Raw genomic sequence first — 55,570 nt, forward strand, 5'->3', positions numbered from 1 at the left:
TCGATAGGGTGATACCCCTCCACCATGCTATGCATGGTCCCCTCCCCTTGCAGGGGAGGAATAGCTAAGACGTACTTTGCGCGTTAGCGGCCGCGCCACTGGCCGCACGCCTCGAATCCCGACATAGCCTGGCCCCATGTCCGTCCTTCGACTCGCCCCCGCCTGGGTTCGGCGCAAGGTTCGCGCCAGCGAAGCGAGCCTGGTTCTGCTGGCCATCGCCATCGGCGCGGGGGCCGGACTGCTCAGCGTGGCGCAGGGCGCGGTCGCCCGCACGCTGCAACACTGGCTGTTCGCGCTGGAAGCGGACCAGCGGTTGAGCGCCACCGCGGCCATCGCGCCGATCGCCCTCCTCGCCCTGCCCTTTGGTGGCCTGATGCTGGCCCTGTTCTCGCGGGCGACGCGCGCACGCCAGCGGCGGCTGGTCGATGCGGTGGAGGCCAATGCCTTGCATGGCGGTCGACTGTCCTGGTCCGACAGCCTGGTGATTTCCGGCCAGACGATCATTTCCAACGGTTTCGGCGCGTCGGTGGGGCTGGAGGCCGCCTATGCCCAGCTCGGCGCAGGGTTGGCGTCGATCGCGGGCGGCTGGCTGAAGCTGCGACGCGGCGACCTTCGCGTGCTGGTCGGTGCGGGCACCGGCGCGGCCATTGCGGGGGCGTTCGGCGCGCCGCTGGCCGGGGCCTTCTACGCCTTCGAGATCGTGATCGGCGCCTATACCCCCGCCGCCATCGCCCCCGTCGCAGCGGCGTCGCTGACCGGGGTATTGGTAGCGCAGATGCTCGGCGCGCAGCCCTATATCGTCAACGCCGTCGCGGGCGAGCCGGTGCTGAGCCATCATTATCTGCTCTATGCCGGGCTGGGCGCCATCGCCGCGCTGCTCGGCATCGTCCTGATGCGCGCGGTCGCCGAGATGGAGACGCTGACCCGCCGCCTGCCAGTCCAACCGTCATGGCGGCCGGTGCTGGGCGGGTTCCTGCTGATCCCGCTCGCGATACTGACGCCGCAGGTCCTGTCCGCGGGGCACGGCGCACTGCATCTCGACCTGGAATATGGCTTGCCGCTCAGCTTCCTGGCCGCGATCTTCGTCATGAAGAGCGCTGCGTCGGTCGTCTCGCTGGGGTTCGGCTTTCGCGGCGGACTGTTCTTTGCCTCGCTGTTTCTGGGCAGTCTGTTGGGGCATATCTATGCCGATCTGATCGCCTGGGGCGCGGGCACGGCGATCATCGATCCGCAGAATGCCGCGTTGGTCGGCATGGCCGCCTTTGCGGTCGCGGTCGTCGGTGGGCCGATGACGATGGCGATGCTGGTGCTGGAGGCCACACACGACTTCTCACTGGCGGGCGCGGCGATCGCGGCCTCGCTGGTCACGACGACGATCGTGCGCGAGACGTTCGGCTATTCCTTCTCGACCTGGCGGCTTCACCTGCGCGGCGAGACGATCAAGAGCGCGCGCGACGTCGGCTGGATACGCACCTTGACCGCCGGGCGCATGATGCGCCGGGTCGAGCGCGCCACGCCCGCCGCGATGAGCATCGCCGAATTCCGCCGCACCTTCCCGCTTGGCTCGACCAGCCGGGTCGTCCTGATCGACGAGCAGGATCATTATGCCGGAATCGTCCAGACCGCGCGCGCCTATGCCGACGGGCTCGATCCGGCGGCCGCGATCGGTACGCTCGCCATCCACCGCAACCATGCCCTGTTGCCCGATGCGGATATCAAGGCGGTGATGAGCGCGCTGGATACCGCCGATGCCGACGAATTGGCGGTGATCGATACCCATCGCGCGGTGCTGGGGCTGTTGTCCGAACCCTATGTCCGGCGGCGTTATGCCGAGGAGCTCGACAAGGCGCAGCGGGAGTTGTTCGGGGAGCATTGAAGGTCGTTCGGGAATGCTCGGCTCATGCCGCCCGCTCCTCGGCCTTCATTGCCTCACCCAACCTGGACCGGATCGACATTCTTCCTATTTCTCCCCTGCAAGGGGCGGTGGCAGGCCGAAGGCCTGACGGCGAGGTGAGGCAAGAGGGTGGGAATGGGAGCAGCGCTTTCCTAACCCCATAGAAAAAGGCCGGACGTTTCCGCCCGGCCCCTGTTCCCATTAGCCTGTTCGGCTTACGCCGCCTTCGACCGCGCGGCGCGCTTGCGCTCGTTCGGGTCGAGGTAGCGCTTGCGCAGACGGATCGACTTCGGGGTCACTTCGACCATCTCGTCGTCGTCGATATAGGCAATCGCCTGCTCCAGCGTCATCTTCTTCGGCGGGGTCAGGCGGATGGCGTCATCCTTGCCGCCCGACGCGCGGAAGTTGGTCAGCTGCTTCGCCTTCATCGGGTTGACCTCGAGGTCATCCGTCTTGGCGTTCTCGCCGATGATCATGCCCTCATAGAGCGCCTCGCCGTGACCGACGAACAGGATGCCGCGCTCTTCGAGCGGACCCAGCGCATAGCCCTGCGCTTCGCCCGCGCCGTTCGAGATCAGAACGCCGTTCTTGCGGCCTTCGATCTTGCCCTTGTGGGGACCATACTTCTCGAACAGGCGGTTCATGATGCCAGTGCCGCGCGTGTCCGACAGGAACTCGCCGTGGTAACCGATCATGCCGCGCGAGGGCGCCGAGAAGGTGATGCGGGTCTTGCCGCCGCCCGAGGGACGCATGTCGGTCATCTCGGCCTTGCGCAGGTTCATCTTCTCGACGACCGTGCCCGAATATTCCTCGTCCACGTCGATGATAACGGTTTCGTACGGCTCGGTCTTCTTGCCGTCCTCGTCCTCGCCGAACAGCACGCGCGGGCGGCTGATGCCCAGCTCGAAGCCCTCGCGGCGCATCGTCTCGATCAGAACGCCCAGCTGGAGTTCGCCGCGGCCGGCAACCTCGAAGCTGTCGCGGTCGTCGCTCTCGGTGACCTTCACCGCGACGTTCGATTCCGCTTCACGCATCAGGCGGTCGCGGATCATGCGGCTGGTGACCTTCGAGCCCTCACGGCCCGCCATCGGCGAGTCGTTGACGGCAAAGCGCATCGACAGCGTCGGCGGATCGATCGGCTGCGCCTTCAGCGGCACGCTGACGCTGGTATCGGCGATGGTGTTCGCCACGGTGGCGACGGCCAGACCCGCCAGCGAGATGATGTCGCCCGCCTTGGCTTCGTCGACCGGCACGCGGTCCAGGCCACGGAACGACATGATCTTCGACGCACGGCCGGTCTCGACGATGTTGCCATCGGCGTCGAGCGCGTGGATCGCCTGGTTCAGCTTGACCGTGCCCGAGTTGACGCGGCCGGTCAGGATACGACCCAGGAAGTTGTCGCGGTCGAGCAGCGTCACCAGGAAGGTGAAGGGCACGTCCTCGACCTCGACCTTCGGCGCCGGGACGTGGTTCACGATCGTCTCGAACATCGGGATCAGCGTGCCTTCGCGCGCGTCCATGTCGGTCGAGGCATAGCCGTTGCGACCCGAGGCGTAGAGGACGGGGAAGTCCAGCTGCTCGTCATTCGCGTCGAGCGAGACGAACAGGTCGAACACTTCGTCCAGCACTTCCTGGATACGCGCGTCGGCGCGGTCGACCTTGTTGACGACGACGATGGGCTTCAGGCCCAGCGCCAGTGCCTTGCCGGTCACGAACTTCGTCTGCGGCATCGCGCCTTCCGACGAATCGACCAGCAGGACGACGCCGTCGACCATCGACAGGATGCGCTCCACCTCGCCGCCGAAGTCGGCGTGGCCGGGGGTGTCGACGATGTTGATGCGGATCGACTCGTCGCTGCCCGGGGGAGTCCAGTCGACCGAGGTCGGCTTGGCGAGAATGGTGATCCCGCGCTCCTTTTCCAGGTCGTTGGAGTCCATCGCGCGCTCTTCGACGCGCTGGTTGTCGCGGAAGGTGCCCGACTGGCGGAACAGCTGATCAACCAGGGTCGTCTTGCCATGGTCGACGTGCGCGATGATCGCCACGTTGCGGAGGCTCATGCAAATTTCTCTTGTTCGGAGGGTATGTCGCCGCGCGCCATAGCCGAAAGCCAAGCAAAGCGAAAGGGTGGCGCGGATATTGCGGCGCACAAAGGTGGTTGGCGGGTAAAACGTGCGGGCCAATTGCTTGTTCCTCCCCTGCAAGGGGAGGGTGACCCGCGAAGCTGGTGGAGGGGTGTCTCCGCTGATGGTGCCCCCCCTCCGTCAGCCGTTCGGGCTGCCACATCCCCTTGCAGGGGAGGAATTACTTTTGCTTCGGCACCACCTTCAGCGTCCAGTCGGTATCGGGCCGCAGATATTTCGCCGCGACCGCCTGGAGGTCCGCCGGGCCGATCGACACGAAGTCCTGCGCCAGCCGCCTGGTCGCCTCGATCCGCTGCGGGTCATACGCCGCGCCGCCCAGCCGCTGCATCCAGAACATGTTGCCCGACGCCATGCGCGCCAGCCGCTGTGCCATAGGCCGCTTGATCCGTTGCAGTTCGTCGGCATCGATCGGCTTGGAGGCCAGGTCAGCGGCGATCGAGCGCGCGGTTGCCAGGAAGAAGTCGACCTTGTCGGGCGCGACCATGCCGATCGCGATCATCCGCCCCCCGCTGGGCAGGCCGATCGGCCACTGGCTGGCGACCTGCGGGCTGTAGCTGGCCCCCGCCTGCGAGCGCAGCCGATCGAACAGCCGGTCGGCAAAGACCTGCGCCAGCACGTCCAGCCGGTTGCGGATGCGATCGTCGGCCGAACCGCCGCCGGTCGGCCAGGCGATCACCGCCGCCGCCTGGTCGGCCGGGCCGGTGTGCGTGCGTACCACCGGCTCCGCGACATGCGCGGGGAAGCGGATAGGCGGCACCGGACCGACCGTCGCGGGTCGCGCCGGGATCGCGCCCAGGCTCTCGGCCACCGCCTTGATCGCGTCATCGGCCTTCACGTCGCCGAACACCGAGACCTCGATCGGGCCCGAGGCGAGCAGCGGAGCCCAGAGCGCCTTGAAGGATTCGGGCGTGGTCGCCGCTACCGCTTCGCGCGGCGGCGTGCCCCAGCGCGGATCGCCGTCGCGCAGCATCCGCTCCAGGTCATGGCCCAGCACCCCGTCGGGCGAGGCGTCGAACCCGTCATAGCCCGCCAGCATCGCCGCCTTGGCGCGGGCGACAGGTGCCGGGTCCCAGCGCGGCGCGATCAGCTTCGCCGCGATCAGCTTGAGGTTGTCGGCATAATCGCCGGGCGACGACAGCGCGTTGAAGGCAAAGGCATCGTCATCGATGTCGAAGTCCATGCCCATCGTCCGCCCGGCGGTCAGCCGGTCGAGATCGCCCTGGTCGAACTTGCCGATCCCGCCCGCGACCAGCGCCACATCGGCGGCCCAGGCCGGGCTTTCCTTCGTCGCGGGCAGCGCGTCGTAACCGCGCCCGAACCGGACGCGCAGATAGACGCGGCCCGTCTCGCCATCATTGGCAAGCAGGAGAAGGCGGACGCCATTCGCAAAGGTGACCTTTTCCAGCCCCAGCTCGGCGATTTTCTCACGCGAGACGACCTTGCCGGGTGCGCCCAGCCTCGGCAGTTGCGCGAAGCTGATCTTGCCCTGGCGACGGCGCTGCTCCGCGAGCGGGCGGACATCGGCCTTCAAGGCGGCGGTCAGCTTGGCCACCGCATCTGCTTGCGCCGTGCGGGTGTTGACCAGCCCGCGGGTCGCCGTGCCCTGGAAGATCTTGCGGGTCGACGCCAGCACCGTGTCGGGCGTGAACATCTTCGCCGCCACCGCCTGCTTGAAGATCTGATAGCTGGTTTCGGGCGCGGTCACCGTCTCGCGGATATCGAGCGCGCCGACCATGTCGTCGGCCTGCTTCGACCCCGCCTCGACCCGTGCGGTGTCCACCTGATTGCGCAGGATGGCGTCGTAATCGGCCAGCTCACGGTCGATCTCGGCCTGGCTGGGCGGGGTCGCCATCGCATCGGCGACGACGGCGCGCACGTCCTTCAGCGCGGCTTCCCAATTGTCGCCGATCGGCACGACGTTGACCGTCGTCAGATTGGCCGAGCGCGACACATCGTCGAGCGCGACGCTGGCCTGGAGGAAGCTGCCCCCTGCCCGCGCCCGGTTCTCCAGGCGACGACTGATGAGGCGGGCGGCAACCATGTCGACCATCCGCCTCTGGTTGAAGATCGCGGTGTCGTCCTGATACTTCCACGGACGCAGCACGGCCATGGCGACGACCGGCGGCATCGACGGCTCGACCAGCGCACCCGCAACGGGCGCATCGGCCTTGGGCGTACCGAAATCGGGGTCCGGCGGATTGGGGCCGACACCCTGCCAAGACCCGAAATTCTTGGTAACAAGCTTGGCCAGCAGCGCCGGGTCCATGTCGCCGGAGATGATCACGACCGCGCGCTCCGGGCGATACCAGCGGTCGTGGAAGGCGCGCACCGTCTCCGGCGTCGCGGCCTCCAGCGTGGCGAGCTGGCCGATCGGCGAACGCTCGGCGAGCGGCTGTCCGGCAAAGAAGGTTTCGCGCAGCTTGTCCGAATAGCGGACCTGCGGCCCCGGCTGCTCGCGCCGTTCGGCCAGCACCACGGGGCGCTCCGCCCCCAGCGACTGGGCGGTGATCGACGGCGCGGCCATCATGCCCGCCAGGATCTTCAGGCTCTCGTCCAGCCCCGCCTCGGTCGCGCCGGGCAGGTCGAGCTGATAGACGGTCTGGGTCGGCGTGGTCGAGGCGTTAGAGTCCGAGCCGAAGGTCGCGCCCAGCCGCTGCCAGATGCGCTTGGCCTCGCCGTCCGGCACATGCTGCGATCCGCGGAAGGACAGATGCTCGATCAGATGGGCAAAGCCGCGCTCCGAATCCTGCTCGTTCAGCGAGCCCGCGTCGATTCGCACCCGCACCGCCACCTGCCCCGGCGGCACGCCGTTGCGGCGCACGGCAAAGCGCAGGCCGTTGGCGAGCCGCCCGAACTTCCACATCTTGTCCTGCGGCAGGTCGGAGCCCTTGTAGAGCCAGGGCGACTGATCGACGCCGGGGATCGGCGGCAGCGGGGCGAGCGGATCGGCGGCCTCCCCGACGACGGCGACGGGCACCGGCAACCCCTGGGGCACCGATCGATTGTCGGTCGGCCTGGGCTGGCTCGGCTGGGCCTGGGGGACCTGACCGATAACGGGAATCGCCAGCCCGAGAAGGGCCGACAGAGCAAGACTGCGCATCGCGCGGGACGGAAACGCCATGCCCCCTCTTACCCCGGCGGAACGCGGATCGCCAGCCGCCCCTAAATCGCCCCAATGCGACTCGGCAAAGCACCTATGCCGCCATCATTTCGACCCAGTGGACGCCTAGAAGAACAGGGCTGCACCAACGTCATACGGGCCGTCGAAGCCCGGTGCGCTCAGGGGCAGGCCGGGGATGTTCGGAAACGTGATGAGCAAGACGATGAAGGCGCACGCCCCGCATCAGGGCACCGCCACAATATGGCCCCAATCGGGCGAGGCCGAACGGACCCTGCGGGCGGTCCCCCCCGTGCCCTCTCCGACCGTGGCACCTCAGCCACTCGCCCAGGTCCATCCCGCCCTGGCCCGTGTCTGCCGCCTGTTCGACGGGGTGATCGCCGCCTCGTCTCTGGTCTCGAACGAGCCGGTCCTCGACGTCCGTCAGTTCGACTGGACGGCCGGGCTGCGGCGTCAGTGGCGCGCGATCCGCGAGGATGCCCTGGCCCTGACCGGCGCGGTGCGTTCCTGCGGGATCGTGCCGCTCCACCCCGGCACCGCGGCGCTGCGCCAGTATCCCGGCCTGTCGGCGGCGCTGGACGGCGTGCCCGGCCTGCATGATGCGGCCATCGGGCTGCTCGCGCCGGGCACGCATGTCGCCGCGCGGCGGGGGCCCACCAAGGCGCTGCTCACCTGTCACCTCGGGCTGGTGGTGCCGCGCGATGGCGATGCCCGGATGCGGGTTCGCGACCGGATCGTCCGCTGGGCGGAGGGCGAGACGCTGGTCTTCGACGACAGCTATTCGCATCAATTGTGGAACGAGGCGGAGACGACCCGCATCATCCTGCGCCTGCGGTTCGCGCGGCCGCTGCGCCAGCCGGGCCGGTCGGTCGCGGGCGGCGTGGTGCGGTTGCTGGGCGAGGCGGCCTAAAGCCCATCGACATTCGAGCGGCGCAGTCTTCATGACGGCCCCTGCAAGCCAAGGAGTGGCAGGCGCGTCGCATCATGGTCGCACCATACCGACGATTGCGCACCGGAAACGCATCCTTTCCCGGACCCTGCTTGATCCCCGTCGCGACCCGCGCCACATGGGGGCCATGCTGATCGAGACCGAACCGACGCCCAATCCGGCGACGCTGAAATTCCTGCCCGGCCGCAAGGTCATGGACAGCGGGACCCGCGACTTCGCCTCGCCCGAGGAAGCCGCCGCCAGCCCGCTGGCCGAGGCGATCTTTAACCTGGGCGACGTGACCGGCGTGTTCTTCGGCCGCGACTTCGTGTCGGCGACGATCGCACCGGGGGCCGAATGGTCGGACGTGAAGCCCGATGTGCTCGGCATCCTGCTCGACCATTTCTCGGCGCAGATGCCGCTCTTCAAGCAGGGTGCGGCCGATTTCTCGGTGCCCTCCGAAGAGAGCTTCACCGACGATCCCGAGGATGCCGACATCGTCGCCCAGATCCGCGAGCTGATCGACACGCGCGTTCGCCCCGCCGTCGCCAATGACGGCGGCGATATCGTCTATCGCGGCTTTGACAAGGGCAAGGTGTACCTCAAGATGCAGGGCGCCTGCGCGGGATGCCCCTCGTCCACCGCGACACTGAAGAACGGCATCGAGCAGTTGCTGCGCCACTATGTTCCCGAAGTCACCGAAGTGAGGGCCGTCTGATGAACCCGATCGACGACGCCAGCCTGGACCGGCTGTTCCGCGAGGGCCGCACCTTCAACCATTATCTCGACAAGGCCGTCGGCGAGGACGAGATCCGGGCGATCTGGGATCTGATGAAGATGCCGCCGACCTCGACCAACCAGAGCCCGGCGCGCCTGGTCTGGTGCCTGAGCGCGGAGGCGAAGGAAAAGCTCGCGTCCTGCGCCTCGGACAGCAATGCCGACAAGATCCGCAACGCGCCCGCCGCCGTCATCATCGGCATGGACGTGAACTTCCACGAAACCCTGCCGCAGCTGTTCCCGCATGTGGACGCCAAGAGCTGGTTCGACGGCAATACCGAACTGCGCGAGGCCTCGGCCTTCCGCAACAGCTCGCTTCAGGGCGCCTATCTGATCCTCGCCGCGCGTGCGCTGGGGCTCGATACCGGGGCGATGTCGGGCTTCGACCAGGGCGCGGTGGACAAGGCGTTCTTTGCCGATCAGCCGGGCGTGCGGTCGAACTTCATCGCGACGCTGGGTTATGGCGACACCTCCAAGCTGCACCCGCGCAACCCCCGGCTGGCGTTCGAGCAAGCCAACCGAATCGCCTGAGCCAACTTTGCGCACGCTGGTCATCGACACCGCCACCGCCGCCTGCTCGGTCGCCCTTCTCGACGGCGACCGGGTGGTGGCGCATGGCCATGACGTGGTCGGGCGCGGCCATGCCGAACGGCTGGTGCCGATGATCGCGGCCTTGCCCGATGGCGGCCGGGCGGAGCGCATTCTGGTCGATTGCGGGCCGGGCAGCTTCACCGGCATCCGCGTCGGCATAGCAGCGGCGCGCGGGCTGGCGCTGGGCTGGGGCGTGACCGCCTCGGGTTACAATTCGCTGGCGCTGGTCGCCGCCGCCGGGTTCGCCGCGCGCGACGACGAGGCGCTGACCGTCGTGCTGGAGGGTGGGCATGGCGAGGTCTTCGTGCAGTCCTTTGCCCGCGACCTGACCGCCCTCTCTCCCTTTGCTTCGATGAAACCCGACGCCGCGCTCGCCGCGCTGGAGGGGCGGGTCGCGATCGGCAATGGCGTGCGCTGGCTGACCGCTTTGTCGCCCGATCTGCCGGTGGTCGAGGCGCTGCCCGATGCGTCGGAGGCTTGGCGGCTGCCCGGCGACCTTACCGCCCTACCCCCGCGCCCCGTCTATGGCCGCGCGCCCGACGCCAAGTTGCCCGGCGGCATCACGCCCCCGGACGCCGTCGGTCTCGGGGCCGCCTGATGGCCAGCATCGGCATCTCGCTTCGCCCCGGTGACGCGCGCGACGCCGGTGTGGTCGAACAGGTCATGGCCGCCGCCTTTGACCCGCAATGGGGCGAGGCCTGGAACCGGTCGCAGCTGCTCGGCGTGATGGCGCTGCCCGGTATCAAGCTGTTGATCGCCGAGGCGGGTGAAGACCCGGCGGGCTTTGCGCTGACCCGTTCGGTGCTGGACGAAGCGGAGTTGCTGCTGCTCGGCGTCACGCCGGAGCATCGCCGCGCGCGGATCGGCAGTCGGTTGGTCGAGGCGGTCGTCGCCGACTGCGCCGATCACGGCGTGACGACGCTCCATCTGGAGGTGCGGTCGAACAACCCCGCCGTGCAGTTCTATGCCGCCCATGGCTTTGCCAAGTGCGGCGAGCGGCGCAATTACTATAAGGGTGCCGACGGGCGGCATCACGACGCGCACACCTATCGTCGGTCCATCGGCTGACCCGATCACAGTTTCCGGGTTATTGCGAGTCGCTATCCCCTTTTCGCAATTAGGCTTTAAGGGTAGAGAGGGGTTTGCCCGAGGAGTTGAAACGTTACCATGGCCCGCAAAATCGATCTCGAAGCGCTGTGCGCCCAAAAAGGTCTGCGCATCACCGAACAGCGCCGCGTGATCGCCCGTGTCCTGTCGGAGGCGGAGGACCACCCGGACGTCGAAAAGGTCTATGAGCGCGCCGCCAAGATCGATCCCGGCATTTCGATCGCGACCGTGTACCGCACCGTCCGCCTGTTCGAGGAAGCGGGCATTCTGGACCGCCATGATTTCGGCGACGGCCGCGCCCGCTACGAGCCTTCGCCCGAAGCGCATCACGACCATCTGATCGATGTCGAGACCGGCCGTGTGATCGAGTTCGTCGACCCGGAGCTGGAACAGCTGCAAAAGGCGATTGCCGAGAAGCTGGGCTTCCGTCTGGTCGACCACCGCATGGAACTCTACGGCGTCAGCCTCGACCGCAAGGGATGATGGCGGTCGCCACTTCGACCGATGCCGACAGCAAGGGCGGCCTGCGTGCAGCGGGTCGCCTTTTGTGTATCGTGGCCGCGCTGCTGGTCGCACTGGCGCTGCATGGGACGTGGCGGGCACTGGGTCGCTTTTCGCCCTGGCCGCGGCGATTCCTGCGCCGGGTGGCGATCATCCTGGGCGCGGACATCCGCGTGGTCGGCACGCCGCTGCGCCGCGATGCCATGATTGCCGCCAATCATCTGAGCTGGATGGATATTCTGCTGCTGGCGGGCACGTCGGGTACGCGTTTTGTGGCCAAGGCGGAGGTTGCCAGCCAGCCGCTGATCGGATGGCTGGCCAGCCTCAACCGCACACTCTTCGTCGAGCGCGGCGACCGGCTGGGCGTCGGCGATCAGGTCGCGACGATCCGCGCCGCCCTGACCAAGGGGCAGCCGCTGGCGGTGTTTCCCGAGGGGACAACCGGTGACGACCTGTCGATCCTGCCTTTCAAGCCTGCGCTCTTCGCGGCGCTGGTCCCGCCGCTGCCCGGCATCCGGGTGCAGCCGGTGCGGGTCGACTATGGCGCGGCGGCGGCCGATCTGGCCTGGCTCGGCACCGATCCGGGCGATGCCCATGTCAAACGGGTGTTGCGGCGGCGGGGACGGTTCACCGTCACGCTCCATTATCTGGAGCCTTTCGATCCTGCCGACTTCCCCGACCGCAAGGCGATCGCGGCGGAGGCCCGGCGGCGGATCGTCATGTCCTGAAATAGGCCATCGCCTCATCGGGGTCGGCGCGGTAGCATCCGCTGACCATTTGGGGGGAAGCCATGCTCAAGACGATTCTCGTAGCCGCCAGCCTGATGACCGCCACCGCCGCGAGCGCGCAGATGGCCAATCCCTGCCCCATGGGCACCCAGCCCGCCACCATCCGCCACAACAAGATCAAACCCGGCCAGTGGGCGACCTTCGCCAAGGCGGTGGCCGCGCATAACGCGTGGTACACCAGTCACAACGACCCGACCCGCACCACCCTGGTCCGCGTGTTGACCAAGGGCCCCAGCGGCCCCACCGTCACCGATGCCGAAGCGGTGACGGTCACCCGCTATGGCACGACCAAATCCCAGGGGCCCCGCGACGCGGCCTATTCCGCCTTCACCGAACTCTACCGCCAGAGCAGCGACATGGCCGACGAAACCCGCGTGTGCCTGCCCAAGGGCTGACCTTCTTCCTTCCCTACAAGGGGAGGGGGACCCGCGAAGCTGGTGGAGGGGTATTCCGCCATCGAGAGCGCCACACCCCTCCATCATCGCTGACGCGATGCCACCTCTCCTTGCAGGGGAGGAATAGTGGGCATACGCCCAACGCTGGCGAGCGTGCGGCTTTTGCGATAAGGGGCGCGGATGCCCGCATCCCCCAAGACCTTTCACGTCAAGTCCTTCGGCTGTCAGATGAACGTCTATGACGGCGAGCGCATGGCCGAATTGATGGCCGCGCAAGGCCTGTCCACGACCGACGATGCCAGCGCCGCCGATCTGATCGTCCTCAACACCTGCCATATCCGTGAGCGCGCGACCGAGCGGGTCTATTCGGAGATCGGTCGTCTGCGGAAAGATGCGGGCGAGCAGGGCCGCAAGCCGATGATCGCCGTCGCGGGCTGCGTGGCCCAGGCCGAGGGGGCGGAGATCGTCCGCCGCGCCAAGGTCGATGTGGTCGTCGGCCCGCAGGCCTATCACAATCTGCCCGAGCTGGTCGCCAAGGCCGCGGCGGGCGAGGCCGCGCTCGACACCGACATGCCCGTCGAATCCAAGTTCGGCCATCTGCCCGGCCGCCGCAAGGTGAACCCGTCGGCCTTCCTGACCGTGCAGGAAGGCTGCGACAAATTCTGCACCTATTGCGTCGTGCCCTATACGCGCGGGGCCGAGGTCAGCCGGTCCTATGCGGCGATCATGGACGAGGCGCGGTCGCTGGTCGATGCGGGCGCGCGCGAGATCACGCTGCTGGGTCAGAACGTCAACGCGTGGAACGATGCGGACGATCGCGGCCTGCACGGGCTGATCCGCGAGATGGACCGCATTCCGGGGCTGCACCGCATCCGCTATACCACCAGCCACCCCAACGACATGACGCAGGGGCTGATCGACGCGCACCGCGATGTCGAAAGCCTGATGCCCTTCCTGCACCTGCCGGTGCAGTCGGGCAGCGACCGCATCCTGAAGGCGATGAACCGCCAACATACGCGCGACAGCTATATGCGGGTGATGGACCGGGTGCGCGCGGCGCGCCCTGACATCGCGCTGTCAGGCGACTTCATCGTCGGCTTCCCCGGCGAGACCGAAGCGGACTTCGCCGACACGCTGAGTCTGGTCGACGCGATGGGCCATGCCCAGGCGTTCAGCTTCAAATACTCGCCCCGCCCCGGGACCCCCGCCGCGACGATGGCGGATCAGGTTCCGGCCGAGGTGATGGACGACCGGCTCCAGCGGCTCCAGGCCGCGCTCAACCGCGACCAGCATGCGTTCAACCTGGCCAGCGTCGGGCGGACCTGCACCATCCTGCTGGAGCGGCGTGGCAAGCTGCCCGGCCAGATGCTCGGCAAGTCGCCCTGGCTCCAGTCGGTCCACCTGATCGGCGACCACCAGATTGGCGATCTCGTCGAAGTCGAGCTGGTCGCGGCCGGGCCGAACTCGTTGACCGGGCAGGCGAAGGTGAAGGCGGCGGCGTAACCCGAACACCGTTCGGGCTGAGCGAGGTCGAAGCCTACGCCCGCACTTCCGCGATTTTGTTCACGCGGAGGCGCGGAGATGTCTGGCCTGCCGATGGTTCATCCGGCCTTCGCGGCCGGGAGACCCATGACGGTATGCCTGAAGCAAACAGGCCAAGATCGCGGCTGGATAAACCCTCTCCGCGCCTCCGCGTCTTCGCGTCTTCGCGCGAACAAATCTTCTTAATCGCGCAGAGGCGCAGAGGACGCAGGGGCAGCAGAATGTCTCCCGACTGAAACCGAGGGCTCTTCTTCTCCGCGCCCTCTGCGCCTCTGCGCGCAAAAAAGCCTCATCCCGTCACACCCATGTCACGCAATTTCGCTGGCGTTCCGGTCCTGTCGCCCCCATCTTGGTGGTGACCACAGACGGTGAAAGGACCGCATGAGCCGCAAGCCCCTCCCCGCCCAGGCCGGTGAACGCAGCCGGGCGGAACTCAGCTTCGACAAGCCGCAAGTGCTGGCGCAGCTGTTCGGCCAATATGACCGCAATCTGGTCGCATTGGAAAATCGACTGGGCGTCTACATCACCGCACGCGGCAACCGTGTCGGGCTGGAGGGAACCGCCGAGCAGGTCGCGCTGGCCCGCGACGTGCTGAACGATCTCTATGCCCGTATCCAGCGCGGCGAGGAGATCGATACCGGCTTGGTCGACGCCGCGATCGCGATGGCGTCCGAACCGACGCTCGACGGCATCCTGAGTGCCGAGCGCAGCTCGACCCCGTCGGTCATGATCCGCACGCGCAAGAAGACGATCGTGCCGCGCACCCCGGCCCAGGCGCATTACATGAAGGAGCTCGTGTCCCACGACATGATCTTCGCGCTCGGCCCGGCGGGCACCGGCAAGACCTATGTCGCGGTCGCGCAGGCGGTGGCGCAGCTGATCACCGGATCGGTCCAGCGGCTGATCCTGTCGCGCCCGGCGGTCGAGGCGGGTGAGAAGCTGGGCTTCCTGCCCGGCGACATGAAGGAGAAGGTCGATCCCTATCTTCGCCCGCTCTACGATGCGCTGCACGACTGCCTGCCCGCCGAGCAGGTCGAGCGGCGGATCGCCAGCGGCGAGATCGAGATCGCGCCGATCGCCTTCATGCGCGGCCGGACGCTGGCCGATGCCTTCGTCATCCTCGACGAAGCACAGAACACCACGCCGGCGCAGATGAAGATGTTCCTGACCCGCTTCGGCCAGAACAGCCGCATGGTCATTTGCGGCGACCCGAACCAGGTCGATCTTCCCGGCGGCGTCGCGGCCTCGGGACTGGCCGATGCCGTGCGACGTCTGGAGGGTGTCGAGGGCATCGCGATGAGCCGCTTCACCGCCGCCGACGTGGTTCGCCACCCGATCGTGGGCCGGATCGTCGATGCCTATGAAGGGCCTAACGCCTGATCCTGCTTTCGCCCACACCTGCTTTCGATGGCGTAACGATGGAACTGTTGTTAGGGGGCGGCGATTTTCACCTCGTCCGCCCCCATCACCCCGAAAGGCTCCGATGATCGAGATTGCGCTGATCCATGAAGAGCCCTGGTCCGGGGACGAGGAAAGCTGGGAGGCGCTCGCCACCCGCGCCGCCCGTGCCGCGATCGAGCGGACGCCGCACGGGCCGCTGCTCACCACGCCTGCGCTGATCGAGATTTCGGTCCGGCTGACCAGCGACGATGAGGTCCACGCCCTCAACCGTCAGTATCGGCAGAAGGACAAGTCGACCAACGTCCTGTCCTTCCCGATGGTCCAGCCCGACCTGATCGAGACGGTGACGCAGAACTCTGACGATGGCGAGGTGCTGCTGGGCGATATCGTGCTGGCCCACGGCGTCTGTCTTGCCGAAGCGTCCGAGCGCGGGATTTCGCCCGAAACCCATGCGACTCATCTGCTGGTGCACGGCGTGCTGCATCTGCTAGGCTATGATCACATGAATGATGACGAGGCCGAAGCGATGGAGGCGATTGAACGCGACGCGCTGGCCAGCCTCGGCATCGCCGACCCTTATCTAGTGCGCGAGGACTGACACCCCCCGATGGCCGACGGCCCGAGTAGCAGCACCGGCAACGGTGACTCCAACGAAAACAGCATCTGGCAGGGGCTGAAGTCCCTTATCTTCGGCGGCGAGCAGGAAGAGTCGCTGCGCGACCAGTTGGAAGAGGCGATCGACCGGCACGAAGGCGATCCCGGCCCCGACGCCAAGGGCGACCTGACCCCGCTGGAGCGGCAGATGGTGCGCAACCTGCTGCATTTCAGCGAGCGTGATGCGGGGGATGTGGGCGTGCCCCGCGCCGACATCATCGCGGTCGAGGAGCGGACGACCTTCGACCATCTGGTCCAAATCTTTGCCGAGGCCGGGCACAGCCGCCTGCCCGTCTATCGCGAAACGCTCGACCAGATCATCGGCATGGTCCACATCAAGGACGTGTTCAACATCCTGGCGACCGGCGCGGAACATCCCGCCACCATCGCCGGGCTGATCCGTGATCCGCTCTATGTGCCGATGTCGCGCGGCGCGCTCGATCTGCTGGCCGACATGCGCCAGAAGCGGGTGCATCTGGCCGTCGTGCTCGACGAATATTCGGGCACCGAGGGTCTGGTCACCATCGAGGACCTGATCGAGGAGATCGTCGGTGAGATCGAGGACGAGCATGACGACGCGCCGCAGGCGCTGCTCGTGCCGCTCGACGGCGGGGCGTGGGACGCCGATGCGCGCGTCAGCCTGGAAGAGGTCGGCCGTGCCGTCGACCCGTCGCTGGAAGAAGCCGAGGACGATGTCGACACGCTGGGCGGCCTGACCGCCGTCCTGGCAGGCCAGGTGCCCGAGGTCGGAACCTGTATCGACCACCCCAGCGGCTGGCGGATCGAGGTCACCCAGGCCGATGAGCGCCGTATCCACCGCCTGAGACTGCATCCGGCGGTAGTGACGGAGGCGGAGTAAGCGGAGCCGGGCGTGCGGCACCCTCCCACACTTCGGGAGGTGTTGGCCCTACACCCCTGCTGAGGCGCGCCGACAGATGGGACCATCACGTCCTTTCGCGCGGCGTCGCGTTCCTATTTAAGCAGCGATGCAATCGATCACATTGGTCGACACAAGGCGTTAGCGCGGCCGGCATCGCCGACCTATGCCGAGCATCAGGCCGTACGGCTTCCCGGATCGAGGGCGCGAGACAATCTCCCTAACGCTTGCGCTCTCGAAAGGCCGTCGGTGCGCTCCCCGTGACACCGGCGGCCAAAGGTCATTGTTCAGGTCGGAAACAGTGTATCGACATGGCGAGCCGCGACGACCCAGCGGTAAAAGGCGTCGATCAGCACATATCGGAAATATAGTGGCTCGACTTCGACTCGTTCGGGATTTCCCAGACAATGTTTGGCGTGGTCGAGAATGCGATAGACATATTGGGTCTGCAGCAGCGCGTCGCCATGCGCATGCACCAGACGCGTCGTTTCATCGGGCTCCGACCGCACCAGACACTGGGCCACATGAGCGCGAACACGCTCATCGGAATAGGCATGTTGCAGTCGGATCTCTTCGCTGGCTTTCAATCGTGCCATCACGGCAGGGTCGTCGACATCTTGCACCGTCAGTTTCGCATCCGGTGCAAAGCGCATAATCGCCGCCTCCAAGATGGCGCCACGATCGTAATTGCTACGGCACACGGGTATGCCCGCGACCGTGTAGGCCTGCCAGCAACTGGCCAAGGTAGGCGGCGGTGGCGTGGGAGCGGCGGGCAGATCAGGCCAGCACGCCATATTGGCGCGAATGAAGCTGTCCATCGCTAGCATGGCTTTCGGCGTGTTGGATTGGCCATCGATGACGCGGCGCAAGATCTTCGGAGGAAAGAAAGGAGCGCAGCGGACGAACATCTGCGCCTTTTCGTCAAGCACCCGGTTGACCTGCCTGTCACTTTGGATCGTAATCCCCGGCGGCGGCGGAGCCTTTCTCGGAGGTAACCGGTCTGCCTCTACGACGATTTCACGGTTTTGCTCCTTGGGCGCCGTGGCTGGAGATTTTTGCGCTACCGCTGACAGGTTAGTCAACGTCAGGACACAGATCGACCAAGCGGACAGCTTTAGAAACGACGTCATGCGCATGCCATGCCCTCCCAAGCTTTCATCGCGCCAACGAAATGATGACGATACTTGTGACGGACCGCCAGCCAATTTTGCGCATCCCCCTTCCCCCCGCTCCCGCCACGGCTTATCCCTAGGCCATGCGCAAACATGTCCTGATCGTCATTGCCATCATCGTCCTGATCGGCATCGCCGTCGTCGCCTGGCTGGCCTGGCCCGACACGGCGCGGCTGAGCGTCGACCAGGTGGCGGGCAAGCAACCAACGATCCAGGCTCCGCGCGAGCAGGTCATCCCGACGGTCGACATCGCCAAGCCGGTCGGCTGGGCGAACGGGGCCAAGCCCAGCGTCGCGCCGGGCCTGGCGATCCAGCCCTTTGCGACCGGCCTGGATCATCCGCGTTGGCTCTACGAACTGCCCAATGGCGACGTGCTCGTGGCGGAGACGAACTCGCCGCCGCGGCCCAGCACCGGGATCGTCGACCGGGTGATGAATTTCTTCCTGGGCCGCGCGGGTGCGGCGGTGCCGTCGGCGAACCGGATCACCCTGCTGCGCGACACCAATGGCGATGGCAAGGCGGACCTGAAGACACCGTTCCTGACCGGACTTAATTCGCCCTTCGGCATGGTGCTGTTCGACGGACAACTGTACATCGCCGACACCGACGCGCTGGTCCGCGTGCCCTATACCCAGGGCGCGACGAAGATCACCGCGACGCCGGAAAAGGTGGTGCCGCTGCGGGGCGGCGGCAATCACTGGGCGCGCAACGTTATCGCCTCGGGCGACGGACAGACGCTCTATGTCTCGGTGGGCTCGGCCAGCAACATCGCCGACAACGGTCTCGACGCCGAAAAGAACCGCGCCGCCATCCTTCAGGTATGGCCGAAGGACAAGAACTGGCGCATCTATGCGGCGGGCCTGCGCAATCCCACCGGCATGGCGCTTAACCCCGTCAACGGCCAGCTGTGGACCGTCGTCAACGAGCGCGACATGCTCGGCTCGGACCTGGCGCCCGACTATCTGACGCAGGTCGAGTTCGGCGATCATTTCGGCTGGCCCTGGTATTATTGGGGCGGCTATCCCGACAATCGGGTCCAGCCTGACAATCCTCCGCTCCAGCAATATGTGAAGCGCCCGGACTATGCGCTGGGGCCGCATGTCGCGGCGCTGGGCCTGACCTTCGCGACCGGCACGAAGCTGGGCGACCGTTTCGCGAACGGCGCCTTCATCGGCGAGCATGGCTCGTGGAACCGCAAGCCGCCCTCGGGCTATAAGGTGGTGTTCGTGCCGTTCGGCCCCGGCCCCTTCCCGACGCCCAAGGCCAAGCCGATCGATGTGGTCAGCGGCTTCCTGAACGCCAAGGGCGAGGCGCAGGGACGGCCCGTGGGCGTGATCGTCGACAAGAGCGGCGGCCTGCTGGTCGCGGACGATGTCGGCAATGTGGTGTGGAAGGTCAGCGCGGCGAAGTGAGGTGTGGCGTCAAGGCATATACGGATGCCTTTCCCCAACCCGGCTTTGTCCAATGGACGCTCAAGGCTTCACCGTCATTTCGATCGTATCGGACAGAATTTCCGCATAACGGGCGGGCGTCGAATTGCCCGTAAAGAAAAATAGATGAGCGCGAACCTTATACCGCCCCGGACCGGGAAAGATCGTGCGAGACAATTCATCGGTCACCACTGACACGGGTTTCGCCCTCGTTACAGGCGTGAGTTGGTCCACGGTGAGTGGCGGCGGAGGAGGAGACGGCATCATCGGCTCGGCAGGGTCCAGCGGCTGCCCCTCCATCGACCGGACTTCGAATGCGATGCCACGCATCGGCTGGAGAAAGGGCGACACCGCCAAACCGTCCTTCTTTGCCGTGAGATCGACCTTGATCGCCGCCTTGTTGCGCATCGAAACCATGCCGCCATGCAACTGCACGTTGATGGAGGGTTTTTCACCCGTCCAAATGGCCTGAGCAGGAGGAGACCAAGCCTCCACGGCAGCAAGGCTCAAGAACACCAGAAACATCTCGACGCTCCCTTCGACGGTGGAACAACGCCACGCTGGCGATCCAGCAACTACCGCCCGCTTTACTTCAACAATTTCGGCGCCTCCGAGCGGATGACCGCCTCCAACTGGCTGGAGAAGAGCGACAGAAAAGCGGGCAGGTTCACCACCGCGTGCACCTTGTCCTCATACACCGTCGCCTCGGCGCCGATCGACTGGCCCATGGCGCCGACGGTGAAATGCATCGTGTCGCCGTCCCAGCGATGTTCGACGGTGGCGCCGCCGGGGATCATCCGGCCGATCTTGCCGATGCCGCCGTCCAGCCGCTGGCGCACGCCCTCCTTGCCGAGCTGGTGCGGGATATCGAGCGAAATGGGGGCGCTCATGCGCTCATCTCCGTGGCAAAGAGCATCGTGTCGTCGGCAAAGGCCTTGAACTCCAGCGCATTGCCGCTGGGATCGCGGAAGAACATCGTCGCCTGCTCGCCCGGCTGGCCCTTGAACCGGACATGGGGTGCGATGCCGAACGGCAAGCCCGCCGCCTCGACCCGCGCGGCCAGAGCCTGCCAGTCGGCCATGGTCAGCACGACGCCGAAATGCGGCACGGGCACCTGATGGCCATCGACCGCATTCTCGACCGCGACCGGCTTTGCAGCGGGATCGAGATGCGCGACGATCTGATGACCGAACAGGTCGAAGTCGACCCAGTGATCGCTCGACCTTCCCTCCGAGCATCCCAGCACGGAGCCGTAAAAGTGGCGGGCGGCGGCCAGATCGTGGACCGGGAAGGCGAGGTGGAAGGGACGCAGGGTCATAAAAGGAAGCTAGGGTGACGCACTCGGTTTTGCCACCCTTTCCTCCCCGGCACCAGGTGGCCTAGCCGCAGGCTGGTGGAGGGGGCGTGCGGCACAGGGCGACCTGCGCTGCCACCTCCTATACCAGGCAGGATTGCGCACTCCCGCATTGCTCCTGTCACAGGCCCGCGCCATAGCCAGCGCCGTGACCCGCTATCCCGCTCTTATCGCCCTGGTCGCCGGGGCCGTTGCCGCCTGTGGCTTTGCGCCGCTCGATCTCTGGCCGCTGCTGCTGGTCGGACTGATCGTCTTGTTGGCGCTGGTGCAGGACGCGCCCAGCATCCGCGCGGCGCTGTGGCGCGGATGGATGTTCGGGGTCGGGCATTTCACCGTCAATAACAACTGGTTTCAGCACGCCTTCGACTTTCAGGACAAGATGCCCCCCGTGCTGGGCTATTTCGCGGCGGTGGGGCTGGCGCTGTACCTCGCCATCTTCCCGATGGCGGCGGCGGGCGTCGCGTGGCGGCTTCGTGGACGGCGGGCCGATGCTCCTTACGTGCTGATCTTCGGCGCCGCGTGGATCGCGACCGAATATCTGCGCGCGCGGCTGTTCACCGGTTACGCCTGGGACCCGCTGGGCGTCGCGTGGTTGCCGGTCATCGGCGTAGCGCGGATGAGCGCCTTTGTCGGCACCTATGCGCTGTCGGGCCTGACCGTCGTGCTGGCGGGTGCGATCTGGCTGGGCTTGCGCAAGGACTGGCATCTCGCCGCCGTCATGGTGCCCGCGACCGGTCTGGCCGCGCTGTCCGCCCCGCTGACCCGCGCGCCCGAGCCCGGTCCGAACGCGCCGCTGGTCCGCGTGGTCCAGCCCAATGTCAGCCAGGACCAGCGCGGCGAAAGCGACGGGCCGCTGCTGCTCCAGCGGCTGATCGCGCTGTCGGGCCGCCCCGGTCCGCGCCCCCGGCTGGTCGTCTGGCCGGAAGGCGTGGTGCGCGACATGATCGAGGATGGCTATCCCGACTGGGCCTATATGGGCTTCAACTATGCCCCGCCCTTCTGGACCCGGCGCCAGATCGCCAATGCCTTGGGCCCGCGCGACACCGCGCTGGTCGGCGGCACCGCGCTGCTCTTTTCGCCCGATCGCAATCGGGTGTCGAGCGCGACCAACAGTGTCTTCGCCATCGCGCCGAACGGACGGATCACCGGTCGCTACGACAAGGCGCATCTGGTGCCCTATGGCGAATATCTGCCCATGCCCTGGCTGCTCAAGCCGCTGGGCCTGGCCCGGCTGGTCCCCGGCGACATGGACTTCACCCCCGGCCCCGGCCCGCGCAATCTGCGCATACCGGGCTTCGGCCCGGTTGGCGTGCAACTCTGCTACGAGATCATTTTCTCAGGCCAGGTGGTCGATGAAGCGCATCGTCCGCGGCTGCTGTTCAATCCCTCCAACGATGCCTGGTTCGGCCGCTGGGGCCCGCCACAGCATCTGGCGCAGGCGCGGATGCGCGCGATCGAGGAGGGGCTGCCGATCATTCGCGCCACGCCGACCGGCATCTCCGCGATCATCGCCGCCGATGGCCGCCTGATCGCGACCGTCCCGCACGAGACGGCGGGTGCCGCCCAAGCCCACCTGCCCGCCGCCCTACCGCCGACGCTCTTCTCGCGGATCGGCAACATGATGGCGCTGGCCATTGCCGCAGGCCTGGCCGCGATCGGCGTTGCCATACGGCGTCGCGCCCGCTAGGACCGATATAAAGCTATCTTTATATCCTTATGAGGACGGGAATGCGGAACTCGTACATCTTTACCTCGGAATCGGTTTCCGAAGGTCACCCCGACAAGGTCGCAGACCAGATCAGCGACTCGATCGTCGACCTGTTCCTGTCCAAGGATTCGGAAGCGCGCATCGCGTGCGAGACCCTGACCACCACCAACAAGGTCGTGCTGGCGGGCGAAATCCGCTGCAAGGGCGTGTTCGAGAACGACCAGTGGGCCGAGGGCGCGCTGGAAGAGATCGAGCGGACCGTGCGCGATACCGTCAAGCGGATCGGTTACGAGCAGTCGGGCTTCCACTGGCAGACCTTCGACTTCTCGAACAACCTGCACGCCCAGTCGGCGCACATCGCGATGGGCGTGGACGAGAGCGGTAACAAGGACGAAGGCGCGGGTGACCAGGGCATCATGTTCGGTTATGCGACCGACGAGACGCCCGGCCTGATGCCCGCCACCCTCTATTACAGCCACAAGATCCTGGAAAAGATGGCGGCCGACCGCCATTCCGGCGCGGCCCCTTTTCTGGAGCCCGACGCCAAGAGCCAGGTCACGCTGCAGTATGAGAACGGCGTGCCGGTCCGCGCGACCGCGATCGTCGTGTCGACCCAGCACTCGGCCGAACTGTCGAACGAGGCAGGCCAGGCCAAGCTTCGCGACTATGTGACGTCGGTGCTGACCGACATCCTGCCCGAGGGCTGGCTGCCGGAAGACAAGCAGATTTACGTCAACCCGACCGGCCTGTTCGAAATCGGCGGCCCGGACGGTGACGCTGGCCTGACCGGTCGCAAGATCATCGTCGACACGTATGGCGGCGCGGCCCCGCACGGCGGCGGCGCCTTCAGCGGCAAGGACCCGACCAAGGTCGACCGTTCGGCGGCGTACGTCGCGCGCTACCTCGCCAAGAACGTCGTCGCGGCGGGTCTGGCCAAGCGCTGCACCATCCAGCTGTCCTACGCGATCGGCGTCGCCGAGCCGCTGTCGGTCTATGTCGACCTGCACGGCACCGGCACCGTGGACGAGGCCAAGCTGGAGGCCGCGCTGCCCAAGCTGGTTCGCCTGACGCCCAAGGGCATTCGCGAGCATCTGAAGCTGAATGCGCCGATCTATTCCAAGACCGCAGCGTACGGCCACTTCGGCCGTGAAGCCGAAGGCGCGCTGTTCACCTGGGAAAAGACCGACCTGGTCGACCAGATCAAGGCCGCCGTCGCCTAAGTCTGCGCGACAGCGTTGACCGGCTGAGCGCCCGTGCGGAGACCTCTTCGCACGGGCGTTTGCGTGTCCGGTGACTTGCTCCCGTCGCATCGGCTTGGCACCCTGCTCCCTGGGGAGAGGGGAGAATCACGATGACGGCATGGATGCTCTGGGCAGCGACGGCGATCCTGCAAGCGGGAGGGGCGGGCGCGCCGGTGCCGGAAGCGGTATCCGCCGATACGCGCACGCTGGAGGCCATCGGCAATACCGGTGCGACGATCTTCGCCTTCGACAAGGCCGCCTGGGTCAGCACCGATGCGCTGATGGAAGTCGTCCCCAAGGACCAGCTAACCGGTGCCGGTGGCTATGTCATCGAACCGCTGGGCGGCGGCGTGCTGCGCGCCACCTATTTCCGGGGTCCGGCGATATCGGCCCAGGCCTTTTTCGTCGCCGATGTGAAGGGCGGCAAGGTCACGCGCCACGAACTGCTGGCCCAGCCGGTGCCGCTGACCCCCGACCAGATGCTGCTCGCCCGCGCGCGTGAGATCGCCAAGGACACCGCGCACGCCCGCAACTATCAACCCTGCACGCCCGCGCCGTTCAACACCGTGGTCGTGCCGATGCGCCCCGGCGGGCCGGTCGCGGTCTATCTGCTGACCGCGCAAGTGACGACCAAGAGCTATATGATGGGCGGCAATTACCGCGTGGTGATCGCCCCCGACGGGCATGTCACCAGCGCCCGGCCGTTCAATGTCAGCTGCCTGGCACAGACCAATCCGGAGCTACCCAAGGGTGCCGAGCCGGTCGGCATGGTGGTCAACCATCTGCTCGATCCGACGCCCACCGAAATCCACGTCTTCACCTCGTACAGCATGGGCTCCCCGCTGTTCGTCGCGACCGAGGACAAGGCGACGGGACAGAAGACCGCCTGGCTGGTGCAGGGCCGCCGGATCAGCGCCCTGCCCCAGGCAAAATAGGGCTATGCCCGCGTCTCTCCCTGGACCTGGCCGTGCGCCAGCAGCGTGAACAGCCCGGCCCCGCCGACCAGATTGCCGAGGATCGCCGGGAGCATCAGCCCGAACACCGCCCGCATCGCATCCACCCGGCCGGTGAAGAGCAGCAGGAACGTCTCGTCCGCCCCGACGATGGAGTGGCTGAACCCGGCGATCGCGATGACATAGGTGATTGCCAGGATGATCCAGAAGGCTTGGGTCCGGCCATTGGGCAAGATCCAGGCGACCACCGCGATCAGGAACCCGGCGGGGATGGCGTTCACGAAGGTCTGCCACCCGCCCAGCTCCAGGATACGTGCCGACACCTCGATCATCGCATGCCGGATTTCGGCATTGCCCAGCGCCCCGCCCGCGACCATTCCCGCCGCCAGCGCGGTGCCGATCAGGTTGGCGACCAGCACGATGACCCATAGCCGCACGGTGCGCTGCAACGCCCAGCGCGACGGCTTCGTCACCAGCGGCAGCATCGCGGTGATGGTGCTTTCGGTGAACAGCTGCATCCGCCCGAGGATGACGACCAGAAAGCCGACCGGATAGCCCAGCGCCGCGATCAGGCTGCGCCACGGCGCGTCCGGCAAGGCGGCGTGCAGCGCGCCCTCCGCGATCAGCGAGCTGTGGATCGCAACGCCGGCCGCCAATGCCGACCAGAACAGCGCACTGGCGGGCCGATCCAGTTCACTCTCCCCCGCCTCGCGCACCGCCCGGTGCAGGTCCTTGGCATCGGCGGCCTTTTGCGCGCGGCTATCGGGCTCAGGGCCATCGGATTGGGGAAGTTCGTCGTCCATCTGCGACAGGCAACGAGCCAGGCCAGTCTTGGCTCCCCTGCCCTCCCGCGCTAAGGGCCCGGCGATGAACGATCCGACGACGATCCGCCGCCTTTACGGTCGGCGACAGGGCCACAAGCTGCGCCAGGGCCAGGCCGCGCTGGTCGAGGATATGCTGCCCGTCCTCAGCGTGCCCGAGGACGGCCCGCTCGACGCCATGCGCCTGTTTGGCGACGACCGCCCGCTTCAGGTCGAGATCGGTTTTGGCGCGGGCGAGCATCTGGCGGGTCAGGCCGAGGCGACGCCCGGCACCGGCTTTATCGGCTGCGAGCCGTTTCTGAACGGCGTGGTCGGCGCGCTGGGCCATATCCGCGACCGTGACCTCGCCAATGTCCGCCTGCACATGGGCGACGCGTTGGAAGTGATCGAGCGGCTGCCCGATGCCAGCCTGGAGCGCGTGTACCTGCTCCATCCCGATCCCTGGCCCAAGGCGCGCCACGCCAAGCGGCGGATGATGAACCACGGCCCGCTCGACACCATCGCGCGCAAGCTGAAGTCGGGCGGTGAGTTTCGCCTGGGCACCGACGATCCGACCTATTGCCACTGGTCGATGATGATCATGAATGGCCGCGACGATTTCGTCTGGCAGGCGCGCAGCCCCCAGGATTTCCTCACCCGCCCCGCCGACTGGCCCGAGACGCGCTACGAACGCAAGGCGCGGCGCCAGGGGCATGAAGTGTGGTATTTCCGGTACATCCGCCAATAAGCGGACGGGATCTCAGGCGACCCGCAGTTCCGCACGTCCGACCAGTCCCGCCAAGGGCGGCGGCGGGGCTAGATTGCGGCGGGCCATCTCGGCGCTGATCGCGGCGATATCGTCGCGGTCGGCCGCACCCATCGCCATGGTGAAGGCGGCCAGCAGCGTCGGGTCGTCCATATATTCGATCAGGTCAGGGTCGAGCATCGGGTTCATCGCATCCTCCCAGATGGTTAGTCTGGATCAATAACCAGCGGATTGTCCACTTGTTGCCTCGGCCACGCGATCAATCCCTCTGGTGGCGACCGGCCCCGTCGCTATAGACGGCCGCTTTCGCAGCGGATGGGAGGCGGAATTGGTCGACGACAGCTGGGGCGTGACGCCCGCCAAGGGCGGTTTGCGCATCCGCACCAATGACAGCCTGGAGGACCGCGCCGCCGCCCGCGCCAAGGCGCGCGAAGCCCGGGCCAGCGAGCGCGAATCACTGATGGCCAGCCGCCTGGAAGCGCGCGCCGCCAATCGCGAGCGCGACATCGCCGCGCGCGAGGCCGAACGCGCCGCCCGCCGCGACGCCGAGATGGCCGCCGCCGCCAAGGACCCCCATGCCGCCGCCGCCAAGCGCCACCGCACCTCGGGCCGCAAGGACGTGGTGCGCGAACAGCGCGATACGCGCGGCTATGCCACGCTGGTCGATGAGGGACGGATTCGCGAACTCGCCAAGCGCGGCGCGTCGCTGGGCGGACTGGCCGCTGCCTTCGGGATCAGTGAAGACGAGATTCAGACGATTCTGGCGGCAGACGCAGAGTGACCACGCCTTTCCTCCCCTCCAAGGGGAGGTGGCAGGGCGCCAGCCCTGACGGAGGGGTGTCGCGCTATCGAGAGGGGGATACCCCTCCGACGCGCTCCGCGCGCCACCTCCCCTTGCAGGGGAGGAAGAGCGGCACCCTAACGCCTTGCTTACCGAAATAGGCTAAGGCCTCGCATTCCATGGCCGATCTTCCGCCTCGCTCCCCGCGCCCGCCGCGCCCCGCCTCTGCCGTCAGTCACGGCGTCGGGCTGGTCGGGATCATGGGATCGCTCAGCTGGATCGCCTTTGCGTGGTGGCGGCATCTCGACGGGCCCTATGCCGCGCTGGTCCATCTACTGTGCGCCGGGGTGCCGATGCTGCTCTGGTCGATCCTGGTCGACAAGGTGCATCGCCATGCCTCGACCGGCATCGATTGGGCCCATCCCCGGCCCGCGCATGAGACGCTGGACATCAGCCTGACCAAGCTGGCGGGGTATTGGGCGACCTTTGCCGGGATCGCGCTGATCTTCGCGACCGGGCGATTCTATTGGCAGGGCATTTTCCTGTTCGCGATGCAGTGCCTGGGCTGGGTCGCGCCCTTATTGTTCCTGCTCTCCATTCCCTATGTGATCTGGCTCGACCAGCGGCTGGTCGAGCCTCGCGATGGCGCCTGGATGCTGGGCGCTTGGCTGACCGGGCAGAAGGGTGTCGAGGCCGAGGCGATCTATGCGCACCTGCGCGCCTGGGCGGTGAAGGCGTTCTTCCTGCCCTTCATGCTGGGGGTGGTGCCCGGCGGGTTCGGGGCGTTCGTGCGTGGTGACCTGTCGGTGGTGCTGCACGATCCGGTCGCGCTGGCCAACTGGCTGATCACGCTGATGTTTCTGATCGACGTGGCCTTTGCGACGGTCGGCTATATGCTGACCCTGCGGCCGCTCGATGCGCATATCCGCTCGGCGAACCCTTACGCGGCAGCATGGGCGGCGGCGCTGATCTGTTATCCGCCGACGATCCTGATGGGAGACAACGGCCCGCTCAACTACCGGCCAGGGACGGCGGAGTGGAGCTATTGGTTCGCAGGGCATCCGGTCATCCTGGCAGGGATCGGAGCGGTGCTGGTGGGGCTGACCGCCATCTATGCCTGGTCGACGGTGGCGTTCGGCCTCCGCTTTTCCAACCTGACGCACCGGGGCATCCTGACCCACGGACCTTATGCGGTGTCGCGGCATCCGGCCTATCTGTCGAAGAACATCTTCTGGTGGATCGCCACGATCCCGATCCTGTCGACCGGGACCTGGGTGGATGCGGCGCGCAGCACCCTGTTGCTGGGGGTGGTCAGCGGGATTTACTATTGGCGCGCCCGGACCGAGGAGCGGCATCTGTCGGCCGATCCGGCCTATCGGGACTATGATGACTGGATGGAGCGGTACGGGGTCGTGCCGCGGTTCTTCAGATGGATTCTAGGTCGGGGGTGAGACCTTCGGCTCCGTCCGAACGAAGCCGAAGGGATCACCTCCGCGTCAGAAGCTCGCCTCGCCATATACCCGCGAGATGTCGCCGCCCCACTCGCCATGATAGCGGTCGAGCAGCACCTGTGCGGGAACCTTGCCCGAACGTACGATCTCACGCAGCGGATCGAGGAAGCCGGTTTCGTTATCCCCCGCCCCGTTAAGTCGCGCGCGGGCCGCCAGCCCGGCATGGGCGATATCGAGCACCTCGCCCGCGATATCGCGCAGACGCCCGCCCCCCGGCAGCGGCGCGTCCAGTGCCAGCTCGGGCACCGAGTCGCGCAGCGCCTGTCGCTCGTCGAGCGACCAGTCCTTGACCAGATCCCAGGCCGCATCCAGCGCCCCGTCGTCATAGAGCAGCCCGACCCACAGCGCGGGCAGCGCACAGATGCGGTTCCACGGGCCGCCATCGGCGCCGCGCATCTCCAGGAAGGTCTTCAGCCGTACTTCGGGGAAGGCGGTCGACAGGTGATCGTTCCAGTCGTCGATCGTCGGCCGTTCGCCCGGCAGGACCGACAGCTCGCCCTTCAAGAAGTCGCGGAACGACAGCCCGGCCGCGTCGATATATTTTCCGTCGCGGTAGACGAAGTACATCGGCACATCGAGCGCATAGTCGGCGTAACGCTCGTACCCGAAGCCATCCTCGAACACGAAGGGCAACATGCCGGTGCGCGCGGGGTCGGTGTCCGACCAGATATGGCTGCGGAAGGAGAGCTTGCCGTTGGGCTTGCCTTCGGTGAAGGGCGAGTTGGCGAACAGCGCGGTCGCCAGCGGCTGGAGCGCCAGCCCTACCCGGAACTTCTTCACCATGTCCGCCTCGGACGCGTAGTCGAGGTTCACCTGGATCGTTGAGGTCCGCAGCATCATGTCGAGGCCCAGCGACCCGACGCGCGGCATATGGCGCAGCATGATCGCATAACGGCCCTTGGGCATGATCGGCAGTTCGGCGCGGGTCTTGTCCGGCCACATGCCCAGGCCCAGGAAACCGAGACCCAGCGTGTCGCCCGCCGCCTTCACCTGTTGCAGGTGACGCCCCGTCTCGGCACAGGTCTGGTGCAGATTGTCGAGCGGCGCGCCTGACAGCTCGAACTGACCGGCAGGCTCCAGGCTGATCGATCCGTCCGCGCCGGTCAGCGCGATGACGTTGCCGCCCTCCATGACCGGGGCCCAGCCATATTGCTCCAACTCGCCCAGCAGCGCGCGGATGCCCGAGGCTTCGTCATAGGACGGCGCATGATGGTCGCCCAGCGCATAGACGAACTTCTCATGCTCGGTGCCGATCCGCCAGCGGTCACGCGGCTTTTCCCCCCGCGCGAAGCTCGCGATCAGCTGGTCGCGCGACTCGATGACGGCGCCCTTGGCAAGGCTCTCGGACTTGGTGCTCATGAACCGCGCCTTACGCGCGCGGAAGCGTCCGCGCCATAGGGTGAATCAACGCCAGTCGCCCGCCGCCGCCATCCACAGCGATACCGCCGCCGCCGCCGCCGTATCGGCGCGCAGGATGCGGGGGCCCAGGCCGATGCCGATGGCGGACGGGTGCGCACGGATCGCCTCGCGTTCTTCGGCATCGAAGCCCCCTTCCGGGCCGATCAGGATCGCCGCCGGGCCCCGATGCGCGCGCATCGCCTCCAACGCGGGCACACCGCCGGTCTCGTCGGCGAAGAACAGCGCCCGCCCCTCGGGCCAGTCGCGCAGGCACGCCGCCAGCTTCACCGGCTCGGCCACCTCCGGCAAAGCGGTGCGGCCGCACTGCTCGGCCGCCTCGATCATGTGCGTACGGAGGCGTTCGGTATTGGGCTTGTCGACGACGGTGCGACGGGTGACCACGGGGACCAGACGCGCGACGCCCAGCTCGCACGCCTTTTCCGCCAGCCAGTCGACCCGGCCCTTCTTCAGCGGCGCGGCGCACAGCCACAGGTCGGGCACCGCCTCCCGCTCGCGGAGCAGGGTCGTCACGTCGAGCGTCAGGTCACGCTTGCCGACCGAGGCGGCGACGCCCAGCCATTCACCGCTGCGGTCGTCGAACAGCTTGACCGGATCGCCGACCTTGGTGCGCATCACCGACACCAGATAATGCGCCGCCGGGCCATCGATGCGGATCGGCCCTTCGGCCAAAGGCTGGTCGACGAACAGGCGGGGGGTGGATTGCGGCGGCCAGGCGGGGGTAGCGGGCATGGGCTCCGCTTACACGGGTCGCGCGGCGCTTGCCACTTTTGCGATTTCGGGCGTTCCTTCGCCCAAAGGAGGTGACGATGGCGAAACATTATCAGGAAGAACTGGAGGCGCTGCAACTCGCGTTGGTCCGTACGCAGATGGCGATGGCGGGCTCGGACGCCAAATTAGACGAACGCGTCGTGATCGTGCTGGAGGGCCGCGACGGCGCGGGCAAGGACGGAACGATCAAGCGAATCACCGAACATCTCTCGGTCCGCGCCACCCGGGTGGTCGCGCTGCCCAAGCCGTCCGACCGCGAACGCACGCAATGGTATTTCCAGCGTTACGCCACCCACCTGCCCGCCGCTGGCGAGATCGTGATCTTCAACCGCAGCTGGTACAACCGGGCGGGCGTCGAAGTGGTGATGGGCTTCTCCACCGCCACCGAACAGGAAGCGTTCCTGCGCGACGCCCCCGATTTCGAGCGGATGCTGGTCGAGAGCGGCATCAGGCTGGTCAAGATCTGGCTCGACATCTCGAAAAAGGAGCAGGAAAAGCGGCTGGAGGCGCGGCGCACCGATCCATTGAAGGCGCTGAAGGTGTCGGACATGGACAAGGTGGCGCAGGCCAAGTGGGCCGAATATTCGGCGGCGCGCGACACCATGCTGACCCGCACCCACACTCCCTTCGCGCCGTGGCATATCGTGCGCGCCGACGACAAGAAGGATGCGCGAATCGCGATCATCCGCCACATCCTGCACGCCATCGCGCCCGCTGACATCGCCGATTCGGTCGACGCGCCCGACCCCGAACTGCTCTTTCCGTTCAAGATGGCGGCGCTGGAGGACGGACGGCTGGCAAAATAGTCCGGCGTTCAGACTTTCCTAACCATGGTGCGCTTTAACGCAGGGGGCCACCGCATCCGGCGCTGGCCCCCAAAGTGAAAGTCGCGCGCGTGACCCGCAATGCCATCGAGATCGCCGCCGTGCTGATCGTCCGTAACGAAGAGCGCTGCATCGCGCGCTGCCTGACCAGCGTCGCGCCCTGGGTCGATCGGATGGTCGTGCTCGACACCGGATCGACCGACGACACGGTCGCCATCGCGCAAGAGTTGGGGGCCGAAGTCCACCACCTCCCCTGGCCCGACAGCTTCGCCGAGGCGCGCAACCATGCGTTGGCGCTCGCCGATGCCGATTGGAACCTCATCATCGATGCCGATGAATGGATCATCGAAGGCGGCAAGGGTCTTCGCGACTGGTGCGAGTCGGCGACCGACCTGCTGGGCTGCCCGTGCATCCATAACGAGGCGGAGGGCACGACCGTTCAACGGAGCTGGATGACCCGCGTGATTCCGCGCGGCGTATTCTACGAAGGGCGGGTGCGCGAGCAGGTCGCCTCGGTCCTGCCCCGCTATCGCATCGCGCTCGATATCGGGCATGACGGCGATCTGGCCCCGCAGCTCGAGCGGAAGAAGGATCGCTACGCCCCACTGCTGCTCGCCGATCTCGCTGACCAGCCGGAGAACCCGTACCTGCTCTATCAGGTCGCAAAGGACTCGCAGATGCGTGGCGACCATGCGTCGGCGTGCGATCATTATGCCCAGGCGCTGGACGCCACACCGCCGGAGGCGAATTGGCGGCACGATCTGGTCATCAACGCGCTCAACCAGTTCATCAGAAGCGGCCATCTGCAAGCCGCGCTGACCATCGCGGACACCGAAATGTCGCACTGGGCGCGGTCCCCCGATTTCTATTTCGTGATGGGCGACCTGTTCCTGGAAGCCGCCACGGCCGAGCCGCAGCGCGCGCTCGACCATTGGCTGCCGCTGGCCGAGAGCGCGTGGGAACGCTGCCTGACCATCGGCGAACGTCCCGATCTGGAGGGCAGCGTCGCCGGGCGTGGCAGCCATCTGGCGCAGCATAATCTGGATGTCATTCGCTCGCAGCGGGCGACGCTGGCCGCCTAACGGCGGCGGCGGATCAGCCACCAGCCCAGGCCGATCGCCAGCGCGACGCCCAGCACCACCCCGCCGACCATCCCGGCCACGCGCAGGATCGCCCAGAACAGCGCCTCGACGAAACGGCCGACCGCGACCGACAGGCCGATCATCGAACAAGGGGCATCGGGAGGATCACGCCCCGACGATAGCCGCGAACGGGCTTGCGCGCCACGCTTCGCCCCCATAGGCCACGCGCCATGACGATCGAGATCGTGCCCGATAGCGAGCATAAGGGACTGGTGGGGCGCTTGCCGCCCCGGCTGCGCGGCCTGGCCCTGCTGGCGCGGTTCGACCGGCCGATCGGCTGGTGGCTGCTCTTCTGGCCGGGTGTCTGGGCCATCGCACTGGCAGGGGGCGTGCCGGATCGCTGGCCGCTGGTGCTGTGGTTCCTGCTCGGTTCGATCGCGATGCGCGGGGCGGGATGCGTGCTCAACGATATCGTCGACCGTGATCTGGATGCCCAGGTCGCCCGCACCCGCGCGCGGCCGATCCCGTCCGGGCTGGTGTCGGTGAAGCTGGCGGCGATCTGGCTGGTGCTGCTGTGTCTGATCGGCCTGGTCGTGCTGGTGCAATTGCGTCCGCTGGCGGCGATCGTCGCGGTAGCCAGCCTCGCGCCGGTGGCCGCCTATCCCTTCATGAAGCGGATCACCTGGTGGCCACAGGCCTGGCTGGGCCTGGTGTTCAGCTGGGCCGCGCTGGTCGGCTGGGCCGAGGTGGCGGGGGTGCTCTCCGCGCCGCTCTGGCTGCTCTATGCCGGGTCGATCGCCTGGGTGATCGGGTATGACACCATCTATGCGCTGCAGGACCGGGAGGACGACGCGATGATCGGCGTCCGCTCCTCTGCGCTGCGCATGGGGGCCCATGTGAAGCCGGGCGTGGGGGCGTTCTACGCGGGGGCGATGCTGTGCTGGGCGGGGGCGATCTGGCTGGTGCGGCCCGATCCGATGGCCGTCGCGGCGCTGGTTCCCGTGGCGCTGCATCTGGGCTGGCAAGTGGTGACGTTGCAACCCGACGACGGCGCGGGGGCGCTGCACCGGTTCCGGTCGAACCGGTTCGCGGGGTTGCTGATGGCGCTGGCCTGTGTGGTGGTGGGCAGCAGCCTCTAATTCCTCCCCTGCAAGGGGAGCGGGCAGGGCGAAGCCCTGACGGAGGGGTGTCGCCGCTGGTGAAGGCATACTGTCCTCGCTACCGGTGACACCCCTCCACCAGCTTCGCTGGTCCCCCTCCCCTTGCAGGGGAGGAATTGCGCTCTTTCCTTAAACGCATGCCCCGCAACGCTTTGGCGGGTTGTCGCGTTGGGCAAAGTTCGTCACATCTTCAGGCCGATGACCGTAGCCACGCCCGCCACCCGCTCGCTTGCCGAAAGCCATCGTTCGATCGCCGTGCCGGAAGGGGCATCCTTCCTGCGGCGACTGTTCGCCTTTGCCGGACCCGGTTATCTGGTCGCGGTCGGCTATATGGACCCGGGCAACTGGGCGACCGACATCGCGGGCGGATCGGCCTATGGCTATGCGCTGCTGTCGGTCATCCTGCTGTCCAACATCATGGCGATGATCCTGCAAGCGCTGTCGGCGCGGCTGGGCATCGCCGCCGGGCTGGACCTGGCGCAAGCGTGCCGGGCGGCCTATTCCAAGCCCGTCGGGCGCATATTGTGGCTGCTCTGTGAGATCGCGATCATTGCCTGCGACCTGGCCGAAGTGTTGGGCACCGCGATCGCGTTGCAACTGCTGTTCGACCTGCCGCTGGTCTGGGGCGTGCTGATCACCGGGCTCGACGTCTTCCTAATCCTTGCGCTCCAGCGTTACGGGTTCCGCAAGGTCGAGGCGTTCATCATCGCCCTCCTCCTCATCATCGGCGGCTGTTTCCTGTACGAGCTGATCGCCTCGCGCCCCGATCCGGGCGCGGTGATGGCGGGCTTCGTTCCGACGACGCGGATCGTGACCGACCCGGCGATGCTCTACATCGCGATCGGCATCCTCGGCGCGACGGTGATGCCGCATAATCTCTACCTTCACTCCTCGGTGGTGCAGACCCGCGCTTTCGGCCTGACCACCGAGGGCAAGCGTGACGCGATCAAGCTGGCGACGATCGACAGCACCGTCGCCCTGTTCTTCGCCTTCTTCATCAACGCCGCGATCCTGATCGTGGCGGCGGCCACCTTCCATGTCGCCGGGCGCACCGACGTGGCGGAGATCGACCAGGCCTACCGCCTGCTCGCCCCGATGCTGGGCGCGGGCGCGGCGAGCGTGGTGTTCGGCGTAGCGCTGCTCGCCTCGGGCCAGAACTCGACCGTCACGGGGACGCTCGCCGGGCAGATCGTGATGGAGGGGTTTCTCGACCTTCGGCTAGCCCCCTGGCTGCGGCGGCTGATCACGCGCGGGCTGGCCATCATCCCCGCCGTCATCGTCGTCGGCGCCAGCGGTCAGGCGGGGGCGACGAAACTCTTGGTGCTCAGCCAGGTCGTCCTCAGCCTGCAACTGCCCTTCGCGGTCGTGCCGCTGGTCCGCTTCACCGCGGACAAGGGCATGATGGGCCCCTTCGCCAGTTCCCTCTGGCTGCGCATGGTCGCTTGGGTCATCGCGGCCACGATTATCGCGCTGAACCTGACCCTGCTCTGGGGCATCGCGACGGGCTGAATCGTCCCGCAGTTGCGAAACGTTGGCGCGTGACTTCGGGGGGCGCGCGGCTAAGCTGGCGTGAACTGGGATACAGGGACGCCCGAATCAATGACGACCACCATCACCACGCTGCATGTCGACGACACCGGGCCGCTGGCCGACGCCATTGTCGACACGCTGGTGCACCGGATCGGCAAGGACGCCGCCAATGCGCGACCGCACGACTGGCTGGCCGCGACCATCCTGACCGTCCGCAACGACATCATCGAACGCTGGATGGCCTCCACCCGCCAAGCCCATGCGGCGGGTGCAAAGCGGGTCTATTATCTCAGCCTGGAGTTCCTGATCGGCCGGTTGCTGCGCGATGCCCTGTCGAACATGGGCGTCATGGCGCAGGTGGCAGGCGCGCTCCAGACGCTGGGCGTCGACCTGGCCGCACTGGAAGAGATGGAACCCGACGCCGCGCTGGGTAATGGCGGCCTGGGGCGGTTGGCGGCGTGCTTCATGGAAAGCCTCGCCAGCCTCGACCTGCCCGCCTACGGCTATGGCATCCGCTATGTGAACGGCATGTTCCGCCAGCGGATCGACGATGGCTGGCAGGTCGAGCTGCCCGAAACCTGGCTCAGCCACGGCAACCCCTGGGAATTCGAGCGTCGCGAGAGCGCCTATTTCGTCGGCTTCGGCGGCGAGGTCGTCGGGACCGAGACGGGCGCGGTCCACTGGAAGCCCGCCGAGGCGATCGAGGCGATCGCGGTCGACACCCCCGTCGTCGGCTGGCGCGGCAAGCGGGTCAACACGCTGCGGCTGTGGACCGCACAGGCGATCGACCCCATCCGGCTCGATCGGTTCAACGCGGGCGATTATACCGGCGCGCTTGCCGGACAGATGGCGGCGGAGACGCTGGTCCGCGTCCTCTATCCCTCGGACAGCTCGCCCGCCGGCCAGGAATTGCGACTGCGGCAGGAGTATTTCTTCTCCTCCGCCTCGATCCAGGACATCGTTCGGCGGCATATCCAGTATTTCAAGGATATCCGCACCCTGCCCGACAAGGCGGCGATCCAGCTCAACGACACCCATCCGGCGGTGTCGGTCGCCGAGTTGATGCGCCTGCTGATCGATCATCACGATCTGGGTTTCGACGAGGCGTGGGACATCACCCGTCGCACCTTCGGTTACACCAACCACACCCTCCTGCCCGAGGCGCTGGAAAGCTGGCCGCTGCACCTGTTCGAGCGGCTGCTGCCGCGCCACATGCAGCTGATCTATGCGATCAACGCCAAGCTGCTGCGCGAGGCGCGGGGCATGGAGGGCGTGGACGACCGCGCCATCGCCGCGATCAGCCTGATCGACGAAGGCGGCGAGCGGAGGGTGCGCATGGCGAACCTGGCTTTTGCGGGCAGCCACAGCGTCAACGGTGTCGCCGCGCTCCACACCGAGCTGATGAAGAAGACGGTCTTCGCCGATCTCCACCACCTCTATCCGACGCGGATCAACAACAAGACCAACGGCATCACCCCGCGCCGCTGGTTGCAGCAATGCAATCCGCAGCTGACCGCGCTGATCCGCGAGGCGATTGGGCCAGGGTTCGAGGATGACGCGGAAAAATTGATAGCGCTCACGGAATTTGCGCAAGACGCGAATTTCCGGGAACGCTTTCTCAGCATCAAACGTTCCAACAAGGTGGGGCTGGCAAATTATCTCCGGGAATCGAGCGGGCTGCGCATAGACCCCGATGCGCTGTTCGACGTCCAGATCAAACGCATCCACGAATATAAGCGCCAGCTGCTCAACATCATCGAGACGGTGGCGCTCTACGACCAAATCCGCAGCCATCCCGAACGCGACTGGACGCCGCGCGTAAAGCTGTTCGCAGGCAAAGCGGCGTCGAGCTATCACAATGCCAAGCTGGTCATCAAACTCGCCAATGACGTCGCCCGCCGGGTCAATTCGGACCCCAGCGTCGGCCATCTGCTGAAGGTCGGGTTCATCCCCAACTACAATGTCAGCCTGGCCGAGAAGATCATTCCTGCCGCCGATCTGTCCGAACAGATTTCGACCGCGGGCATGGAGGCGTCGGGCACCGGCAACATGAAGTTCGCGCTCAACGGCGCGCTGACCATCGGCACGCTCGACGGCGCCAATGTCGAGATCAAGGAGCATGTCGGCGACGATCATATCGTCATCTTCGGCCTGACCGCCGATGAGGTCGGCGCCAAGCGCCGTGACGGCTACAACCCGCGCGACGTGATCGAGGGCAGCCCCGAGCTGCGCCAGGCCGTCTCCGCCATCGCCTCGGGCGTGTTCTCGCCCGACGATCCCGGTCGTTATGCGGGACTGATGGGCGGACTGTACGAAGGCGACTGGTTCATGGTCGCCGCCGATTTCGATGCCTATGCCGCCGCACAACGCAGCGTCGACACCCGCTGGCAGGACCAGGCGGGCTGGGCGACCTCGGCCATCCACAATGTCGCGAAAGTCGGATGGTTCTCCTCCGATCGCACCATCCGGCAATATGCCGAGGAAATCTGGAACGTGATGTGAAGCCACCCCGTGCCGCTCTGGATGCCCTGATCGAGGGCCGCAACGCCGATCCCTTCGCGTTGCTGGGACCTCATGAAGGACCGGGCGGCACGTTCCTGCGGGCGCTGGTGCCGGGTGCGGAGGCGGTCACGGCCTTCGACCTGTCCGGCACGGCGCTGGGCGACCTAAAGAGCGTCGATGCGCGCGGCCTTTTCGAGGGACCAGTCGAAGGTCCCGCCCAGCCGGTCAAGTACCACGCACGCGGCCATGGCGCGGAGTGGTGGATCACCGATCCCTACAGCTTCGGCCCGGTGCTGGGGCCCCTCGACGACTTCCTGATGGGCGAAGGCAATCACTTCCGCCTCTATGACAAGATGGGCGCGCACCTGATCGAGCATCAGGGCGTGGCGGGCGTCCACTTCGCCGTCTGGGCGCCCAATGCCGAGCGTGTCGCGGTCGTCGGCGACTTCAACGACTGGAATCCCGGCCGCCACGTCATGCGCCGCCGCCTGGATGTCGGCGTCTGGGAAATCTTCATCCCCGATATCGGCGAGGGTCGCGCTTACAAGTTCGCCATCACCGGCCCGCATGGCGCGGAACAGCCGATGAAGGCCGACCCCTTCGCCTTCGCCGCCGAGCTTCGCCCCAAGACCGCCTCGGTGACGACCGCGCCGCCCCAGCATGTCTGGAAGGATGCCCCCCACCGCGAGCATTGGTCGAAGATCGACCCGCGCCGCGTGCCGATCAGTATCTATGAGGTCCATGCCGGGTCGTGGGACCGCGACGAGAATGGCTGGTATCTCAGCTGGGACGCGCTGGCCGACCGGCTGATCCCCTATGTGGTCGAGATGGGGTTCACCCATATCGAATTCCTGCCCATCTCCGAGCATCCTTACGACCCGAGCTGGGGCTATCAGACGACCGGGCTCTATGCCCCGTCGGCACGCTTCGGCGATGTCGAGGGCTTTTCGCGCTTCGTCGACGGTGCGCACCGCGCCGGGGTGGGCGTGATCCTCGACTGGGTGCCCGCGCACTTTCCCACCGACGCGCATGGCCTGTCGCATTTCGACGGCACCGCGCTCTATGAGCATGAGGACCCGCGTCAGGGTTTCCATCCCGACTGGAACACCGCCATCTATAATTTCGGGCGGCGCGAGGTTTCGAGCTTCCTGGTCAACAACGCGCTGTTCTGGCCCGAGCGTTATCATATCGACGGGCTTCGCGTGGATGCGGTCGCCTCGATGCTCTACCGCGATTACAGCCGCAAGGACGGCGAGTGGGTGCCCAACGAGCAGGGCGGCCGCGAGAATTGGGAAGCGGTCGAGTTCCTCCGCCAAGTCAACCGCCAAGTCTACGGCCAGCATCCCGGCGTCTTCACCGTCGCCGAAGAGTCCACCGCCTGGCCCGGCGTCTCGGCACCCGCGCATGACGGCGGGCTGGGCTTTGGGTTCAAGTGGAACATGGGCTTCATGCACGACACGCTCCAGTACATGGCGCGCGAGCCGGTGCATCGGCGGCACCATCATGGCGAAATCCTGTTCGGCCTCCACTACGCCTTCGACGAGAATTTCGTCCTGCCGCTCAGCCATGACGAAGTGGTCCATGGCAAGGGCAGCCTGCTGACCAAGATGGCGGGCGATGACTGGCAGAAATTCGCCAATCTTCGCGCTTATTACGCCTTCATGTGGGCCTATCCGGGCAAGAAGCTGCTGTTCATGGGCCAGGAATTCGCCCAGCGCGAGGAATGGTCGGAGGATCGTCCGCTCGACTGGCATCTGCGGTGCAGCCATGCGCATGAGGGCGTCCGCTCGCTGGTCCGCGACCTGAACCACCTGTACCGCGACACGCCCGCGCTCCATGCCCGCGACTGCGAGCGCGAAGGCTTTGAATGGCTGGTCGCCGACGACAGTGCGCAGTCGGTCTTCGCCTGGTTGCGCAAGGCACCTGGCGAAAAGCCGGTCGCGGTCATCGCCAACATGACGCCAGTCGCCCGCGCCCCCTATCGCCTGCCGCTGCCGCAGGAAGGCCGCTGGACCGAGGTGCTGAACTCCGACGCCACCCAATATTGGGGCTCGGGGCTGGGCAATATGGGCGGTGTGGATGCCAAGGACGGCGCGGCCTGGGTGACGCTGCCACCGCTGGCGACCGTGATCCTGCGCTTCGACGGCTGATCTGGATCGAAGCTTTTCCAAGAATACCAACGCGTTGTCAGCGCGTTGCACCACAGACAAACGGGATGGGAGACGGACGATGGACCTGAGGCGCGGACAACCGCTGGCGCGCGATGCCATGGCCTATGTGCTGGCGGGCGGTCGTGGCAGTCGCCTGATGGAGTTGACCGACACCCGTGCCAAGCCCGCCGTCTATTTCGGCGGCAAGGCGCGGATCATCGACTTTGCCCTGTCCAACGCGATCAACTCGGGCATCCGCCGCATCGGCGTGGCGACCCAGTACAAGGCGCACTCGCTGATCCGCCACCTCCAGCGTGGCTGGAACTTCCTGCGCGACGAACGCAACGAAAGCTTCGATATCCTGCCTGCCAGCCAGCGGATCAGCGAATTCCAATGGTATGAGGGCACCGCCGACGCGGTGTTCCAGAATATCGACATCATCGAAAGCTATGCGCCGGAGTTCATGGTCATCCTGGCGGGCGATCACGTCTACAAGATGGACTATGAGCTGATGCTCCAGCAGCATGTCGACAGTGGCGCCGACGTCACCGTCGCCTGTCTGGAGGTCTCGCGCGAGGAAGCCAGCGCTTTCGGCGTGATGCATGTCGACGAGACCGACCGCATCGTCGACTTTGTCGAGAAGCCCGCCGATCCGCCCTCCATCCCCGGCAATCCGGGCGTGTCGCTCGCGTCGCTGGGCATCTATGTCTTTCGCACCGCCTTCCTCTTCGAGCAGCTGCGTCGCGACGCCGCCACGCCGGGCTCCGCCCGTGATTTCGGCAAGGACATCATCCCCTATCTGGTCGAGCATGGCAAAGCCCAGGCGCACCGCTTCTCCGCCAGCTGCGTCCGCTCCGAGGACGAACCCGGTGCCTATTGGCGCGATGTCGGCACCGTCGACGCCTATTGGGAGGCCAGCCTCGACCTGACCGATGTGGTGCCGCAGCTCGACCTGTACGACCGCAGCTGGCCGCTCTGGACCTATGCCGAGATCACGCCGCCCGCCAAGTTCGTCCATGACATGGAGGGACGACGTGGATCGGCGGTGGCCAGCCTGATCGCGGGCGACTGCATCGTGTCGGGATCGTCGATCAACCGCTCGCTGCTGTCGACCGGGGTCCGCACGCACAGCTATGCCTCACTCAACGAGGCCGTCGTCCTGCCCTTCTGCCATATCGGCCGCGGCGCCCAGTTGCGGCGGGTGATCCTGGATCGCGGCGTCAAGATTCCCGATGGCCTGGTGGTTGGGGAAGACCCGGTGCTCGACGCGCATCGGTTCCGGCGCACCGACAAGGGCATCTGCCTGATCACCCAGCCGATGATCGACCGTCTGGCCAACTGAAAGTCCCCATGACCCTTTCCGTCCTGTCGGTCGCCTCGGAGGCGTTCCCGCTCATCAAGACCGGCGGCCTCGCCGATGTGGTCGGCGCGCTGCCCGAGGCGCTGGCGCCACACGACATCGCCGTGACCACGCTGATCCCCGGTTTCCCCAAGGTGATGCGCGCGATCGGCGAGGATGCGCCGCGCGTCCATCACTTCCCGCATATCATCGGCACCGAGGCGTGGCTTCGCGAGGCGATGATCGGCACGCACCGCCTGCTGGTGATCGACGCGCCGCAGCTTTGGGAGCGCGACGGGCTTCCCTATGTCGATACCGCCGGCAACGACTGGCCCGACAATTGGCGGCGCTTCGCGGTACTGGCGCGCGCCGGGGCCGATCTCGCCTCGGGCGCGGTGCCGGGTTATGATTTCGACCTGCTCCACGCGCATGACTGGCAGGCGGCGCTCGCCCCCGCCTTCCTCCATTACGCGCCGGGGCCTGGGCCTGTGGCAAAGAGCATCGTCACCATCCACAATATCGCGTTTCAGGGTTCGTTCGCGGCGCATCACTTCCCCGATCTGGGCCTGCCCCCCGAGGCGTGGAGCGTCGACGGCGTCGAATATTATGGCCAGATCGGCTATCTGAAGGCGGGCCTGCGGACGGCGGATGCGATCACCACGGTCAGCCCCACTTACGCCGAGGAAATCCACCGGGTTCAGTATGGCATGGGGCTGGAGGGCCTGATCGCCCAGCGCGCCGAATGCGTCAGCGGCATCGTCAACGGTATCGACCCCGCCATCTGGAGCCCAAAGGCCGACCCCGCCCTGCCCGCCCCCTTCACCGTCGACACGCTGAACAACCGTATCGCCAACAAGCGTGCAGTCGAGCAGGCGTTCGGGCTGGACGAGGATGACAGCCCGATCTTCACCGTCATCAGCCGCCTGACCTGGCAAAAGGGCATGGACGTGTTGGTCGAGGTGATCGACGATCTGGTGGCGCTGGGCGGACGGCTGGTCGTGCTGGGCACCGGCGACCCGGCGCTGGAGATCGCCTTCGCCACCGCCGCCCTTCGCCATCCCGGCCGCGTCGCCGTGCGCATCGGCTATGACGAGCCGGTCTCGCACCTGCTCCAGGGTGGCTGCGATGCGATCGTCATCCCTTCGCGATTCGAGCCGTGCGGGCTGACCCAGCTTTATGCGCTCGCCTATGGCTGCGTTCCCGTGGTCGCGCGCACCGGCGGGCTGGCCGATACGATCATCGACGCCAATGAGGCCGCGCTGGCCATGGGCGTCGCGACCGGGCTCCAGTTCGATACTGTCACCGCGGACAATATCGTCGCCGTGCTGCGTCGCACTATGAGACTCTATGCCGACCAAGACCAATGGCGTACCATTCAGGTCAATGGCATGAACGCCGACTATAGCTGGCACCATAGCGGCCGCCACTATGCCGAACTCTATCGATCCGTGCTGGGGAACCCATGATCAAGACCGTCGCGACCGAGCCTTATCTCGACCAGAAGCCCGGCACCTCGGGCCTGCGCAAGAAGGTCCGCGTCTTTCAGCAGCCCAACTATGCCGAGAACTTCATCCAGTCGACGTTCGACGCGCTGGGCGATGAAAAGACTGGCCAGACGCTGGTGATCGGCGGTGACGGTCGCTTCCTGAACCGCGAGGTGATTCAGGTGGCGATCCGCATGGCGGCGGCGAACGGCTTTGCCCGCGTCGTGGTCGGCCAGGGCGGCATCCTGTCGACCCCGGCGGCCAGCAACGTGATCCGCCAGCGCAAGGCGCTGGGCGGTCTGGTCCTGTCGGCCAGCCACAATCCGGGCGGGCCGGACGAAGACTTCGGCATCAAGTACAACATTGCGAACGGCGGCCCCGCGCCGGAAAAGGTGACCGACGCGATCCATGCCAACACCAAGTCGATCAGCCGCTGGCTGACCGTCGAGGCCGATGACATCGACCTGGACACGCTGGGCGAGGTGACGGTCGGCGGCATGACGGTCGAGGTGATCGACTCGGTCGCCGACTATGCCGCGCTGATGGAAAGCCTGTTCGACTTCGCCGCGATCAAGCGCGCAGTTGAGGGCGGTTTCACCATGTCGTTCGACGCGATGAGCGCGGTGACGGGGCCCTACGCGACTGAGATTCTGGAAAAGCGGCTGGGCTTCGCGCCTGGCACCGTGAAGAACGGCACTCCGCTCCCCGATTTCGGCGGGCATCACCCCGACCCCAATCTGGTCCATGCCAAGGAACTCTACGACCGGATGATGGCCCCCGACGCCCCCGATTTCGGCGCGGCGTCGGATGGCGACGGCGACCGCAACCTGATCATCGGTCGCGGCCGCTTCATCACGCCATCGGACAGCCTGGCGATGCTGGCGGCGAACGCGCATCTGGCCCCGGCCTATGCCGGTGGCCTGAAGGGTATCGCCCGCTCGATGCCGACCAGCGCCGCTGCCGACCGCGTGGCCGAGAAGCTGGGCATCCCGGCCTATGAGACGCCGACCGGCTGGAAATTCTTCGGCAACCTGCTCGATGCAGGCATGGCGACGATCTGCGGCGAAGAAAGCGCGGGCACGGGTTCGGACCATGTGCGCGAGAAGGACGGGCTGTGGGCGGTGCTGCTCTGGCTCAACATCCTTGCCGCCTCGGGCAAGTCGGTCGACCAGATCGCCCGCGATCACTGGGCGACCTATGGCCGCAACTATTATGCACGCCACGACTATGAGGGCGTCGAGAGCGTGCGTGCTGATGCGCTGATGGCCGACCTGCGTGCCAAGCTGGCCACCCTGCCCGGCGAGACGTTCGCGGGTCTGACGGTCGAGACGGCGGACGACTTCGCCTATACCGACCCCACCGACCAGTCGGTCAGCCGCAACCAGGGCATCCGCGTGTTGTTCGTGGGCGGCAGTCGCGTCGTGTTCCGCCTGTCGGGCACCGGCACCAGCGGCGCGACCCTGCGCGTCTATCTGGAGCGTTATTCCGCCGATCAGCTCGATCGCGAGACGCCGGATATGCTGGCGGACATCATCGCGGCGGCCGACGAGATCGCCGGAATCACCCAGCATACCGGCCGCACCGAACCCGATGTGGTGACCTGATCGCCCTTGGGGGAGAGACTATCGCCCTCCCCCCTTCCACCCCGGCGCAGGCCGGGGTCCAGATGCCACCAAGCTGGTGGAAGTCTCGATAGGCTGGCCCAACTGGACCCCGGCCTTCGCCGGGGTGGTCATGATGGGTAAGGTCGCGTCGCCATGACGAATCAGCCCTATTCCCTCGGCGCAACGCCCGCTCCCGGCAGCACCAGTTTCACCGTACGCTCCACTGCCGATCGGGTAGAGCTTTGCCTGTTCGACGGCGCAGACGAACGCCGCATCGCCATGACCCGCGACGGCGATGTGTGGAGCGCCACGGCCCCCGGCACGAACTATCTCTATGGCTACCGCGCGCACGGGGAATACGACCCGGCCCGCAACCTGTGGTTCGACCCTGCCAAGCTGCTGGTCGATCCTTACGCGCTCGAACTCGACCGTCCCTTTATCCAGTCACCGCGTCTGGCGGCCTATGGCGAAGACACTGCCGACATCATACCCCGTGCCCATGTCGTCGCGCCACTGACCGCCACCCCCGCCCCGCCGTTGTTTCGGCCGGGCGGCCTGATCTACGAACTCAATGTGCGCGGTTTCACCATGCGCCACCCCGCCATTCCACCCGAACAGCGCGGCACCTTGGCGGCGCTCGCCCATCCCGCCGTGCTGGATCACCTGAGCAAGCTGGGCGTGGCGGCAGTCGAAGTCATGCCCATCACCGCCGCGATCGACGAGCGGCATCTGCCACCGCTCGGCCTGCGCAATGCCTGGGGTTACAACCCGGTCGTGCCGATGGCGCTCTGCCCGGAGCGGGTGCCAGGCGGCATCGCAGAACTGGTCGCAACTGTCGCTACGCTGCGGCAGGCCGGGATCGGCGTCATCCTCGACCTCGTGTTCAACCATATGGGCGAAAGTGACGTCCATGGCGGCACCCTGTCCTTTCGCGGGCTAGACCCGGATGCCTATGCGCGGACGACGAACGGCACGCTCATCAACGATGCGGGCACCGGCAACACGCTCGACGCCAGCCGCCCTGGCGTCCGTGCGATGATCCTCGACAGCTTGCGCCATTTCGCGCGGGCGGGCGTGGACGGCTTCCGCTTCGACCTGGCGCCGGTGCTGGCGCGCGGACCAGGCTTCGACGCCCGCGCGCCCATCTTTGCCGAGATCGCCGCCGATCCGATCCTGTCGACCCGCATCATGATCGCCGAGCCGTGGGACATCGGCCCCGGCGGCTATCAGCTTGGCCACTTTCCCGAGCATTGGCTGGAGTGGAACGACAAATATCGTGATCAGGTCCGCCGCTTCTGGCGCGGCGACGGACGCAGCGGCGATCTGGCGACACGGATCGCCGGCTCGGCGGATGTCTTTGCCAGCGCCGCCAGCCGCTCGGTTAATTTCGTTGCGGCACATGACGGCTTCACCCTCGCCGATCTGGTCGCCTATGCCGGGCGGCACAACCACGCCAATGGCGAAGACAATCGCGACGGCCATGGTGACGAGGTGTCGTGGAACCATGGGCAGGAAGGCCCGACCGACGATCCCGCCATCCGTGCCGCCCGCACTCGCTCGGCCCGCGCGATGCTCGCCACAGTGTTCCTGTCGCGGGGCACCCCGATGCTGACCGCAGGCGACGAGTTCGGCCGCAGCCAGAACGGCAACAATAACGGCTATGCGCAGGACAACGAGACGACGTGGCTCGACTGGGAAACCCGCGACGAAGCGCTGGAGGGTTTCGTTGCAGGGCTCAGCGCCTTTCGTCGCGCCACACCGATCGAGTGGACCGACTGGCTGGCCGGGGCCGAGTGGCGGAACCTGTCCGGCGCTCCGATGACACCCGAGGATTGGGACGGAAGCAACGGCTTTGCCCTGTACATCCCTGTCGGCAACGAAAACCTGATCCTACGCTTCGACCGCGCACGGGGTGTATCCGGTATCCGGGGCACGATGCTGGAAAGCTAAGGCGTCGCCATCGGCCCCATCAGATTGTGGTTCAGATGCCCCATGATCCAGATCGAGCCCAGCAGCACCAGCGCCACGATCAGGATGCCGAACAGCAGCGCCAGCACATTGTTGCTGTTGTCCGGCCCGGTGGTGATGTGGAGGAAGAACACCAGATGCACCCCCATCTGCCCGATCGCCAGCGCGACCAGCGCGGCGGGGACGGCGGGGCCCCAGACGATATCGAACTGCACCAGCGCAAAGGATGCCGCCGTCAGGATCGCGGCGGCGACCAGCCCGATCGCATAGCTGCGGATGCCACCGACGACCGAGTCCTTCTCGCTCTCCACGCCCGGCGCGGTTTCGTCGCGGGCCATTTCCTCGTCGGGCCGCTCGCTCATCCGCGCACTCCCATCAGGTAAACCATGGTGAACAGCGCCACCCAGATGATGTCGAGCGCGTGCCAGAACAGGCTGAAGCACAGGATGCGACGCAGGATATCCTCGCGAAACCCCTTGGCCCAGGCCTGCGCCATCATCGTCGTCAGCCACAGCATCCCCAGCAGGACGTGCAGCCCATGGCACCCGACCAGCGCGAAAAACGCCGACAAGAACGCGCTGCGCCCCGGCCCTGCCCCCTCGCCGATCAGGTGCAGGAACTCATAGGTCTCCAGCGCCAGGAAGCCCGCGCCGAGCAGCCCGGTCGCCGCCATTGCGATCTGGAACCAGCGCATGTCGCGTGCCAGCGTGGCAATCCCCGCCAGCCCGCAGGCGAAGCTGGACAGGAGCAGCAGCACCGTCTCCGTTTCGACCAGCTTCAGCTCGAACAGGTCCTTGCCCGAGGGACCACCCGCCGTCGCATCCTTCAACACCGCATATCCGGCGAAGAAGCAGGCGAACAGGATGAAGTCCGACAGCAGGAAGATCCAGAAGCCATAGGACACCACCACCCGCTTGGGCGCGGGGCCGTCCGGGTTCGGCTCGGCGGTGCGGCCCAGCTTGTTGGGATCATGCGCCTGGGCGGTCTGGCTCATGACAGCGCCTCTTGCGGCAGGTCGAGCAGGGTCGCCTTGCTGCGCCGCCGCGCCTGATCCAGCCGTTCGACTTGCTCGACCGGGATTTCATACTCCGCTTTGTCGCGCCAGGCGAAGACGATGAACGTCCCCCAGGCGCCGAAGAACCCCAGGATCACCAGCCACCAGATATGCCAGATCAGCGCAAAGCCCATGGCCGTGGCAAAGAAGGCCGCGACGATCCCGGTCGGCGAATTACGCGGCATCTCGATCGGTTCGTAATCAGGGCGATCGGACAGAGCGCGGTTCTCGCGTGCCTTCGCCTTGATGCCCCAATAGGCTTCCTCGCCCTTCACATCGGGCAGCACCGCGAAGTTGAAGGCGGGCGGCGGCGAAGTGGTGATCCACTCCAACGTGCGCCCGTCCCAGGGATCGCCACTCTCGTCGATCCGATCTTTCCGCGTCTTGATCGAGACGTAAAGCATCATGACCTGGCACGCGATGCCAGCCGCGATCAGCAGCGCACCGACGCCCGCGACCAGCAGCCAGGGATCCCAGCCCGGCACGTCATAATGCTGCATCCGCCGCGTCATGCCCATCAGGCCGAGCACATAGAGCGGCATGAAGGCGACGTAGAAGCCGCTGATCCACAGCCAGAAGGCGCGCTTGCCCCAGGTCTCGTCCAGCGTGAAGCCGAACATCTTGGGAAACCAGAAAGTGAACCCCGCAAACGCGCCGAACAGCACGCCGCCGATGATGACGTTGTGGAAATGCGCGACCAGGAACAGCGAGTTGTGCAGCACGAAATCGGCCGGGGGCACCGCCAGCATCACGCCGGTCATGCCGCCGATCACGAAGGTCACGATGAACCCGATCGACCACAGCATCATCGACGTATAGCGGATACGCCCACCATACATGGTGAACAGCCAGTTGAAGACCTTCACCCCCGTCGGTACGGCGATGATCATCGTCGTGATGCCGAAGAAACCGTTCACATCGGCCCCTGCCCCCATGGTGAAGAAATGGTGCAGCCAAACCATGAAGGACAGGATGCAGATCACCATGGTCGCGATGACCATCGAGCGATAGCCAAACAAGGGTTTGGACGAGAAGGTCGAGATGATCTCGGAAAACACCCCGAAGGCGGGCAGGATGAGGATGTAGACTTCCGGGTGGCCCCAGGCCCAGATGAGGTTGACGAACATCATCTGATTGCCGCCCGCTTCCGGCGTGAAGAAGTGGAAGCCGAGATAACGGTCGAGGATCAGCATGCCGAGCACGGCGGTCAGCACCGGAAAGGCCGCGACGATCAGCAGGTTGGAGGCCAGCGACGTCCAGGTGAACATCGGCATCCGGCTATAGCCCATGCCCGGCGCGCGCATCTTCAGGATGGTGGTGACGAGGTTCACGCCGGACAGCAGCGTCCCCATCCCCGATATCTGAAGCGCCCAGAGATAATAATCGACACCAACGCCGGGCGAGAATCTCAGCTCCGACAGCGGCGGATAGACCAGCCAGCCGGTCTTGGCGAACTCGCCGATGACCAGGCTCATATTGATGAGCAGCGCGCCGCTGGCGGTCAGCCAGAAGCTGACCGAGTTGAGCGTCGGAAACGCCACGTCGCGCACGCCGAGTTGGAGCGGCACGACGAAGTTCATTAGCCCGATCATGAACGGCATCGCCACGAAGAAGATCATGATCGTGCCATGCGCCGAGAATATCTGGTCGTAATGATCGGGCGGCAGATAGCCTTCATTGCCGTACGCAATCGCCTGTTGCGACCGCATCAGCAACGCATCGGAAAACCCGCGCAGCAGCATGACGCCTGCCAGCAGGCAGTACATGACACCGATCCGCTTATGGTCGACGCTCGTGATCCATTCGCTCCAGATGTACGGCAGGTGCCCGCGCCGCCACACCCAGACGAAGACGCCCAGCAGGACCAGCCCGATGATGCCCGCCGACACCAGGGGCAGCGGTTCGTGGAACGGGATCGAATCCCAGCCGAGCTTGCCGGTGAAACTCATTGCTCGCGCCCGTCCTTGGCTGTCTCACCCTCGGGCGCGCCGTTCTTCATGACGATCTGGTCGTAAAGGCCGGGCTGGAGCCGGGGATAGCTGGCGGGACGAACGTTGCGACTGGGATGCGCCATCGCGACGAACTCGTTCCAGTCGAGCGTCTTGCCCTGCCCTTCGCGCGCGGTCGCGACGAAGCGATCGAAGGCGGCCTGGGGCATCGCATCGACGAAGAAGTCCATATCCGCAAAGCCCTCCCCGCTATAATGCGCCGACAGCCCGCGATACCGCCCGGCCTTGTCGGCGCGCAGGTGAAGCGTCGAGTCCATGCCCGACATGGCGTAGATCTGGCTGCCCAGTTGCGGCACGAAGAAACTGTTCATCACGCCTGCCGAGGTGATGCGGAACCTGACCGGCGTACCGACCGGCACGACCAGCCGGTTGATCGTCGCGATCCCCTGTTCGGGATAGAGGAACAGCCATTTCCAGTCGGTCGCGACGACCTCGACGGTCATCGTCTTCGCCTTGGACGCGATGGGCTTGGGCGGATCGAGATCATGGCTGCCGATCCAGGCGATGCCGCCCAGGAACATGATCGCCAGCGCCGGGATCGACCAGACCAGCAATTCCAGTCGCCCTGAATAGGCCCATTCGGGCAGATGCTTCGCGCGACTGTTGCCGGCTCGAAACCACCAGCCAAAGGCGAAGGTGAGCAGGATGACCGGCACGACGATGGCCAGCATCACCACCAGCGCGTTGAAGAAGATGCTGCGCTCGCCCGCCGCGATCGGCCCGGCGGGGTTCAGGATGCCGGGCTCACAGGCGGCAATGACCACGCACAGCCCAAGACACGCGAAACGCGCTGTAATTTTGGCGAGGCGCGGATCGCGGAACATTCAGGCGGGTGAACGGCGGCCTGGCGCTTTCGTTCCGCCCCCGCAAAGGATCAGGCGGCCAGTCTCCGCCCCTCGCTATCGTCGCTGTCGTTGGCGGGTCGCTCCACCCGGCGCGGGTGAGCGGTCCGACTAGAGGACATCCGCCCGGCCCAGCGACCGAAAACTGGCCAGCGCGCCAGCAGCGAGGAAGACAGGACAACTGCCATGGCCAGTTCGGCCACACCGCCCCATTCGACCGCCGATGCGAGCATGACCAGATCGCCCATTGCCCCGGCAGCCGGGGCGAGCATGCGAATCTCATCGATCTCGAACCAGATGGCGAGGCCCAGTAGCGCGATCCCCAGCGCCATCATCGCCATATGCCCCGGCCGCACCCGGCCGAGCAGCCGCGCGGGGGCCTCGACCAACATGCCCGCCAGCCAGCGGCTGACCGGCAGGTCCGGCCAGACGTAAAGCGTGATCGTCAGCCCCAGCAGCAACAGCGTCGCGGTCATATCATCCCCCCTTCGAGGTTTCGATTATGGGGCGACCCCGCCATTTTACCAGAGGCGTGACCCCGCTATGCTCGCGCGATGACCCTGCGCAGCGCCCTGTTCCTCCCCGCCTCCAACCCCCGCGCCATCGCCAAGGCGCGTATGCTCGACAGCGATGCGGTGATCCTCGACCTGGAGGATGCGGTCGCCCCCGATGCCAAGGCCATGGCGCGCGAGGCGGCGGTGACGGCGTTGCGCGAGGGAGGCTTTGGCGAGCGAGTGCTGGTCGTGCGGACGAACGGGTTCGACAGCCCCCATGCCGCCGACGACCTCGCCGCGCTGGCGGAAACCCGTCCGGCGGCGGTGCTGATCCCCAAGGTCGATGATGTGGCGACTCTGGCCGCCGCACGCGGGGCGCTAGGGCCCGACGTGCCGCTCTGGGCGATGATCGAGACGTGTCGCGGCATCCTGTCGCTGGGCGCGATCGCGCAGGCCGCCACGGCGTTGGGACTGACCGCCCTGATCGCCGGGACGAACGACTTGGCGAAGGAGATGCGCCTGCCCTCGCCGCCTGCGCCCGAGGCGTTGCTGCCCTTGCGTGTCCAGATCGTCGTCGCCGCCCGCAGCGCCGGGCTGATCGCGCTGGACGGCGTATGCAACGCCCTCGACGCCCCCGAACGGCTGGCGGCGGAATGTGCGGAGGGGCGGCGTCTGGGCTTCGACGGCAAGACGCTGATCCATCCCAACCAGATCGCCACGGCAAATGCGGGGTTCGGCCCGGACGCGGACGAGATCGCCTGGGCGCGGAGGGTGGTAGCGGCCTTCGCCGATCCCGAGCAAGCGGCGCTGGGCGCGATCCGGCTGGATGGCCAGATGGTCGAACGCCTGCACCTGGCGGAGGCGGAACGGATCTTGGTGCTCGCTCGCCACTGACCCCACCCCGGCGGAGGCCGGGGTCCAGTTTCCATGCATAGGGTGGCGCGCATTGTCGTGGCGGGGGAGGTAACGGCGCCCCGCGTTTGATAGCCCATAGCAACTGGACCCCGGCCTTCGCCGGGGTGGATTGGTTTACTCTAGTTCCAGGATAACGGCATCCACCGCGAGGCTGTCGCCGGCTTTGGCGGAGATGGTCTTGACGGTGCCCGTCTTGGCGGCGCGCAGGATGTTTTCCATCTTCATCGCCTCGACCACCGCCAGCGGCTGTCCGGCCTCGACCTGGTCACCCTCGGCAACATCAAGGCGGACGAGCAGGCCCGGCATCGGTGCGATGAGGAACTTCGACAGGTCGGGCGGCACCTTTTCGATGAGGTGCTGAGCGTAAGGGGCGGCGCGGGCGGGGAGCACGCGGACCAAGTGGCTGGCCCCGCGCGTGGTTAGCTTGAAGCCGGTGCGGGTCTTGGCGATGCGGACGTGGAGGGTTTCGCCGTTCTCGTCCTCCACCGCGATCATCCGGTCTCCCGGCGTATAGGCGATGGCGAGGTCGAGCTCGGCGCCGTCGACGCTGATCCCGTCGGTCGAGACGTTGACCACATGGTCCTGCCCGCCGATCCGCACCATCCAGTCGGCGGGCGGTTGCAGGCGGTGGCCGAGCTGGCCGTCGATGCGGCGGGCGCGGTCGGCCTCGGCCGTGGCGGCGAAGGCGGCGACGGCAGCGAGGGTCTGGGTCAGGTCATCGGACGCCGGCGCGCCCTGGAAGCCTTCGGGATATTCCTCGGCGATGAAGCCGGTGGACAGGGCTCCGCTCCGGAAGCGCGGATGCTGCATCAGCGCCGACACGAAGTCGATATTGGTCCCCGGCCCGACGATCTCGAACGCGTCGAGCGCGGCGATCTGCGCGTCGATCGCGGCTTCGCGGGTCGGCGCCCAGGTGACCAGCTTGGCGATCATCGGGTCGTAAAACATGCTGACCTCGCCGCCCTCGGCCACGCCGTCGTCGACGCGGACGCGCGTTTCGTCGTCCGCATGCTCGGCGGGCGGGTTGTAGCGGACCAGCCGCCCGGTCGAGGGCAGGAAGCCGCGATACGGGTCCTCGGCATAGACGCGGTTTTCGATCGCCCAGCCGGTCAGGGTCACATCGTCCTGGCCGAACGCCAGCGGCTCTCCGGCGGCGACGCGGATCATCTGCTCGACCAGATCGAGGCCGGTGATCTCTTCCGTCACCGGATGCTCGACCTGAAGCCGGGTGTTCATCTCGAGGAAGTAGAAGCTTTGGCCGGTGGTATCCGCCCCCGACACGATCAGCTCGACGGTGCCCGCCGAATAATAGCCGACCGCCCGCGCCAGCGCGACCGCCTGCTCGCCCATGGCGCGGCGCATCTCGGGGGTGACGAAGGGCGACGGGGCTTCCTCGACCACCTTCTGGTGGCGGCGCTGGACCGAACATTCGCGCTCGCCGAGATAGACGATGTTGCCATGTTGATCGCCCAGCACCTGGATTTCGATATGGCGCGGGCTCTCGATGAACTTCTCGATGAAGACGCGGTCGTCGCCGAAGCTGGCGAGGCCTTCGCGCTTGGTCGCCTCGAAGCCTTCGCGCACGTCCGCCTCGGACCAGGCGAGCCGCATGCCCTTGCCGCCGCCACCGGCCGACGCCTTCATCATGACCGGGAAGCCGATGTCGGTGGCGATACGCACCGCTTCCTCGGTGTCGGCGATCTCGCCCAGATAGCCGGGGACGACGTTGACGCCCGCAGCCTTGGCGAGCTTCTTCGATTCGATCTTGTCACCCATCGCGGCGATCGCGTTCGGCGGCGGACCGATAAAGGCGATGCCCGCCTCGGCGCAGGCCTCCGCGAAGCTCTCGCGCTCGGACAGGAAGCCGTAACCGGGGTGGATGGCGTCGGCACCGGTCGCCTTAGCAGCGGCGAGGATCAGCTCGGCCTTCAGATAGCTTTCGGCGGCGGGTGCGGGGCCGAGGCGCACCGCTTCATCGGCCAGCCGGACATGCGGGGCGCTGGCGTCGGCGTCCGAATAGACCGCGACGGTGGCGATGCCCATCGCGCGGGCGGTGCGGATCACCCGGCACGCGATTTCCCCGCGATTGGCGATCAGGATTTTCTGGAACACGGGGATACCTCTCCTTTTATGTCGTTGGTCCGTGTCGTCTGTCGTTTGGGAAGCTCCACCCCGGCGAAGGCCGGGGTCCAGTTTCCCTTTGGCCGATGGCGCACCGTCGCTCCTCGGGGGAGGCCCATGCGTCGCGCCATCGAGGGCTTACCGCAACTGGACCCCGGCCTTCGCCGGGGTGGTCAGGATGAGTGGCAAACGCGTCACTCCGCGGCGACCCGCATCGGCTCGGCGCCTTCCATCGGCTTCAGGCCCAGCTTGGCGAACAGCGCCGCATCGGCATCGTCGCCCGCATTGCCCGCGGTCAGCAGCTTGTCGCCGGTGAAGATCGAGTTCGCGCCCGCCAGGAAGCACAGCGCCTGGGTGGCAGCCGACATGCTCTCGCGGCCCGCCGACAGGCGGACCATGCTCATCGGCATGGTGATGCGCGCGACCGCGACGGTGCGGACGAACTCGATATCATCGATCCGCGCCAGCGGCGTGTCGGCGAGCATATCGCCCAGCACCGTGCCCTTGACCGGGACCAGCGCATTGACCGGCACGCTTTCGGGATGGCGCGGCAGGGTGGCCAGCGCATGGACGAAACCAACCCGGTCGCCGCGCGTCTCGCCCATGCCGACGATGCCGCCGCAGCAGACCGAAATCCCCGCCTCGCGCACGTTCGACAGCGTCTCTAGCCGGTCCTCGAAACAGCGCGTGGTGATGACGTTGGCGTAGTTTTCGGGGCTCGTGTCGATATTGTGGTTGTAGTAATCGAGGCCCGCCTCGGCCAGCCGTTGCGCCTGGGGCGCATCGAGCATGCCCAGCGTCATGCAGGTTTCCAGCCCCATGGCCTTCACGCCCTCGACCATGGCGACGACCTTGTCCATGTCGCGCTCCTTCGGGCTGCGCCACGCCGCGCCCATGCAGAAACGCTGCGAGCCCGCCGCCTTGGCCTCGGCCGCCGCCGCGAGGACCGCTTGCACGTCCATCAGCTTTTCGGCCTTCACGTCGCTTTCGGCCGAGGCGCTCTGCGAGCAATAACCGCAATCCTCGGGACAGCCGCCGGTCTTGATCGAGCACAAGGTGCACAACTGCACCTCATCCGCCGCATGATGCGCACGGTGCACTTCCGCTGCCCGGAACAGCAGCTCGGTGAAGGGCAGGTCGAACAGCGCGCTGATCTCGGCGCGGGTCCAGTCGGTGCGCAAGGTCGTTGCCTCGGGGCGGAGCGCGGTGGTCGTCGTCATCACGTCGTATCCTGTCATTCGCCCGTCTCGGGCGGCATATTATGGCCCAGCAGCCTCAGCACATCCTCGGCCGCCTTCACAAGGTTGGTGCCGGGGCCGAAAATCGCCTGCACCCCGGCATCATAGAGCGCCTGATAGTCCTGTGCGGGAATAACGCCACCCGCGATGACCTTGATATCGGCACGGCCTGCGTCGCGGAGGTGGCCGATCAGCTCGGGGATCAGCGTCTTGTGCCCGGCCGCCAGGCTGGAGGCGCCGACCACATCGACGTCGCGGGCCAGCGCCAGTTGCGCGGCTTCCTCCGGCGTCTGGAAGAGCGCGCCGGGCACCACCTTGAATCCCAGATCGCCGAACATCGAGGAAACGAGGTTCGCGCCCCGGTCATGGCCGTCCTGGCCCATCTTGGCGACGAAGAGCCGCGGCTTGCGGCCCAGGCGGCGCTCCACCGCCTCGACCCCTCGCAGCAGGCGGGCCCAGCGCTCGTCCTCGCCGTAAGCGCCGCCATAGATGCCCGACACCGGGGTCGGCTGGGTGCCATAGCGGCCGAACACATCCTCCAGCGCGGCGGAGATTTCTCCGAGCGTCGCCCGCGCCCGTGCCGCTTCCACCGCCAGCGCCAGAAGATTCGCCCCCATTCCTCCCCCAGCGGGGGAGG

At 66.6% G+C, this 55,570-nt stretch carries 50 protein-coding genes; 31 read left to right on the plus strand and 19 right to left on the minus strand.

Annotation, left to right across the window (positions count from 1 at the left end; translation table 11 throughout):
* Positions 1–136: 136 nt before the first annotated feature.
* Entirely contained in the window at positions 137–1,876 is a 1,740-nt protein-coding gene (locus SSA01S_RS10825) for a chloride channel protein (protein ID WP_061780368.1), read from the plus strand.
* A 233-nt stretch (positions 1,877–2,109) separates the two neighbouring features.
* Here SSA01S_RS10825 and typA read toward each other — a convergent pair whose 3' ends face one another.
* Both typA and SSA01S_RS10835 read right to left on the minus strand, forming a co-directional pair.
* The gene (typA, locus tag SSA01S_RS10830; RefSeq protein WP_058733973.1) at positions 2,110–3,951 is read right to left on the minus strand and encodes a translational GTPase TypA; all 1,842 of its coding nucleotides are present in this window, start codon (positions 3,949–3,951) and stop codon (positions 2,110–2,112) included.
* Positions 3,952–4,195: 244 nt separating this feature from the next.
* Positions 4,196–7,156 carry a M16 family metallopeptidase gene (locus SSA01S_RS10835; protein ID WP_061780369.1) on the minus strand — a complete coding sequence of 987 codons (2,961 nt, stop codon included), beginning with the start codon at positions 7,154–7,156 and terminating at the stop codon, positions 4,196–4,198.
* Between the two features lie 190 nt (positions 7,157–7,346).
* Between SSA01S_RS10835 and SSA01S_RS10840 the strand changes: the two genes are divergently transcribed.
* The 12 genes from SSA01S_RS10840 to SSA01S_RS10895 all read left to right on the plus strand — a co-directional run bounded on the left by SSA01S_RS10840 (position 7,347) and on the right by SSA01S_RS10895 (position 16,696).
* Positions 7,347–8,063 (plus strand): aspartyl/asparaginyl beta-hydroxylase domain-containing protein, encoded by a 717-nt coding sequence (locus tag SSA01S_RS10840; RefSeq protein ID WP_061780370.1) that lies wholly within the window; start codon positions 7,347–7,349, stop codon positions 8,061–8,063.
* Between the two features lie 166 nt (positions 8,064–8,229).
* A complete protein-coding gene (locus SSA01S_RS10845; protein WP_061780371.1) occupies positions 8,230–8,799 on the plus strand; it encodes a NifU family protein in 570 nt (189 codons plus the stop codon).
* A complete protein-coding gene (locus SSA01S_RS10850) occupies positions 8,799–9,389 on the plus strand; it encodes a malonic semialdehyde reductase (protein WP_061780372.1) in 591 nt (196 codons plus the stop codon). The genes SSA01S_RS10845 and SSA01S_RS10850 overlap by 1 nt, the downstream gene beginning before the upstream one ends.
* A gap of 7 nt (positions 9,390–9,396) precedes the next feature.
* Positions 9,397–10,047, plus strand: a complete 651-nt coding sequence (gene tsaB, locus SSA01S_RS10855) for a tRNA (adenosine(37)-N6)-threonylcarbamoyltransferase complex dimerization subunit type 1 TsaB (protein ID WP_061780373.1) — start codon at positions 9,397–9,399, stop codon at positions 10,045–10,047.
* Positions 10,047–10,517 carry a GNAT family N-acetyltransferase gene (locus tag SSA01S_RS10860; RefSeq protein WP_061780374.1) on the plus strand — a complete coding sequence of 157 codons (471 nt, stop codon included), beginning with the start codon at positions 10,047–10,049 and terminating at the stop codon, positions 10,515–10,517. The genes tsaB and SSA01S_RS10860 overlap by 1 nt, the downstream gene beginning before the upstream one ends.
* Before the next feature lie 99 nt (positions 10,518–10,616).
* The gene (locus SSA01S_RS10865) at positions 10,617–11,039 is read left to right on the plus strand and encodes a Fur family transcriptional regulator (RefSeq protein WP_007406973.1); all 423 of its coding nucleotides are present in this window, start codon (positions 10,617–10,619) and stop codon (positions 11,037–11,039) included.
* Entirely contained in the window at positions 11,036–11,785 is a 750-nt protein-coding gene (locus SSA01S_RS10870) for a lysophospholipid acyltransferase family protein (protein WP_061780375.1), read from the plus strand. Before SSA01S_RS10865 ends, SSA01S_RS10870 begins: the two co-directional genes overlap by 4 nt.
* A gap of 62 nt (positions 11,786–11,847) precedes the next feature.
* The gene (locus SSA01S_RS10875) at positions 11,848–12,240 is read left to right on the plus strand and encodes a hypothetical protein (RefSeq protein WP_061780376.1); all 393 of its coding nucleotides are present in this window, start codon (positions 11,848–11,850) and stop codon (positions 12,238–12,240) included.
* A gap of 180 nt (positions 12,241–12,420) precedes the next feature.
* On the plus strand, positions 12,421–13,743 hold the full coding sequence (miaB, locus tag SSA01S_RS10880) for a tRNA (N6-isopentenyl adenosine(37)-C2)-methylthiotransferase MiaB (RefSeq protein ID WP_082795043.1): 1,323 nt from the start codon (positions 12,421–12,423) through the stop codon (positions 13,741–13,743).
* 420 nt (positions 13,744–14,163) lie between these two features.
* Positions 14,164–15,162, plus strand: a complete 999-nt coding sequence (locus tag SSA01S_RS10885) for a PhoH family protein (RefSeq protein WP_061780377.1) — start codon at positions 14,164–14,166, stop codon at positions 15,160–15,162.
* 103 nt (positions 15,163–15,265) lie between these two features.
* Entirely contained in the window at positions 15,266–15,781 is a 516-nt protein-coding gene (gene ybeY, locus SSA01S_RS10890; RefSeq protein WP_061780378.1) for an rRNA maturation RNase YbeY, read from the plus strand.
* A gap of 9 nt (positions 15,782–15,790) precedes the next feature.
* Positions 15,791–16,696, plus strand: coding sequence for a hemolysin family protein (locus tag SSA01S_RS10895; protein WP_061780379.1), 906 nt, complete (start codon positions 15,791–15,793; stop codon positions 16,694–16,696).
* Between the two features lie 305 nt (positions 16,697–17,001).
* On the opposite strand, the gene SSA01S_RS10900 is transcribed toward SSA01S_RS10895, so the two are convergent.
* The gene (locus tag SSA01S_RS10900) at positions 17,002–17,850 is read right to left on the minus strand and encodes a hypothetical protein (protein WP_156477753.1); all 849 of its coding nucleotides are present in this window, start codon (positions 17,848–17,850) and stop codon (positions 17,002–17,004) included.
* 119 nt (positions 17,851–17,969) lie between these two features.
* On the opposite strand from SSA01S_RS10900, the gene SSA01S_RS10905 reads away from it, so the two are divergent.
* Complete coding sequence (locus SSA01S_RS10905) at positions 17,970–19,298, plus strand: PQQ-dependent sugar dehydrogenase (RefSeq protein WP_061780381.1); 1,329 nt, start codon at positions 17,970–17,972, stop codon at positions 19,296–19,298.
* 60 nt (positions 19,299–19,358) lie between these two features.
* Here the strand turns inward: SSA01S_RS10905 and SSA01S_RS10910 are convergent, their stop codons facing one another.
* The 3 genes from SSA01S_RS10910 to SSA01S_RS10920 form a co-directional block, all read right to left on the minus strand.
* Positions 19,359–19,841 (minus strand): hypothetical protein, encoded by a 483-nt coding sequence (locus SSA01S_RS10910; protein ID WP_156477754.1) that lies wholly within the window; start codon positions 19,839–19,841, stop codon positions 19,359–19,361.
* A gap of 62 nt (positions 19,842–19,903) precedes the next feature.
* Entirely contained in the window at positions 19,904–20,206 is a 303-nt protein-coding gene (locus SSA01S_RS10915; RefSeq protein WP_042489584.1) for a polyhydroxyalkanoic acid system family protein, read from the minus strand.
* The gene (locus SSA01S_RS10920; protein WP_061780383.1) at positions 20,203–20,634 is read right to left on the minus strand and encodes a VOC family protein; all 432 of its coding nucleotides are present in this window, start codon (positions 20,632–20,634) and stop codon (positions 20,203–20,205) included. The genes SSA01S_RS10915 and SSA01S_RS10920 overlap by 4 nt, the downstream gene beginning before the upstream one ends.
* 184 nt (positions 20,635–20,818) lie before the next feature.
* Here SSA01S_RS10920 and lnt point away from each other — a divergent pair, with 184 nt between their 5' ends.
* From lnt to SSA01S_RS10935, 3 genes are all read left to right on the plus strand, one after another.
* The gene (gene lnt, locus SSA01S_RS10925) at positions 20,819–22,357 is read left to right on the plus strand and encodes an apolipoprotein N-acyltransferase (protein WP_061780384.1); all 1,539 of its coding nucleotides are present in this window, start codon (positions 20,819–20,821) and stop codon (positions 22,355–22,357) included.
* Between the two features lie 41 nt (positions 22,358–22,398).
* A complete protein-coding gene (gene metK / locus SSA01S_RS10930; protein ID WP_058733990.1) occupies positions 22,399–23,598 on the plus strand; it encodes a methionine adenosyltransferase in 1,200 nt (399 codons plus the stop codon).
* A 131-nt stretch (positions 23,599–23,729) separates the two neighbouring features.
* Positions 23,730–24,554 carry a hypothetical protein gene (locus tag SSA01S_RS10935; RefSeq protein WP_061780385.1) on the plus strand — a complete coding sequence of 275 codons (825 nt, stop codon included), beginning with the start codon at positions 23,730–23,732 and terminating at the stop codon, positions 24,552–24,554.
* Between the two features lie 2 nt (positions 24,555–24,556).
* Here the strand turns inward: SSA01S_RS10935 and SSA01S_RS10940 are convergent, their stop codons facing one another.
* The gene (locus SSA01S_RS10940) at positions 24,557–25,375 is read right to left on the minus strand and encodes a formate/nitrite transporter family protein (protein ID WP_061780386.1); all 819 of its coding nucleotides are present in this window, start codon (positions 25,373–25,375) and stop codon (positions 24,557–24,559) included.
* Positions 25,376–25,439: 64 nt separating this feature from the next.
* Between SSA01S_RS10940 and trmB the strand changes: the two genes are divergently transcribed.
* On the plus strand, positions 25,440–26,120 hold the full coding sequence (gene trmB / locus SSA01S_RS10945) for a tRNA (guanosine(46)-N7)-methyltransferase TrmB (RefSeq protein WP_061780387.1): 681 nt from the start codon (positions 25,440–25,442) through the stop codon (positions 26,118–26,120).
* A 12-nt stretch (positions 26,121–26,132) separates the two neighbouring features.
* Here trmB and SSA01S_RS10950 read toward each other — a convergent pair whose 3' ends face one another.
* A complete protein-coding gene (locus SSA01S_RS10950; protein WP_061780388.1) occupies positions 26,133–26,327 on the minus strand; it encodes a hypothetical protein in 195 nt (64 codons plus the stop codon).
* 82 nt (positions 26,328–26,409) lie between these two features.
* Between SSA01S_RS10950 and SSA01S_RS10955 the strand changes: the two genes are divergently transcribed.
* Positions 26,410–26,919 carry a hypothetical protein gene (locus SSA01S_RS10955; RefSeq protein WP_244885662.1) on the plus strand — a complete coding sequence of 170 codons (510 nt, stop codon included), beginning with the start codon at positions 26,410–26,412 and terminating at the stop codon, positions 26,917–26,919.
* A gap of 179 nt (positions 26,920–27,098) precedes the next feature.
* Positions 27,099–28,370 (plus strand): methyltransferase family protein, encoded by a 1,272-nt coding sequence (locus SSA01S_RS10960; protein ID WP_244885663.1) that lies wholly within the window; start codon positions 27,099–27,101, stop codon positions 28,368–28,370.
* Positions 28,371–28,415: 45 nt separating this feature from the next.
* Here SSA01S_RS10960 and SSA01S_RS10965 read toward each other — a convergent pair whose 3' ends face one another.
* Both SSA01S_RS10965 and SSA01S_RS10970 read right to left on the minus strand, forming a co-directional pair.
* Positions 28,416–29,789 (minus strand): glutamate--cysteine ligase, encoded by a 1,374-nt coding sequence (locus SSA01S_RS10965; protein WP_061780389.1) that lies wholly within the window; start codon positions 29,787–29,789, stop codon positions 28,416–28,418.
* A gap of 45 nt (positions 29,790–29,834) precedes the next feature.
* Positions 29,835–30,578: a 16S rRNA (uracil(1498)-N(3))-methyltransferase gene (locus SSA01S_RS10970; protein WP_061780390.1), complete on the minus strand. Its 744-nt coding sequence runs from the start codon at positions 30,576–30,578 to the stop codon at positions 29,835–29,837.
* A 77-nt stretch (positions 30,579–30,655) separates the two neighbouring features.
* On the opposite strand from SSA01S_RS10970, the gene ppk2 reads away from it, so the two are divergent.
* Together ppk2 and SSA01S_RS10980 are read left to right on the plus strand one after the other, a co-directional pair.
* The gene (gene ppk2 / locus SSA01S_RS10975) at positions 30,656–31,423 is read left to right on the plus strand and encodes a polyphosphate kinase 2 (RefSeq protein ID WP_156477755.1); all 768 of its coding nucleotides are present in this window, start codon (positions 30,656–30,658) and stop codon (positions 31,421–31,423) included.
* 89 nt (positions 31,424–31,512) lie between these two features.
* Complete coding sequence (locus SSA01S_RS10980; RefSeq protein ID WP_061780410.1) at positions 31,513–32,523, plus strand: glycosyltransferase family 2 protein; 1,011 nt, start codon at positions 31,513–31,515, stop codon at positions 32,521–32,523.
* On the opposite strand, the gene SSA01S_RS19820 is transcribed toward SSA01S_RS10980, so the two are convergent.
* On the minus strand, positions 32,520–32,666 hold the full coding sequence (locus SSA01S_RS19820) for a hypothetical protein (RefSeq protein WP_167348912.1): 147 nt from the start codon (positions 32,664–32,666) through the stop codon (positions 32,520–32,522). The two genes, SSA01S_RS10980 and SSA01S_RS19820, sit on opposite strands and share 4 nt — an antisense overlap.
* 87 nt (positions 32,667–32,753) lie before the next feature.
* Between SSA01S_RS19820 and ubiA the strand changes: the two genes are divergently transcribed.
* The 8 genes from ubiA to glgX all read left to right on the plus strand — a co-directional run bounded on the left by ubiA (position 32,754) and on the right by glgX (position 46,242).
* Positions 32,754–33,662 carry a 4-hydroxybenzoate octaprenyltransferase gene (gene ubiA / locus SSA01S_RS10985; RefSeq protein ID WP_061780392.1) on the plus strand — a complete coding sequence of 303 codons (909 nt, stop codon included), beginning with the start codon at positions 32,754–32,756 and terminating at the stop codon, positions 33,660–33,662.
* A gap of 219 nt (positions 33,663–33,881) precedes the next feature.
* A complete protein-coding gene (locus SSA01S_RS10990) occupies positions 33,882–35,192 on the plus strand; it encodes an Nramp family divalent metal transporter (protein ID WP_061780393.1) in 1,311 nt (436 codons plus the stop codon).
* Positions 35,193–35,282: 90 nt separating this feature from the next.
* Positions 35,283–37,715, plus strand: a complete 2,433-nt coding sequence (locus tag SSA01S_RS10995) for a glycogen/starch/alpha-glucan phosphorylase (RefSeq protein WP_082795044.1) — start codon at positions 35,283–35,285, stop codon at positions 37,713–37,715.
* Positions 37,712–39,865 carry a 1,4-alpha-glucan branching protein GlgB gene (glgB, locus tag SSA01S_RS11000; protein WP_061780394.1) on the plus strand — a complete coding sequence of 718 codons (2,154 nt, stop codon included), beginning with the start codon at positions 37,712–37,714 and terminating at the stop codon, positions 39,863–39,865. Before SSA01S_RS10995 ends, glgB begins: the two co-directional genes overlap by 4 nt.
* Positions 39,866–39,944: 79 nt before the next feature.
* The gene (gene glgC / locus SSA01S_RS11005; protein ID WP_061780395.1) at positions 39,945–41,207 is read left to right on the plus strand and encodes a glucose-1-phosphate adenylyltransferase; all 1,263 of its coding nucleotides are present in this window, start codon (positions 39,945–39,947) and stop codon (positions 41,205–41,207) included.
* An 8-nt stretch (positions 41,208–41,215) separates the two neighbouring features.
* The gene (gene glgA / locus SSA01S_RS11010; protein ID WP_061780396.1) at positions 41,216–42,670 is read left to right on the plus strand and encodes a glycogen synthase GlgA; all 1,455 of its coding nucleotides are present in this window, start codon (positions 41,216–41,218) and stop codon (positions 42,668–42,670) included.
* Complete coding sequence (locus tag SSA01S_RS11015; RefSeq protein WP_061780397.1) at positions 42,667–44,292, plus strand: alpha-D-glucose phosphate-specific phosphoglucomutase; 1,626 nt, start codon at positions 42,667–42,669, stop codon at positions 44,290–44,292. The genes glgA and SSA01S_RS11015 overlap by 4 nt, the downstream gene beginning before the upstream one ends.
* 153 nt (positions 44,293–44,445) lie before the next feature.
* Positions 44,446–46,242, plus strand: a complete 1,797-nt coding sequence (glgX, locus tag SSA01S_RS11020; protein WP_061780398.1) for a glycogen debranching protein GlgX — start codon at positions 44,446–44,448, stop codon at positions 46,240–46,242.
* Here glgX and cyoD read toward each other — a convergent pair.
* From cyoD to SSA01S_RS11045, 5 genes are read right to left on the minus strand one after another with little or no spacing between them, the layout of a single operon-like run.
* On the minus strand, positions 46,239–46,622 hold the full coding sequence (cyoD, locus tag SSA01S_RS11025) for a cytochrome o ubiquinol oxidase subunit IV (RefSeq protein WP_056436502.1): 384 nt from the start codon (positions 46,620–46,622) through the stop codon (positions 46,239–46,241). The two genes, glgX and cyoD, sit on opposite strands and share 4 nt — an antisense overlap.
* A complete protein-coding gene (locus tag SSA01S_RS11030; protein WP_061780399.1) occupies positions 46,619–47,254 on the minus strand; it encodes a cytochrome (ubi)quinol oxidase subunit III in 636 nt (211 codons plus the stop codon). Before SSA01S_RS11030 ends, cyoD begins: the two co-directional genes overlap by 4 nt.
* Positions 47,251–49,263 (minus strand): cytochrome o ubiquinol oxidase subunit I, encoded by a 2,013-nt coding sequence (gene cyoB, locus SSA01S_RS11035; RefSeq protein WP_061780400.1) that lies wholly within the window; start codon positions 49,261–49,263, stop codon positions 47,251–47,253. Before cyoB ends, SSA01S_RS11030 begins: the two co-directional genes overlap by 4 nt.
* Positions 49,260–50,147, minus strand: coding sequence for a ubiquinol oxidase subunit II (gene cyoA, locus SSA01S_RS11040; RefSeq protein ID WP_061780401.1), 888 nt, complete (start codon positions 50,145–50,147; stop codon positions 49,260–49,262). The genes cyoB and cyoA overlap by 4 nt, the downstream gene beginning before the upstream one ends.
* A 50-nt stretch (positions 50,148–50,197) precedes the next feature.
* Positions 50,198–50,641: a hypothetical protein gene (locus SSA01S_RS11045; protein WP_061780402.1), complete on the minus strand. Its 444-nt coding sequence runs from the start codon at positions 50,639–50,641 to the stop codon at positions 50,198–50,200.
* 78 nt (positions 50,642–50,719) lie between these two features.
* Here SSA01S_RS11045 and SSA01S_RS11050 point away from each other — a divergent pair, with 78 nt between their 5' ends.
* The gene (locus tag SSA01S_RS11050) at positions 50,720–51,553 is read left to right on the plus strand and encodes an HpcH/HpaI aldolase/citrate lyase family protein (protein ID WP_061780403.1); all 834 of its coding nucleotides are present in this window, start codon (positions 50,720–50,722) and stop codon (positions 51,551–51,553) included.
* Between the two features lie 135 nt (positions 51,554–51,688).
* On the opposite strand, the gene SSA01S_RS11055 is transcribed toward SSA01S_RS11050, so the two are convergent.
* From SSA01S_RS11055 to SSA01S_RS11065, 3 genes are all read right to left on the minus strand, one after another.
* Positions 51,689–53,686, minus strand: coding sequence for an acetyl-CoA carboxylase biotin carboxylase subunit (locus tag SSA01S_RS11055; protein WP_061780404.1), 1,998 nt, complete (start codon positions 53,684–53,686; stop codon positions 51,689–51,691).
* Between the two features lie 203 nt (positions 53,687–53,889).
* Positions 53,890–54,915: a biotin synthase BioB gene (bioB, locus tag SSA01S_RS11060; protein WP_061780405.1), complete on the minus strand. Its 1,026-nt coding sequence runs from the start codon at positions 54,913–54,915 to the stop codon at positions 53,890–53,892.
* Between the two features lie 14 nt (positions 54,916–54,929).
* A partial coding sequence (locus tag SSA01S_RS11065; RefSeq protein WP_174521624.1) for a cobalamin-dependent protein occupies positions 54,930–55,570 on the minus strand: 641 nt, incomplete at its 5' end.

The organism is Sphingomonas sanguinis NBRC 13937 (assembly GCF_001591005.1).
Taxonomy (GTDB): domain Bacteria; phylum Pseudomonadota; class Alphaproteobacteria; order Sphingomonadales; family Sphingomonadaceae; genus Sphingomonas; species Sphingomonas sanguinis.

Bases quoted from the DNA above. Each gene is read 5' to 3' on its own strand.
- cyoB (WP_061780400.1), bottom strand. From the start codon at position 49,263: ATGAGTTTCACCGGCAAGCTCGGCTGGGATTCGATCCCGTTCCACGAA.
- miaB (WP_082795043.1), top strand. From the start codon at position 12,421: ATGCCCGCATCCCCCAAGACCTTTCACGTCAAGTCCTTCGGCTGTCAG.
- trmB (WP_061780387.1), top strand. From the start codon at position 25,440: ATGAACGATCCGACGACGATCCGCCGCCTTTACGGTCGGCGACAGGGC.
- SSA01S_RS10950 (WP_061780388.1), bottom strand. From the start codon at position 26,327: ATGAACCCGATGCTCGACCCTGACCTGATCGAATATATGGACGACCCG.
- SSA01S_RS10840 (WP_061780370.1), top strand. From the start codon at position 7,347: ATGAGCAAGACGATGAAGGCGCACGCCCCGCATCAGGGCACCGCCACA.
- SSA01S_RS10870 (WP_061780375.1), top strand. From the start codon at position 11,036: ATGATGGCGGTCGCCACTTCGACCGATGCCGACAGCAAGGGCGGCCTG.
- metK (WP_058733990.1), top strand. From the start codon at position 22,399: ATGCGGAACTCGTACATCTTTACCTCGGAATCGGTTTCCGAAGGTCAC.
- glgA (WP_061780396.1), top strand. From the start codon at position 41,216: ATGACCCTTTCCGTCCTGTCGGTCGCCTCGGAGGCGTTCCCGCTCATC.
- SSA01S_RS10940 (WP_061780386.1), bottom strand. From the start codon at position 25,375: ATGGACGACGAACTTCCCCAATCCGATGGCCCTGAGCCCGATAGCCGC.
- SSA01S_RS10960 (WP_244885663.1), top strand. From the start codon at position 27,099: ATGGCCGATCTTCCGCCTCGCTCCCCGCGCCCGCCGCGCCCCGCCTCT.
- SSA01S_RS10990 (WP_061780393.1), top strand. From the start codon at position 33,882: ATGACCGTAGCCACGCCCGCCACCCGCTCGCTTGCCGAAAGCCATCGT.
- SSA01S_RS10845 (WP_061780371.1), top strand. From the start codon at position 8,230: ATGCTGATCGAGACCGAACCGACGCCCAATCCGGCGACGCTGAAATTC.
- glgC (WP_061780395.1), top strand. From the start codon at position 39,945: ATGGACCTGAGGCGCGGACAACCGCTGGCGCGCGATGCCATGGCCTAT.
- SSA01S_RS10850 (WP_061780372.1), top strand. From the start codon at position 8,799: ATGAACCCGATCGACGACGCCAGCCTGGACCGGCTGTTCCGCGAGGGC.
- SSA01S_RS11030 (WP_061780399.1), bottom strand. From the start codon at position 47,254: ATGAGCCAGACCGCCCAGGCGCATGATCCCAACAAGCTGGGCCGCACC.
- SSA01S_RS10860 (WP_061780374.1), top strand. From the start codon at position 10,047: ATGGCCAGCATCGGCATCTCGCTTCGCCCCGGTGACGCGCGCGACGCC.
- SSA01S_RS10935 (WP_061780385.1), top strand. From the start codon at position 23,730: ATGACGGCATGGATGCTCTGGGCAGCGACGGCGATCCTGCAAGCGGGA.
- SSA01S_RS10920 (WP_061780383.1), bottom strand. From the start codon at position 20,634: ATGACCCTGCGTCCCTTCCACCTCGCCTTCCCGGTCCACGATCTGGCC.
- SSA01S_RS10915 (WP_042489584.1), bottom strand. From the start codon at position 20,206: ATGAGCGCCCCCATTTCGCTCGATATCCCGCACCAGCTCGGCAAGGAG.
- SSA01S_RS10885 (WP_061780377.1), top strand. From the start codon at position 14,164: ATGAGCCGCAAGCCCCTCCCCGCCCAGGCCGGTGAACGCAGCCGGGCG.
- ppk2 (WP_156477755.1), top strand. From the start codon at position 30,656: ATGGCGAAACATTATCAGGAAGAACTGGAGGCGCTGCAACTCGCGTTG.
- SSA01S_RS10900 (WP_156477753.1), bottom strand. From the start codon at position 17,850: ATGCGCATGACGTCGTTTCTAAAGCTGTCCGCTTGGTCGATCTGTGTC.
- SSA01S_RS10910 (WP_156477754.1), bottom strand. From the start codon at position 19,841: ATGTTTCTGGTGTTCTTGAGCCTTGCTGCCGTGGAGGCTTGGTCTCCT.
- cyoD (WP_056436502.1), bottom strand. From the start codon at position 46,622: ATGAGCGAGCGGCCCGACGAGGAAATGGCCCGCGACGAAACCGCGCCG.
- ybeY (WP_061780378.1), top strand. From the start codon at position 15,266: ATGATCGAGATTGCGCTGATCCATGAAGAGCCCTGGTCCGGGGACGAG.
- ubiA (WP_061780392.1), top strand. From the start codon at position 32,754: ATGACGATCGAGATCGTGCCCGATAGCGAGCATAAGGGACTGGTGGGG.
- SSA01S_RS10995 (WP_082795044.1), top strand. From the start codon at position 35,283: ATGACGACCACCATCACCACGCTGCATGTCGACGACACCGGGCCGCTG.
- SSA01S_RS10965 (WP_061780389.1), bottom strand. From the start codon at position 29,789: ATGAGCACCAAGTCCGAGAGCCTTGCCAAGGGCGCCGTCATCGAGTCG.
- SSA01S_RS10905 (WP_061780381.1), top strand. From the start codon at position 17,970: ATGCGCAAACATGTCCTGATCGTCATTGCCATCATCGTCCTGATCGGC.
- cyoA (WP_061780401.1), bottom strand. From the start codon at position 50,147: ATGTTCCGCGATCCGCGCCTCGCCAAAATTACAGCGCGTTTCGCGTGT.
- SSA01S_RS10835 (WP_061780369.1), bottom strand. From the start codon at position 7,156: ATGGCGTTTCCGTCCCGCGCGATGCGCAGTCTTGCTCTGTCGGCCCTT.
- typA (WP_058733973.1), bottom strand. From the start codon at position 3,951: ATGAGCCTCCGCAACGTGGCGATCATCGCGCACGTCGACCATGGCAAG.
- SSA01S_RS19820 (WP_167348912.1), bottom strand. From the start codon at position 32,666: ATGATCGGCCTGTCGGTCGCGGTCGGCCGTTTCGTCGAGGCGCTGTTC.
- glgX (WP_061780398.1), top strand. From the start codon at position 44,446: ATGACGAATCAGCCCTATTCCCTCGGCGCAACGCCCGCTCCCGGCAGC.
- bioB (WP_061780405.1), bottom strand. From the start codon at position 54,915: ATGACGACGACCACCGCGCTCCGCCCCGAGGCAACGACCTTGCGCACC.
- SSA01S_RS10825 (WP_061780368.1), top strand. From the start codon at position 137: ATGTCCGTCCTTCGACTCGCCCCCGCCTGGGTTCGGCGCAAGGTTCGC.
- SSA01S_RS10970 (WP_061780390.1), bottom strand. From the start codon at position 30,578: ATGCCCGCTACCCCCGCCTGGCCGCCGCAATCCACCCCCCGCCTGTTC.
- SSA01S_RS10895 (WP_061780379.1), top strand. From the start codon at position 15,791: ATGGCCGACGGCCCGAGTAGCAGCACCGGCAACGGTGACTCCAACGAA.
- SSA01S_RS10865 (WP_007406973.1), top strand. From the start codon at position 10,617: ATGGCCCGCAAAATCGATCTCGAAGCGCTGTGCGCCCAAAAAGGTCTG.
- SSA01S_RS11050 (WP_061780403.1), top strand. From the start codon at position 50,720: ATGACCCTGCGCAGCGCCCTGTTCCTCCCCGCCTCCAACCCCCGCGCC.
- SSA01S_RS10875 (WP_061780376.1), top strand. From the start codon at position 11,848: ATGCTCAAGACGATTCTCGTAGCCGCCAGCCTGATGACCGCCACCGCC.
- SSA01S_RS11015 (WP_061780397.1), top strand. From the start codon at position 42,667: ATGATCAAGACCGTCGCGACCGAGCCTTATCTCGACCAGAAGCCCGGC.
- SSA01S_RS11045 (WP_061780402.1), bottom strand. From the start codon at position 50,641: ATGACCGCGACGCTGTTGCTGCTGGGGCTGACGATCACGCTTTACGTC.